We start from the raw sequence: 57671 nt of genomic DNA, 5'->3' as shown, positions 1-57671 counted from the left end.
GGGCGTGACGGTGCGGTGACGTGGGCGCGGTGGCCTGGGGGCGTGGCGTGGGGGCGTGGCGTGGGAGTGCCCTGGCCTGGCGGTCAGGTCCGCCGTGCTCCCCCGGCCCGCCGCAGTCGGCGTACCGCCGACCTGAGCTCGGTACCGCGTACGACGCCTTTTCCGGTGAGCGGATCCGGCGGCGGCGCGGGGATCGCGCTCTCCCCGGTGGGGGTCTGCGCCGTCCACAGGGCCAGCTCCCGGTCACGCGGACCGTAGGACGTGTAGGGCATGCGGTGACCGCTGGAGGTGACATCGCCCGGATACGGTGCGCCCTCGCCCTCGACCTCGCCGAAGATCCGCACCGGGTGCGCCGCGTCCCAGGCCTCCCAGCCGGGGTCGCCCGTCGCCGCGAACCGCACCCACGCGCCGTGCATCGCGTCGGCGAGCTCCCGCGGGGCGCCGTCCCCGGCGAGCCTGGCGGACTCGGGCGCGTCACCGGTGTCGAAGACGAAGCCGAGCTCGAGGGCGTGGCAGGCGCCGAGCCCCGGCCGCAGCGAGGGCCAGGCGAACTCGTACACATACGACGATCCGGGGCGGGCGTCGGCCAGCCGGTGCAGGGGCGTGCGCAGCAGGTGGTCGGTGACCATCTGGCCGACGGTCTCGGCGGTGCCGGCCTCCGGGTGCAGGGCACGGTAGCCGCGCGGCACCTCGTGGCCGCAGTGGCAGCGGGCCATGGCGCCGGCGAGGGCGACGGCGCCGAGGCGGTCGACGCGTTCCAGCAGACCGCCCGGGACCAGCCAGAGCCGGTACTCGTCGCGGGTCCAGCCGAGCAGGAGGTCGACGCCGGGGGCCGCGTCGCCGTCGATCAGGGCTTCGAGCGGGTCGCGCGGGACGAGGTCGCCGTCGACGACGACGCCGAAGCCGGGCCCGCCCAGGACGGGGCTGCTGAGTCTGCCGACGTCGGCCTGGGTGCGCAGCAGCAGGTCGCGGTCGACGGCGGCGAAGGCCTCGGCGGTGGCGGGAATCTTCAACCGGGTCGCCATACGGCGCACCATGCGCCGCACCTTGTCCCGCTCGAAGGCCTCCGGCGGCCCGCTCTGCAGGACGGCCCGCCGGAAGAGTCCCTGGGCCTGCGGGGCGGCGATCAGGGCGCCGACGCTGATCGCGCCGGCGGACTGACCGGCCAGGGTGACCCTGTCGGGGTCGCCGCCGAAGTCCCTGATCGACCGGTGGACCCATTCCAGGGCGGCGAGCTGGTCGCGCAGACCGGGGTTGGCGGGGGCGTCCGGGAACAGTCCGTAGCCCTCCACCCCCAGTCGGTAGTTGATCGACACGAAGACGGTTCCATCGCGTGCGAAGTTCCGCCCGTCGTACACGGGCACGGCCGAGGATCCCCTGGTCAGCGCGCCGCCGTGCAGCCACACCAGGACGGGGAGCCGGGCGCCGGGACCGGGCTCGGGCGTCCAGACGTTGAGGTTGAGACAGTCGTCGCCCGGCACGACGGGATCGGCCAGATACTGGGCGAAGGCGTCGGAGTACGGCGGTTTCGGCGGCGTCGACCCGAAGGCGCCCGCGTCGCGCACCCCGTCCCAGGGCTCGGGCGGCTCGGGCGGCCGGAACCGGCGGGGCCCGAAGGGGGGCGCCGCGTAGGGGATGCCCCGGAAGACCGCGATGCCGTCCTCATACCTCCCGCGTACGGCCCCGTAGGGCGTCCTCGCGACGGGATCGGGGTTCACCCGGGAATCGTCCACGGGGTTCGTCTGGTCTTGTGCCATCTGCTCACCAGCCCTTCGCCGCGCTCGTGCACCGGTAACACCAGAGCACCACAGCGGCACGCGGTATTCCGGTGCACGAGCTGTAGCAGGGCTATTTGGCGTACGTGAGGGTGCCGAAACCCAACTGGTCGTAACCGCCGCTGGTGACATCCTCCCCCTCTGTCATTTGCGCATGAACTCGCCTGAAAGGCTTCCCCTTTCGGGCGATCTGGCGATCCCTCCGACCGATTGACCATGTCTGCACGCCAGACCTACCGTAGAAGGCGCTTTCAGAAAACGTTTCCTACGCACCTCGGGAGAGTCATGCCCAGCGCCCAGCTGCCCAGGGCCGTGTTCGCCATGGATCCGGTGCACCTCCCTCTGCTGTTTCCCGCACCGCTCGTGGCCCGGCTGCGGCGGACCGCCGAGATCGACCCGACGCTCGTCGTACAGGACTTCGCCGACCCCGCCGCCTCGCCCGCCCTGGCCGACGCCGAGGTCCTGATCACCGGCTGGGGCTGTCCCCGCCTCGACGCGGACACGCTCGCCGCAACACCCCGGCTGCGCACGGTCCTGCACGCCGCGGGCTCGGTCCGCTCGCTGATCGGCGAGGCGCTGTGGAACGGCGGGGTGAGCGTCTCCAGCGCGGTCACCGGCAACGCCGTCCCGGTCGCCGAGTACACGCTCGGGATGATCCTGCTCGCCGGGAAGGACGCCTTCGCCCATCGCGAGCGCTACCGCCGCACCCACGCCCAGCCCACCCCCGCCGAGACCGCCGCCACCGGCAACCTCGGCCGCCGGATCGGCGTCATCGGCGCCTCCCGCGTGGGCCGCCGCCTCCTGGAACTGCTGCGCCCGTACGACTTCGAGGTCCTGCTCCACGACCCCTACGTCGAGCCCGCCGAGGCCGCCGAACTGGGCGTCCGTCTGCTCTCTCTGGAAGACCTGCTGCTCCACAGCGACATCGTCAGCCTGCACGCGCCCGACATCCCCGAGACCCACCACCTGCTCGACCGTGCGCGGCTCGCCCTGATCCGCGACGGCGGCGTGCTCGTCAACACCTCCCGGGGTGCGCTCGTCGACCATGCGGCCCTCGTCGACGAGTTGGTCTCCGGCCGGCTGCACGCCGTCCTGGACGTCACCGAGCCCGAGCCGCTGCCCGCCGACTCTCCGCTGTACCGGTTGCCGAACGTGTTTCTCACCCCGCACATCGCGGGCTCCCTCGGCAACGAACTGGAGCGGCTCGGCCGCATCGTCGTGGAGGAGCTGGAGCGCGTGGCCGACGGCCTGCCCCTCGCCCACGAGGTACGGCACGCGGACCTGGCCCGAGTCGCCTGACGCGGACGAGGCGGTGGAGCAGCCCTCGAGGGCGCTCGGCGGGCGGCGGGCGGCGGGCGGCGGGCGGCGGGCGGCGGGCGTGGACGTCGACTCGAGCGCGCCGGTCACGCGCTCCAGCCCGCCAAGATCCCGCGTTTCCCGGTGTCTTCACGCCGCGCTGAGGCGCACCTAGGATAGCAAGCGCTTTCTGTGAGTCGTCTGTCTCCAGTCGGCTCGGAAACAGCGCTGGTCGAGCTTTCGCTGGCCCTCGGGCGGGCTGGAGAGGTGGTTCCCGATGGTGCGCACGGGGAGTGCGAGCGCGAGTGCGAATGCGAGCGCGAGCGTAACGGCCGGACCGACGCTGGCGGTCGTGGCCCGCGAGGCGGGGGTGTCCGTGCCGACCGCCTCCAAGGTGGTCAACGGCCGCGAGGACGTCGCCCCCGAGACCCGGCGGCGGGTCACGGAGGCGCTGGACCGGCTCGGCTATGTGCGCAGACCGCGCTTCGACGCGACGAAGCCGCCCCGCCTGATCGACCTCGTCGTGCACTCGCTGGACAGTTCCTGGTCGGGCGCGGTGCTGCACGGCGTGGAGGAGGCCGCGCACGACGCGGGCCTGGACGTGGTGGTCTCGGCCGCCCTGTCCCGCACCCGCGTCGGCCGCCCGCAGCGCGGCTGGCTGGACAAGATCACCGTGCGCGGCTCGGCCGGAGTGCTGTTCAACCTGGCGGAGTTGACGGAGTCCCAGTACGCCTGGCTGGAGCAGCACCGCACCCCGTTCGTGATGATCGACCCGGTGGTCGATCCGCCGCCCGGGGTGGTGTCGGTGGGCGCGGCGAACTGGCAGGGCGGGGTGACGGCGACCGAGCATCTGCTGGCGCTCGGCCATGAACGCATCGCCGTGATCGCCGGTCCGCGCCGCAAGATGTGCAGCAGCGCCCGGGTCGCCGGCTATCGCTCGGCGCTGGCGTCGGCCGGGCTCGGGCACCGCCCGGAGTACGTCCGCAACGGCGGCTTCGACGAGTCGATCGCCCATCGCCGGATGCGCGAACTGCTCGACCTGCCCGAGCCGCCGACGGCCGTCTTCGTCTGCTCCGACCGTATGGCCCTCGGCGTCTACCAGGCCCTGTCGGAACGGGGGTTGAGGATCCCGTACGACGTCAGTGTGGTCGGGTTCGACGATCTGCCCGAGTCCCGCTGGACCACCCCCGCCCTGACCACCGTCCGTCAGCCGCTGGCCGAGATGGCGGCGACGGGTCTGCGGCTGCTGGTGCGGATGATGGACGGGGACCACCCGGAGGGGATCCGGACGGAGCTGTCGACGCGGCTGGTGGAACGGGCCAGCACGGCTGCGCCACGGAGGTGACGCGGAGCAGGACCTGTAGTGTCTTGCTGCCCGAATCCCCTGGTTCGTTCGCCTGTTGACGGCCTGGCCGGTCAGACGCTCGCGTTCTCGGGCGCCGATCGCAGACGGGCGATGTTGCGCTCCAGCAACTGCGTGGCGGTCTGTACTCCGACGCCGCTCGCGGCGTCCGGCCGGGGCAACCGGCCGTCCGTGCCGCGTAGTTCGGTGAGGGCCGAGTGCATCGCCTCGTGGGCGGCGAAGAGGCAGGGGGTGCTGTAGACGGCGACGTCGACGCCCAGGTCGGAGAGTTCGCCGAGGGAGAGTCGGGGGGACTTGCCGCCGGCGATCTGGTTGAAGAGCAGCGGTTTGTCGCCGACCACGGCGCGGATGCGGCGAATCCAGTCCACGCTGCGCACGCCGTCGACCAGGACGACGTCCGCGTCGGTGGCCGCGAGGGTCTCGGCGCGGTGCAGGATGTCGCTCTCGTCGACGGCGTCCGTGCGGGCCACCACGACCAGGTCGCGGCGGGCGGCCAGCACCATCTCCAGCTTGGCGAGGTACTCGCGCAGCGGCAGCACCTGCTTGCCGTCGGCGTGCCCGCAGCGGCGCGGCCGTTTCTGGTCCTCCAGGATCACGCCGGACGCGCCGGCCCGTTCCAGGCCCTCCACCACATGGCAGGCGACCTCCGGATCGACGTAGCCGTCGTCGATGTCGACCAGCAGATGGTGGCCCGGAAACGCACCCCGCAACCGTTGTACGAAGGCCATCATGTCCGGCCAGGCGATGAAACCGATGTCCGGCAGCCCGTAGTACGAGGCCGCGAAGCCGAAGCCGGAGACGAACATCGCGTCGTAGTGCTGCGCCGCGATCGACGCCGAGTACATGTCGTACACGCCGATCAGCGGGGTCGTGCCCGGGTCCGCGATCCGTTCCCGCAGCTTGGTTCCGTAAGTCAACGTCCGGCTCCTCCTGACCGTTTCTTCATCGGTCAAGAGGATCGCCGGGCGGAGCGCGGGCGTCGGCCTCCGCGCGGGTCCCACTCACCCCGTTGGCGCAAGCGGTTCACCGCAGAAACGTCACTGGACCGCCGGGACGTCACCTCCCCGACCCGTCGCCCAGGCGATCCCACCCCGCAGACGGGCCAGGAAAGTCCGGGTCCCGATCGGGCCGAAAATTTCGGCAGCAGGCAGCCGGTGGCGGTGGCCGTCGCCCCGCGTCAGCCCCCGGCGCCGACGTTGTTGTCCGGTGCGCCGTCTCCCGTCGACGGCAGGTCGCCGCGTTCCACCGGCTCGCCGGCCGCCGGGGCGGACGGCAGGAGGGCGTCGAGTTCGTCGGCGGACGGGCGGTGGGCGTTGCGGGCGGCCTGGCGCAGGACGTCGCGCGGCACGCCCTCGCCGGAGATCCGGATGACGAACCCGTTCTTCGGGACCGCGTACTCGGACCGCTCGCCGGCGCTGCGGTAGTAGGCGTCGCCGTCGCGGGTGCAGACGACGGCCGTCTCGGAGGAACCGGCGACCGGCTCTTGCGGGCAGGTGTCGGCGGTCATCGAGCCTCGGTCGACGGCGAGTTGGAGTTGGGCTCCGTTCTTCTGCGAGAAGTAGACGGCGGAGAAGCCGTCGTCTCCGTACACGCCGACGGACTGCTGGGCGAGGCTGTATCCGGGTGCCTCGGTCGTGTACACCAGCTCGGGCGCGATGCCCAACGCCTCGGCCCTGGAGCTCAGTTCGGCCGGGTCCGCGCCGCTCTTCTCGGTGCCGCAGCCCGCGAGCAGCGCGGGGATCAGCAGCAGAACCGGCAGCGCGCGTACGGTACGGATCATGGGCTCATCGTGCCGCACAGGTGTCCCACAGGCACCGTCTTTTCGGCGACGGGACGCGTAGTCTCGGGCGGGATGAACACCATTCCCGCACGCCTCGACCACATCGTCCTCGCGACCCCCGATCTGGCGGCGACGGTCGCCGAGTTCACCCGGCGCACGGGAGTGGCCCCCGCGCCGGGCGGTGTGCACATCGGGCTCGGCACCCGCAACCACCTGGTCGGGCTGGGCGACGGCGCCTATCTGGAGATCCTCGGCCCCGACCCGGAGCAGCCCGCTCCGAGGGGCCCGCGCCCGTTCGGCGTGGACGGGCTCGACTCCGCGCGGACGATCACCTGGGCGATCAGCCCGCCCGACATCGACAGGGCGGTCGCGGCCGCCCGTGCCCGGGGTTACGACACCGGTGACGTAAGGGAGATGAGCCGGCGTCGCCCCGACGGCGCCCTGCTGCGGTGGCGGCTCACCGACGGCGGCGTCCCGCACCCCTCGGGCCTGGTGCCCTTCCTCATCGACTGGGGCGTCACGCCGCACCCCTCCTCGTCGGACCTGCCCGTCACCCGTTTGCTGGAGCTGACCGCCACCGCGCCCGAGCCCGACGAGATCCGCCCTCTGCTGACCGTCCTCGGCACCGACCTGACCCTCACCGCGGGATCGGCGGCCTTCTCCTTCACGGTGGACACGCCGAACGGGCCGGTCGGCTTCAGCTGACGGACGCCGTCCGCGGCAGACCCGACAGCCACCGCGGCGAGCCACGTCCGTTTCCTTCAAGACCGGTCGTCCCCGCGCCGCCTACCGTGGGCCCCATGAGTCCACGATTCGATGCCATCGGGCTGGTCGTCTCCGACATGGCCGCCGCTGTCGCCTTCTACCGCCGGCTCGGGTTCGCGTTCCCCGAGGGCGCCGAGCGGGAGCCGCACGTCGAGGCCGAACTGCCCGGTGGGCTGCGGCTGTTGCTGGACACCGAGGACACCGTCCGCTCGTTCCACGCCGGGTGGCGGCCGCCGTCCGGAAACGGCAGGGCCTCGCTGGCGCTGCGCTGCGAGGGGCCGGCCGAGGTCGACTCGGTGTACGAGGAACTGGTGAGCGCCGGCCACCGGGGCGAGTTGAAGCCGTGGGACGCCTTCTGGGGGCAGCGGTACGCCGTCCTGCTCGACCCGGACGGCAACGGCGTCGACCTGTTCGCACCGCTAGGACAGGTCCCGATGCAGTAGGTCGCCCAGTGTCGTGCCCGTGAACTCCCTTACCTCACGGGCGAGATGGGCCTGGTCGGAGTAGCCGACGCGAGCCGCCGTGTCCGCGTACGGCACGCCCTTCCCGGCCAGCGCGAGGGCGCGTTGCAGGCGCAGGATCCGGGCCAGGGTCTTGGGGCCGTAGCCGAAGGCGGTGCGGGATCGGCGGTGCAACTGGCGGGCGCTCAGGGCGATTTCGTCGGCGGTGACGGCGATCGAGCGGCCGGCTGCGAGGGCGGCGACCAGTCGACGCAGCTGGGGGTCGGGCGGGGCCGCCCGCTCCAGCGCCAGGTCCTCCAGCGCCGTCGCCGGGTGAGGTGCGGCGGCGATCCTGGCGCTCAGCCGCCGTACCTCTGTCGCGGGCCACAGGTCGGCCAACTCCACGCGTCGGTCACGCAGTTCGTGTGCGGGTACGCCGAGGAGAGCGGGCGCCGTGCCGGGGAAGAGACGGATGCCCGCCCAGGACGCGGGCGGGCCGTCGGGGACGTACGCCCGGGTGTCCGGTCCCGCGACGAGCAGTCTGCCCTCGCTCCACAGCAGGTCCATGCAGCCGTCGGGCAGCACGGGACGCGCGCCGGGCCCCGGCGACGGGATGTTCGTCCAGACCACCGCGCCGGGCAGCCGGGAGGGCCGCTCCTCGTACACATACGCCAGGCTACGCGGCCGGAGGCCGGGGCACCCGTCGGAGCGGCGCCGCTCCCCCACCCCGCCCAGGGCTTCGGCTGGCGGACCGTTCGACGTGGTCGGACGTCCTGCGCGGCGCGGACGCCGCCTACCCGGTGTATCCCACGGACGCCGGCTCCCCGGACGCAGACCGCGCCGTGGGGCTGCCGGCGGACGAGGCGGTCGCGCTCGGCGTACGGCGGCTGGTGCTGCTGTCCGCCCGGGGCGAGAAGCGGGCGCGTCCACCGAGGAGGCGCCGGCGGCGTCGGACGCGGACCGGACGGTCGTACGGGCCGCGTGGTTCACGCCGAGCTTCAGCGAGGGGCCGCTGGTGGAGGGGCTGCGGCTGAGCGGGGAGCTGGTGCTCCCGGCCGGGGAGGTCGGGTTCCTGGTGGAGCTGTTCGAGTCTGGAGGGTGTGAGCGTTTCCTGGCCTGTTCCCGTCGGCGCAAGGGACCGACGTTCAGCCTTCGCGCACGCCGACCGACCGCCCGCGCTCACTTCTCCGCGGGCGGCTGGTCCTCCCCGTTGTTCCCCTTGGGGGAACTCTTCGCATGGGTGCGGAAGCGTCCTGTCACGTCCTCCGGGGGCAGGAACCGCGACCAGCGTTCGGGGAACTCGGAGGGCATGTCGGGGTCGTCGGGGTCGTCGTCCTCGTGGGAGCGGGCGGCGGTCATGCGGGCGACGTACTCCGCGGCCTCCTCCTGACGCAGCCGCTCGTTGGCGGCGCGGGCCGCGGCGGTCGCGGCGGCCGGCCAGACCCGGTCGATCGCGGCGTTGACGGCGGCGCCGACCAGCACGGCGAAGGCGGACACGCCGATCCACAGGAGGACGGCGACGGCCGCCGCGAGGGAGCCGTAGATCGTGGCGCCCTCGATGGTGTGGGTGAGGTAGATGCGCAGCAGGAAACTGCCGAGCACCCACATGGCGAGGGCGACCAGCGCGCCCGGCACGTCCTCGATCCACGGGGAGCGCACCGGCACGGAGACGTGGTAGAGCGTGGTCAGAAACGCGATCGACAGGATGATCACGACCGGCCAGTACAGGACCTGCACCACGGTTGTCGACCACGGCACGACCCGCACCACCGCGTCCGGCCCGGCGACCATCAGCGGCAACGCGATCGAACCGATCAGCAGGGCCGCGATGAACAGCAGGAACGCCACCAGCCGGGTCTTGACGATGCCGCGCGCCCCGTCGAGGCCGTACATGACGGTGATGGTGTCGATGAAGACGTTCACCGCGCGCGAGCCGGACCACAGGGCGAACAGGAAACCGATGGAGATGACGTCGGGGCGGCCGCCCTTCATCACGTCGTCCAGGATCGGTTGGGCGATCTGCGCGACGCCCTTGTCGGACAGGACCGTGCGCGAGGCCTCCAGGATGTTGCTCTCCAGGCTGCTGATGGAGTCGGTGCCGGTCCAGTCGTCGACGTAGCCGAGCAGGCCGATGAGGCTGAGCAGCAGCGGCGGCACGGACAGCAGCGTGAAGAACGCGGCCTCGGCGGCGAGGCCGAGGATGCGGTACTCGATACAGGAGTTGACGGTGTCCTTCAACAGCAGCCAGGCGGTCCGGCGCTTGGAGACGTTCCGGTAAAGGGCACGTGCCCGGTGGAGACGCCCTGAGGGGTTCCCGGGTTGCTCGGGTGACTGACTTGCTGGCTGCACGCCCTAAAGGTATCCGCCGTTCGGGGCTGTACTCACCTCAGGCAAGGCGACGTCACCGGTGCGGGTAGCGGCGCGCGGTCTCCGGGCGCCCGCGGCGGCCGTACCCGAGGGTAGGTTCGCGGTATGGCGCGCAGCACACACACCGTGACCAACCAGCCCCCTCCGCTGACCGGGTACGACGTCTTCGGCGCGGACCGGGCCCTGGTGTCCGCCGTGCGGCGGCATCTCGGCCCCGGGCTGCTCGACGAGGCGTGCGAGGAACTGTCGGGACTGGGGCGGGCCGCCGGGTCGGCGCAGGTGCAGGAGTGGGCGACGCAGGCCGACGAGAACCCGCCGAGGCTGCGCACGCACGACCGCTACGGAAACCGCGTCGACGAGGTCGACTTCCATCCGGCCTGGCACCGGCTGCTCGGCAAGGGCGTCGGCGCCGGTCTGACGGGGGCCTGGACGCGGCCCGGCGGGCATGTGCGGCGGGCCGCGGGTTTCCTGGTGTGGACGCAGGCCGAGGCGGGCAACGGCTGCCCGCTGTCGATGACCCACGCGGCCGTGCCCGCGCTGCGCGCCGATCCGCAGCTGGCGGCCGAGTGGGAGCCCCGGCTGACCTCCGCGGTCTACGACCGTGGGCTGCGGCCCGCCCGGCTGAAGGCGGGGGCGCTCTTCGGCATGGCGATGACGGAGAAACAGGGCGGCAGCGACCTACGGGCCAACACGACGCTCGCCGTCCCGCTCGCCGAGGCCGGCACGTACGCGCTGACCGGGCACAAATGGTTCTGCTCGGCGCCGATGTCGGACGGGTTCCTGGTGCTGGCGCAGGCCGACCCGTCGGGCTCGTCGGGCTCGTCGGGGGAGGAAACGGGGGAGGAAGAGGGCGGTCTCACCTGTTTCCTCGTTCCCCGGGCGCTGGAGGACGGCACGCGTAACGTCTTCCGGCTGCAGCGGCTCAAGGAGAAGCTGGGAAACCGGTCCAACGCCTCCGCCGAGGTCGAGTTCGACGGGACGTGGGCGCGGCGGATCGGCGCGCCGGGGCGCGGGGTGCGCACCGTCATCGACATGGTGGCGGCGACCCGGCTGGACTGTGTGCTGGGGTCGGCGGGGCTGATGCGGCAGGCCGTGGCGCAGGCGGTCCATCACTGCGCCTACCGCGAGGCGTTCGGCGGGAGACTCGTCGACAAGCCGTTGATGCGCAATGTCCTGGCCGATCTCGCGCTGGAGTCGGAGGCGGCGACGACGCTCGCGCTGCGGCTCGCGGCGGCCTACGACGACGGCGGCGAGCAGGAGCGGGCGCTGCTGCGGATCGCGGTGCCGGCCGCCAAGTACTGGGTGACCAAGCGGTGTACGCCGGTGGTGGTGGAGGCCGCCGAGTGTCTGGGCGGGAACGGCTACGTCGAGGAGTCGGGGATGCCCCGGCTGGTGCGCGAGTCGCCGTTGAACTCGATCTGGGAGGGCGCGGGCAACGTCCAGGCGCTGGACGTGGTGCGGGCGTTGCGGCGGGAGCCGTCGGCGCTGCACGCCTATCTGCAGGAGGTGGGGCAGGCGCGCGGGGCCGACCATCGGCTGGACGGGGCGATCAAGGGCCTGTTGACGGAACTGGCCGACCTGGACGGGATCGAGGGGCGGGCCCGGCGGCTGACGGAGCGGTTCGCGCTGGTGCTCCAGGGCTCGCTGCTCGTACGGTTCGCGCCGCCGGAGGTCGCCGACGCGTTCTGCGCCTCGCGGCTGGGCGGGGACTCGGGAGCAGCGTTCGGAACGTTGCCGCACAGTCTGGATCTGGCGGCCGTCGTGGAACGGGCGCGCCCCCGACTCTGACCCGCGAGGAAGAAGAGGGACAGGACACGGGGGTGGTGCTGCGCCGACACGGCACCACCCCCGCGGCTATGGCCCTGCGAGGCCAGAATCGCCCCTCGGGCGACGTGGCTCAAGTTTCAGACAGCGTGTGGATGTTCACCAGGGTTGCAGGGGGTTGCAACGTGCCGGGGGTTACGACCGGAGTGGGTCCCTCCGTCCCGAATGGGCGGCAGTATGGGACCCCCGTAAGACCCCCGGTAAGACCGGAAACAGTCGGCGGAGAACCTTGACATCCGGTTCGTCCGCCTGAGCACGCCCCGGGAGGCCCTCGTGCCGAAGCAGCCGATGAACGTGCCGCAGCTCGTGGCCGCCGACGCCGCGCGTGCGGCCCGGGTCCTCAACGAGGTGCGGGACGCCCGGCTGGCCGGCCAGCGCACGCGCGTCGCCCTGCGCCCGGTGATCGAGCAGTCCTGGGAGCGGATGCTGCGGGGCGGCGTCGACCCCGAGCACGGCTTCCGGGCGGGGCCGCTCAGTCCCGACGAGGTGATGCGCCGGCGGGAGGAGTCGCCGTTGCGGGAGGTCCTGCCCGTGCTGCGGGAGGGGCTGTTGTCGGTCGCGGACGTCGCCCACCACATCATGGTCGTCGCCGACGAGGAGGGCCGGGTGCTGTGGCGGGAGGGCTGCGGTCCGGTGCTGCGCAAGGCCGACATGCTCGGGTTCGAGCCGGGCGCGGACTGGGGCGAGGCCGTCGTCGGCACCAACGGCGTGGGCACGCCGGCCGTGGTGCGTCGACCCGTACAGGTGTTCGCCGCCGAGCACTTCGTGCGCTCGCATGCCGCCTGGACCTGTGCGGGCGCCCCGATCACGGATCCGCGCAACGGCCGGCTGCTGGGCGTGGTGGACGTCAGCGGGCCGCTGGAGACGATGCATCCGGCCACCCTCGCCTGGGTCGACTCGGTGGCGAAGCTCGCCGAGGCCAGACTGCGGGAGACGCACGTGAGTTCGCTGGAGCGGTTGCGTGCGGTGGCGGCGCCGGTGCTGGCCCGGCTCGGCGGACGGGCGGCCGCGGTGGACGGGGACGGCTGGACGGCCGCGGTCACCGGGATGCCGTACGCGCAGCGGATCGCGCTGCCCAAGTCGCCCTCCGCGGGCATCCGGTGGCTGCCGGGGCTCGGGCTGTGCTCGGTGGAGCCGCTGGCCGGGGGCTGGCTGCTGCGGTCCGTGGACGACGGCGCCGAGTCGCCGCAGCGGGCCGGCGCCCGGATCGTGCTGGACCTGACCCGGCCGCGCCGCTGGTCGGTGACGGTGTCGGGCGGCGTCGGCTCGTGGTCCCAGGAACTCAGTCCGCGGCACGCCGAGTTGCTCTATCTCCTCGCGGTGCACCGCGGCGGCCGCAGCGCGGCGGGCCTGGCCGAGGACATGTTCGGCGACCCGGGCCGTACGGTGACGGTGCGCGCGGAGATGTCCCGGGTACGGCGGTATCTCGGGGCGTTTCTGGAGCACCGTCCGTATCGGTTCTGCGAGGACGCGGAGATCGAGGCGCTCCTCCCGGCCGACCGCGAGGACCTGTTGCCGTACTCGACGGCGCCGGCGGTGGTACGGGCACGGACGCCGGAAACCGTGCCGTAAGCGCACTTCGGCGTCCGTGCCGTCACGGCACGCCGGAATCCGTGCCGCGACAAGGGGTCGACGGGCCTGTTCCGTACCGGGAATGGGGCACCCGGTGGCATCTTCCACATATTTGCGGGGTCTTCGTCCGTGGCGGCGACCGACTGCCGTAGCATCCCCCTACGGGTCACCCCACCTGCTCCTCGTTCAACGTACGGATCAACAGGCGCAGTTGGCCCGCCTCGGGAGGACGAATGAGACATCGCGGCCGACATCGTCGACGTAGGCGGGGCAGAGCGCTGCGGGCGTTCCTCTCCGGAACCGCTCTCGCACTCACCGCAGCCGCCACCATGATCAGCGTCTCCCAGGCGACGGTCCCCGACGCTCCCGGCGGCCTGAAACCGCTGACCGCGGCCGCCGAGACCGGGAAGCTGCGGCTGACGGAGAACCTGGTGCCGCAGGCCTCCCTGGACCGGCTCTCCGCCGAGATGGGCCGGCCGGTCGGCGTCGGCGCGGTGCTGGAGGGCGCCGACCGCACCCTGCGGGACGCGATCGACTGCTCGTCCGCCGAACGCCGAGCCCTGCCGGTCGCCCCGACGGCCACCCGCGCGTACTGCTGGAACACCGACGACACCCAGGGCTGGCAGCCGGGCGCGGTCACCACCTCCGGGGACGCGGACGACGACGGCGTCTGGGGCGCCAACCGGGTGATCCTCTCCGGCTGGTCGCGCAGCGACGGCCCGACGGCCGACCGGGGCCTGGCCCGGGTCGCCTTCGTGGACGCCAACGACCTGAACCACCCCGCCTACGCCTGGGCGCTGCTCGCCGTCCCGGTCGACGGCGGACGCGACTACCGGGGGCTGGTCTCCCATGTCTCCGGAATGGTCTGGTACCAGGACAAACTGCTGGTGACCGCCGACGACGGGGACGAGACGGCGCTGTACGTGTACGACATGAACCGCGTCCAGCGCGCCACCGTCGACGCCGACGCGGTCGGCCGGGTGCCCGGCGGCTGGTCGGCGAGCGGCTACCGGTACGTTCTGCCGGCCGTCGGCTCCTACCGGCTGAGCGACGCCTCGGGGGCCCCGCACCCGGCCGCCGTCTCCCTGGACCGCAGCACGGCCCCGGACAGCCTGGTCGCCGGGGAGTGGACGCTGGACGGCGGCGACCGGTCCTCCCGGCTGTGGCGCTACCCCTTCAGTACGGTCCCGGGCCACGAGGGCCTGCTCGCCGCGGACGCCGCCGGACGCGTGGGCGCGTCCGAGGCGTACGAGACGAAGGTCACCGGCGTGCGCGCCGTGCTGTCGTACGGGAACGCGTGGTACGTGACCCGGGCGGCGGGGACGAAGAAACAGCATGGCGCGCTGTGGCGGCAGACCGCCGACCCGGCGGGCGGGGCGGCGAAGGCCCCGGAGTGCGGCGCCGCCGACACGCACACCTGCTGGAGCGGACTGACCGACTCCCTCTCCTACTGGGAGGAGACCGGCGAAGTCTGGACCCAGTCGGGGCGGGTGCTCTTCGCGACGCCGCTGGCCTCGATCGACAGATCAGCGGAGTAGATGATTCCCTGACGGGCATGACGAACATCCCCGTGACCACCTGGTCCCTGGAGCAAACCGCCCCGAGCGACCTTCTGCCGGCCGCCGCGCCCGAGGGAGACGTCCGGATCGTCCGCTCCGAGGCGCCCTCGCCCGAGTTCAGCCGTTTCCTGTACGCGTCGGTGGGCGGGGACATCCGCTGGATCGACCGGCTCGGCTGGACGTACGCGCGCTGGCAGGAACACCTGGCGCGGCCGGGGGTCGAGACCTGGGTCGCCCACGACCGGGGCACGCCCGCCGGTTACGCGGAGCTGGAGCCGCAGGACGACGGGGTCGTGGAAATCGTCTACTTCGGTCTGCTCCCCGCCTTCCGCGGGCGGCGGATCGGCGGCCACCTGCTGTCGTACGGCGCCGCCCGCGCCTGGGATCTCGCGGACCGCTGGCCGGGGCTGCCGGGGACCAAGCGGGTGTGGCTGCACACCTGCAGCCTGGACGGCGAGCACGCGATGGACAACTACCAGCGGCGCGGTTTCAAACTGTTCGACACCAAGGTCGAGGAGCAGCCCGAGGTCTCGTCGCCGGGCCCCTGGCCAGGCGCGCTCACCGGCTGACCCGGCGCACGCACCGGCTTCGTCGACCCCGCCCACATACCGGCATTGACCTGCGTGGACAAGAGCCCGCGCGGGCCATGTGATCGACGACACCCTCGTCTCGCATGTCGAGACCAGGGTGTCCACATGACGGACGAAGCTGGACTGTGTCCAGATCGCCGTGACACGCTTCCGTCATGTCTGGAACTGGAATTGCCTTGGTGAGTCGGCGGCACGTCGACCTCGGCCGCATGTCCAGCGCCATCTGTCCGGCGAGCTGATCCCGCCCGCAGAGGCCCAGCACCGCCGCGCCCACTCTTCCGCCTGCTTCTCGCGCAGTTTTGCGCACGTATACCCCCATGCGCCCGTACGCGCAGGTCAGAGCCGCTTTCCGCCTGTCCCGAAGGACGTATCCACCATGGCCGCCACCCCGCAGAACCCTGCCGCCTCCGCGCCCCGCCGCAAGGTGAGTCGTCACCGTGGCGAGGGTCAGTGGGCCGCGGGGCACTTCACCCCGCTCAACGGCAACGAGCAGTTCAAGAAGGACGACGACGGTCTCAATGTGCGGACACGCATTGAGACGATCTACTCCAAGCGGGGCTTCGACTCGATCGACCCCAACGATCTGCGCGGACGGATGCGCTGGTGGGGTCTGTACACCCAGCGCAAGCCCGGGATCGACGGCGGCAAGACCGCGATCCTGGAGCCGGAGGAGCTGGACGACGAGTACTTCATGCTGCGCGTCCGCATCGACGGCGGCCGGCTCAGCACCCGGCAGCTGCGCGTCATCGGCGAGATCTCGCAGGAGTTCGCCCGCGGCACCGCGGACCTCACCGACCGGCAGAACGTCCAGTACCACTGGATCCGCATCGAGGACGTCCCGGAGATCTGGAACCGCCTGGAGGCGGTCGGCCTGTCCACCACCGAGGCCTGCGGCGACACGCCCCGCGTGATCATCGGCTCGCCCGTGGCCGGCATCGCCGAGGACGAGATCATCGACGGCACCCCGGCCATCGAGGAGATCCACCGCCGGATCATCGGCAACAAGGACTTCTCGAACCTGCCCCGCAAGTTCAAGTCCGCGGTCTCCGGCTCGCCCCTGCTGGACGTGGCGCACGAGATCAACGACATCGCGTTCGTCGGCGTGGACCACCCCGAGCACGGCCCCGGCTTCGACGTCTGGGTCGGCGGCGGCCTCTCCACCAACCCCAAGATCGGCGTCCGGCTCGGTGCCTGGGTCCCGCTGGAGGAGGTCCCGGACGTCTACGAGGGCGTCATCTCGATCTTCCGCGACCACGGCTACCGCCGGCTGCGCACCCGCGCCCGGCTGAAGTTCCTGGTCGCCGACTGGGGCGTGGAGAAGTTCCGCCAGATCCTCGAGGACGACTACCTGAGCCGCAAGCTGATCGACGGGCCCGCCCCGGCCCAGCCGGTCGCCCGCTGGCGCGACCACGTCGGCGTGCACCGGCAGAAGGACGGCCGTTTCTACGTCGGTTTCGCACCGCGTGTCGGCCGCGTCGACGGAGCGACCCTGACGAAGATCGCGGAGCTGGCCGAGGCGCACGGCTCGGGCCGGGTGCGGACCACCGTCGAGCAGAAGATGATCGTCCTCGACGTCGAGGAGGCGCAGGTCGAGTCGCTGGTCGAGTCGCTCGAGGCGCTGGACCTGACGGCCAAGCCGTCCCCGTTCCGGCGCGGCACCATGGCCTGCACCGGCATCGAGTACTGCAAGCTCGCCATCGTCGAGACCAAGGCGCGCGGCGCCTCGCTGATCGACGAACTGGAACGCCGCATCCCGGAGTTCGACGAGCCGATCACCATCAACATCAACGGCTGCCCGAACGCCTGCGCCCGGATCCAGGTCGCGGACATCGGTCTCAAGGGCCAGCTCGTCCTCGACGACCAGGGCGAGCAGGTCGAGGGCTTCCAGGTGCACCTGGGCGGCGCGCTCGGTCTGGAAGCCGGTTTCGGCCGCAAGGTCCGGGGTCTGAAGGTCACCTCGGAGGAGCTGCCGGACTACGTGGAACGCGTGCTGAAGCGGTTCCAGGACGAGCGCGAGGACGGCGAGCGGTTCGCCGTCTGGGCCGCGCGTGCCAGCGAGGAGGCCCTCTCATGAGCGAGCGGGCCGCCCCTTTCTACTGCCCGTACTGCGGCGACGAGGACCTGCGTCCGAACGAGCAGGGCCACGGCGCCTGGGAATGCGCGGCATGCAACCGCGCATTCCAGCTGAAGTTCCTCGGGCTGCTCGCCCGGGGCGTTCAGCGCACCGACACGGGAGGGGACCGGATATGACGACGGTTCAGGAAGGCCGTACGACCGAGGAGTTGAAGGCGCTCGCCGAACAGGCGGGCCGTGACCTGGAGGACGCCTCCGCACTGGAGATCCTCCAGTGGGCGGTGGACACCTTCGGCAAGCAGTTCTGTGTCACGTCCTCCATGGAGGACGCGGTGGTCTCGCACCTGGCGTCCCGGGTCCAGAAGGGCGTGGACGTGGTGTTCCTCGACACCGGCTACCACTTCCCCGAGACCATCGGCACCCGGGACGCGGTCGAGGCCGTGATGGACGTCAACGTCATCACGCTCACCCCGCGCCAGACGGTGGCCGAGCAGGACGCCGAGTACGGTCCCAAGCTGCACGACCGCGACCCCGACCTGTGCTGCAAGCTCCGCAAGGTGCAGCCCCTGGAGGAGGGCCTCACGGCCTACGCGGCCTGGGCGACCGGGCTGCGCCGCGACGAGTCCCCGACCCGGGCGAACACCCCGGTCGTCGGCTGGGACGACAAGCGGCAGAAGGTCAAGGTCTCGCCCATCGCACGCTGGACCCAGGACGACGTGGACGCGTACGTCACCGAACACGGCATCCTCACCAACCCGCTGCTGATGGACGGTTACGCCTCCGTCGGCTGCGCGCCCTGCACGCGTCGGGTCCTCGAGGGCGAGGACGCCCGCGCCGGTCGCTGGGCCGGCCGGGCGAAGACCGAGTGCGGACTGCACGGCTGACCATGACACAGATACAGGAGACACACGTGACGACCGGAGCCACCGTATGGCTCACGGGTCTGCCGAGTGCCGGCAAGACCACCATCGCGTACGAGCTGGCCGCCCGGCTGCGCGAGGAGGGCCACCTCGTCGAGGTGCTCGACGGCGACGAGATCCGCGAGTTCATCTCGGCGGGCCTCGGCTTCAGCCGCGAGGACCGGCACATCAACGTGCAGCGCATCGGTTTCCTCGCCGAGCTGCTCGCCCGCAACGGCGTCAAGACGCTGGTGCCGGTGATCGCCCCCTACGCCGACAGTCGCGAGGCGGTGCGCAAGCGCCACCAGGAGGGCGGAACCGCCTACCTGGAGGTGCATGTCGCCACTCCGGTCGAGGTGTGCAGCGAGCGGGACGTGAAGGGCCTGTACGCCAAGCAGGCGGCGGGCGAGCTGACCGGGCTCACCGGGGTCGACGACCCCTACGAGTCGCCCGAGTCGCCCGATCTGCGGATCGAGTCCCAGGACCAGACCGTGCAGGAGTCCGCTGCGTCGGTGTACGCACTGCTCAGCGAGAGGGGACTGGCATGACGACGACCGTCGCCACGGCCGAGGAGGGCACGACCAGCCCGTACACGCTCAGCCACCTGGACGCGCTGGAGTCCGAGGCGGTGCACATCTTCCGCGAGGTGGCGGGCGAGTTCGAGAACCCGGTGATCCTGTTCTCCGGCGGCAAGGACTCCATCGTCATGCTCCACCTGGCGCTCAAGGCCTTCGCCCCGGCGGCCGTCCCCTTCTCCCTGCTCCACGTGGACACCGGACACAACTTCCCCGAGGTCCTCGAATACCGCGACCGAGCCGTCGCCGCACACGGGCTGCGCCTCCACGTGGCCTCCGTCCAGGACTACATCGACCGCGGAGTCCTGCGCGAACGCCCCGACGGCACCCGCAACCCCCTCCAGACCCTCCCCCTCACCGAGAAGATCCAGGCCGAGAAGTTCGACGCCGTCTTCGGCGGCGGACGCCGCGACGAGGAGAAGGCCCGCGCCAAGGAACGCGTCTTCTCCCTGCGCGACGAGTTCTCCCAGTGGGACCCCCGCCGCCAGCGCCCCGAACTGTGGAACCTCTACAACGGCCGCCACGCACCCGGCGAACACGTCCGCGTCTTCCCCCTCTCCAACTGGACCGAGCTCGACGTCTGGCAGTACATCGCCCGCGAAGGCATCGAACTGCCCGAGATCTACTTCGCACACGACCGCGAGGTGTTCCAGCGCGCCGGGATGTGGCTGACGGCCGGCGAGTGGGGCGGGCCCAAGGACGGCGAGACCGTCGAGAAGCGCCTCGTCCGCTACCGGACCGTCGGCGACATGTCCTGCACGGGGGCGGTCGACTCCGACGCCGTGACGCTGGACGACGTCATCGCCGAGATCGCCGCCTCCCGGCTCACCGAGCGCGGCGCGACCCGCGCCGACGACAAGATGTCCGAGGCCGCGATGGAAGACCGCAAGCGCGAGGGGTACTTCTAACCATGAGCACGACCATCTCCGAGGAACTCTCGGCCACGACCCTGCTGCGGTTCGCCACCGCCGGCTCCGTCGACGACGGCAAGTCCACCCTCGTCGGACGCCTGCTGCACGACTCCAAGTCGATCCTCACCGACCAGCTGGAGGCCGTGGAGCGCGTCTCGGCGAGCCGTGGCCAGGATGCTCCGGACCTCGCGCTCCTCACCGACGGTCTGCGGGCCGAGCGCGAGCAGGGCATCACCATCGACGTGGCGTACCGCTACTTCGCCACCCCCAAGCGCCGGTTCATCCTCGCCGACACCCCCGGCCATGTGCAGTACACCCGCAACATGGTCACCGGCGCCTCCACCGCCGAGCTGACGGTGATCCTGATCGACGCCCGCAACGGCGTCGTCGAGCAGACCCGCCGGCACGCCGCCCTCGCGGCGCTGCTGCGCGTCCCGCACGTGGTGCTCGCGGTCAACAAGATGGACCTGGTCGAGTACAAGGAGTCCGTGTTCGCTGCGATCGCCGAGGAGTTCACGGCGTACGCGCTGGAGCTGGGCGTCCCGGAGATCACCGCCATCCCGATCTCGGCGCTGGCCGGCGACAACGTGGTGGACCCGTCCGCGAACATGGACTGGTACGGCGGGCCGACCTTCCTGGAGCACCTGGAGACGGTCCCGGTCACCCACGACCTGAGCCACTGCCACGCCCGCCTCCCCGTGCAGTACGTGATCCGGCCGCAGACCGCCGAGCACCCCGACTACCGGGGCTACGCGGGCCAGATCGCCGCCGGTTCCTTCCGCGTCGGCGAGTCCGTGACGGTCCTGCCGTCCGGTCACGCGTCGAAGATCGCCGGCATCGACCTGCTCGGCGAGCCGGTCGACATCGCCTGGACCACGCAGTCGGTGACCCTCCTCCTGGAGGACGACATCGACATCTCACGCGGTGACCTGATCGTGCCCAGCCAGGACGCCCCGCCGACCACGCAGGACGTCGAGGCGACCGTGTGCCATGTCGCCGACGCGCCGCTGACGGTCGGCCACCGGGTGCTCCTCAAGCACGGCACCCGCACGGTCAAGGCGATCGTCAAGGACATCCCGTCCCGTCTCACGCTCGACGACCTGTCCCTGCACCCGCATCCGGGACAGCTCGTCGCCAACGACATCGGCCGCGTGAAGATCCGCACCGCGGAGCCGCTGCCCGTCGATTCGTACGCCGACTCGCGGCGCACCGGCTCGTTCATCCTGATCGACCCGAACGACGGCACCACGCTCACCGCGGGCATGGTCGGCGAGTCGTTCGCGTCCCCGGAGCCCGTCAAGGACGGGGCCGAGGACGACGGGTGGGACTTCTGACATGAACTCCAGGGACTACTACTCCACGTTCGCCAAGGAAGGCGGCCGCGTCGGCAGCGGCTACCTCGGCAGCGGGCAGGGCGGGGTGGCGCGATGTGCGTGCTGACGTACGCGCACTGCCTGCGCGCCCCGTCCCCCCACCGGACGTCCCGACATCGACGAAGACCTGCCGACCTCCCGGCCACGACCTGAGGGCGTGACCGCCGGGCCAACGAGAGGAACCCCTCCCGTGCCTGCCAACCGCTCAGCACTCCTCCGCCGCGGCATCGCCGTGGTGACAGCACTGCCCCTCCTGACGCTCGCCGCCTGCGGTTACGGGTCGGACTCGAAGGACGACAGCTCCAAGGCGAAGGTCGCCGCCGGCGCCCAGAAGATCGACGGCCTCGACTCCGTCAAGATCGGCTACTTCGGCAACCTGACCCACGGGACCGCGCTCGTCGGCGTCAACAAGGGGTACTTCCAGAAGGCGCTGGGCGCCACCGAGGCCAAGTACCAGATCTTCAACGCCGGCCCGTCCGAGATCGAGGCCCTCAACTCCGGCTCCATCGACATCGGCTGGATCGGCCCCTCCCCGTCGATCAACGGTTACACCAAGTCCAAGGGCACCAACCTCCGCATCATCGGCGGTTCGGCGTCCGGCGGTGTGAAGCTCGTCGTCAACCCCAAGAAGATCAAGTCCGTCAAGGACGTCAAGGGCAAGAAGATCGCCACCCCGCAGCTGGGCAACACCCAGGACGTGGCGTTCCTCAACTGGATCGCCGACCAGGGCTGGAAGGTCGACGCGGAGAGCGGCAAGGGCGATGTGTCGGTCGTCCGCACCGACAACAAGGTCACCCCGGACGCCTACAAGTCGGGTTCCATCGACGGCGCCTGGGTGCCGGAGCCGACCGCGTCCAAGCTGGTCGCCGAGGGCGCGAAGGTCCTGCTCGACGAGGCTGACCTGTGGCCGGACAAGAAGTTCGTGATCACGAACATCATCGTGTCGCAGAAGTTCCTCAAGGAGCACCCCAAGGCCGTCGAGGCGGTCCTGAAGGCCTCGGTCGACACCAACAAGTGGATCAACGCCAACCCCGACGCGGCGAAGGCGGCTGCCAACGCGCAGCTGGGCATCGACTCCGGCAAGGAGCTGCCGGCCGCCGTCCTGGACCCGGCGTGGAAGTCCATCCAGTTCACCAACGACCCGCTGGCCGCCACCCTCAACACCGAGGCGGAGCACGCGGTCAAGGCCGGTCTGCTGGAGGACCCGCTGCTGACGGGCATCTACGACCTCACGCCCCTCAACAACGTCCTCAAGGCCGAGGGCGAGAGCGCGGTCGACGACGCCGGTCTCGGCGTCAAGTAGTCCCGATCCCGAGAATCCCCAGGAGGTGACGACCATGGCCACCGCGATCGCCAAGGCCGAACCGGCCGAGTCAGTCGAGTACGCCGCCCGCATCGAGCACGTATCGAAGTCCTTCGCCGGGCCCGCCGGGCAGCAGCTCGTCCTGGACGACATCACCCTCGATGTCGCACCGGGCGAGTTCGTCACCCTCCTGGGGGCCTCGGGCTGTGGCAAGTCCACGCTGCTCAACCTTGTCGCGGGTCTCGACGACCCGAGCGCCGGCAGCATCAAGACCGACGGGCGTCCTGCCCTGATGTTCCAGGAGCACGCCCTCTTCCCGTGGCTGACCGCGGGCAAGAACATCGAACTCGCCCTGAAACTGGGGGGAGTCGCGAAGAACGACCGGCGCGGACGCGCCGAGGAACTGCTCGGACTCGTCCGGCTGCAGGGCTCGTACGACAAGCGGGTGCACGAGCTGTCGGGCGGTATGCGCCAGCGGGTCGCGCTGGCGCGGGCGCTGGCCCAGGAGAGCCGACTGCTGCTGATGGACGAGCCGTTCGCGGCGCTCGACGCGATCACGCGTGACGTGCTGCACGACGAGCTGACCCGGATCTGGGCGGAGACGGGCGTCTCCGTCCTGTTCGTCACGCACAACGTGCGGGAGGCGGTGCGGCTCGCGCAGCGCGTCGTCCTGCTGTCGTCCCGGCCGGGCCGGGTGGCGCGCGAGTGGACGGTGGAGATCCCGCAGCCGCGCCGCATCGAGGACGCCCCCGTGGCCGAACTGTCCATCGAGATCACCGAACAACTGCGTGGGGAGATCCGCCGTCATGGCCAGCAGTGACACGAAGTCGGGCCTGACGGACACGCGCGAGGCGCGGGCCGACGGCAACCACCAGATCGCCGGCCTGGAGGCCGGTCTGGACGCCCTGGAGATCGTGGCCACCGGGCGTACGCCCTTCTCGGTGACCGCCCGCACCAAGATCCTCCCGCCGCTCGTCGCGACCGCCGTGGTACTGGTGATCTGGCAGGCTCTGATCACGTTCGACATCGTCACCGACCCGACGAAGCTGCCCTCGCCCGGCGATGTGGCGACCGAGTTCAAGGACGCCTGGCTGGAGGGCAAGCTTCTCGGCTACATCTGGACCAGCGTCGAGCGCGGTCTGCTCGGCTTCCTGCTGGCGCTGGCGATCGGTACCCCGCTGGGTCTGGTGGTGGCCCGCGTGAAGTTCATCCGCGCGGCGATCGGACCGGTCCTGTCGGGCCTCCAGTCGCTGCCCTCGGTGGCGTGGGTGCCGCCCGCCGTGCTGTGGCTGGGCCTGAACAACTCGATGATGTACGCGGTGATCCTGCTCGGCGCGGTCCCGTCCATCGCCAACGGCCTGGTCTCCGGCATCGACCAGGTGCCGCCGCTGTTCCTGCGGGCGGGCCGCACGATGGGCGCGACCGGGTGGAAGGGCGCCTGGCACATCGTCCTGCCGGCCTCGCTGCCGGGCTATCTGGCCGGTCTGAAGCAGGGCTGGGCGTTCTCCTGGCGCTCGCTGATGGCGGCGGAGATCATCGCCTCCTCGCCCGACCTGGGCATCGGTCTGGGCGCGCTGCTGGAGAACGGCCGCAACGCCAGCTCCATGCCGATGATCTTCGAGGCCATCTTCCTGATCCTCTTCGTCGGTATCGCCGTCGACCTGCTGGTCTTCAGCCCGCTGGAGCGGCGGGTGCTCCGCAGCCGGGGCCTCCTGGTGAAGAGCTGAGCCCCATGCACGACAAGCCCGTCCGCCCCGTCCTCGTGGTCATCGCCCACGGCAGCCGCGACCCGCGGCACGCGGCGACCGTGCACGCCCTCGTGCGGCGCGTACGGTCGCTGCGGCCGGGGCTGCGTGTGGAGACCGGCTTCCTGGACTTCACCATCCCGTCCGTACAAGGGGTGCTGGAGTCCCTGGCGGCGGAGGGCGTACGGGACGTCGTCGCCCTCCCCCTGCTGCTGACCCGCGCGTTCCACGCGAAGGCGGACATCCCGGCGGTCCTGCGGGACGCGCCGCGGCGGCTGCGGATCAGCCAGGCCGAGGTGCTGGGCCCCTCGCCGCTGCTGCTCACCGCCCTCGAACGGCGGTTGTACGAGGCGGGGTTGAGCCCCGCCGACAAGTCCTCGACCGGGGTCGTGCTGGCCTCGGCGGGGTCCACGGACCCGGAGGCGATCGCAGTGATCGCAGAAATCGCGCGGGAGTGGCGGCACACCGGTTGGTGCGCCGTGCGGCCTGCGTTCGCCTCCGCATCCCTTCCGCGCACCCAGGACGCGGTGCGCGAGCTGCGGGAGCTGGGCTGCGCCCGGATCGCCGTCGCCCCGTACGTCCTGGCCCCCGGCTTCCTGCCGGACCGCATCGCCCGGGGCGCGGCCGAGGCGGACGTCCTGGCCGAGGTGCTGGGCCCCGCGCCGGAGGTGGCCCGCGTCCTGCTGGAGCGGTACGACACGGCCCGTGCAGCCCGGACAGCAAAGTCGGCCCGGGTGCCGACGCTGGCGGCCGTGGGGGCGTGAAGGCGGTTCCGCGACAGGGGTGACTGCGCAGGTCACCCGGCCGACGCCGGTCCCGGATCCCGTCCGCTGGCCCCCAGCGCCCGCGCGAACGTCCCCGCGTCCTGCGGCACCGGCACCGGTGCGGCGAAGCCGTCGTACTGGCGGTAGAGGTCGCCGTGGCGTTCGACCACGTCGAGGACGAGTCGGGCCGCGGGCTCCGAGATGCGGTACTCCTGGCCCGTGGCGACCGCCACGTCCCACCCGTGCACCGCCGTCTCCTTGATGATCATCGCGGCGAGTTCGGCGGCGGGCATCGCGGCCGTCCCCAGGTCGACCTCGCCCTCCCACACCGCGGGGTCCGCCCAGGCCGCGACCGCGCGGTCCAGCTGGTCGGCGTAGGCCTGCGCCCACCGCGGGTCGGCGGTGAAGTCGCGGGCGGTCAGGTCGTCGGGGAGCTGCCTGCGCAGGGCGCGGTGCTCCAGGCCGTGGGATGTGTAGAGGACCCAGTGGTTGACCAGGGCGCGGACGTCCCAGTCGGGGCAGTGGGTGGGGTCGCTCAGCCGGGCCGCCGGGACGCCGCGCGCGACGCGCGACGCCTCGGCGGCGCATTCGGACATGTACTGGTGCGTCTGGTCGTACTTCATGCGCCTCACGCTAGGAGGCGCGGGCTCAGCCCTCTTGAAGAAACGCGACAGCGTCGTCGGCCAGGCGGGCCAGCTCCTCGACCGGCAGCGAGCCGGGGGCCCGGTGCTCGCGCGCGAACGTGTTCGCAAGCCGTTGCAGCAACTCGTTCAGCGGGGTCGGCACTCCGTGGAGGCGGCCGAGGAGGGCGATCTCGCCGTTGAGGTAGTCGGCCTCGATGCTGCCGGCGCCCCGGCTGAGGGACTGCCAGGAGGAGCCGCCGCGCGGGGCGTCGTCGAGCGGTACGAGGGTGACCTTGTCGCCGCGGACCGCCCGCTGCTCCTCGGTGCTCGCGTACGGGATCCCGGCGGCGCGCAGCACGGTCTCGCCCTCCGCCCGCACCCTCGCGTAGATCGCCTCGGCCTCGGGATCGCCGCCCAGGCCGCTCACCGCCTCCAGCGCGTTTCCGAGGTTGGACAGCAGTTTCGCGTACTGCCAGCGGGACACGTCCGCCACGACCGGCGCCTCGAAGTGCGCCTTCTCCAGGTCGGCGGCGATCCGGCGGGCGGTGTCGTCGACGCCGTGCGGATGGCGGCCGAGGTGGAGGATGCCGGTGAGCGGGGCGCCGTCGGCGGAGACCACGCCGGGTTCGACCAGGGTCGAGGGCAGCCACACGCAGACGCCGTACACGTGCCGGAAGCGGCGCAGGGCCAGGCGCTGGCTCTCCACGCCGTTCTGGGCGCAGACCAGCGGGAGCCGCTCGGCGGCCGTGCCGCCGCCCTCGACCGGGGCTGCGGCCCAGGCCTGGAGCGCCGTCTCGCTGTCCTGCGTCTTGACGGCGAGGACGAGGACGTCGTCGGCGCGCAGCGTGCCGAGCGCCGTGGGCCCGTCGACGACGGGCAGCCGGTACGTCTGCTCGCCCTGCGGCACCCTGAGCCGCAGCCCGCCTTCCGTCAACGCCGTCCGGTGCGCACCGCGCGCGACCAGCACGACCTCCGCTCCGGACCCCGCCAGCCGCCCGCCGACGGTGCCGCCGACGGCCCCTGCCCCGATGATGATGTAGCGCATGGAACGAGCCTCGCACAGTCGTGTGCAGGCACGGCCGTGAGGGCGCACTACCGTGGGTACCCTCCGCTCCATGATCGAGGAATCGTTTGTGCTCGGCGGCGAGCTGCCCGTCCGTCGGCTCGGCTACGGCACCGCGCAGCTCACCGGCCCCGGCTACTGGGGTCCGCGGGGCGCGGCCCGGGACGCGGTCGCGGTGCTGCGGCGGGCGGTGGAGCGAGGGGTCACGCTGATCGACACCGCCGACAACTACGGTCCGTCGGTCGCCGAGGAGTTGGTGGCGCAGGCCCTGTATCCGTTTCCGCCAGGGCTGGTGATCGCCACGAAGGGCGGAGTGGTCCGCACCGGCGACAGCGCCTGGCATGTCGACGGGCGGCCGGAGAGCCTGCGGGCGATGTGCGAGGCCAGTCTGCGCCGGCTGCGGCTGGACGCGATCGACCTGTATCAACTGCACCGGCTCGATCCGGCGGTGCCGATGGCCGAACAGCTGGGCGCGCTGGACGAGTTGCGGACCGAGGGCAAGATCCGGCTCATCGGCCTCGACACGGTCACGGCCGAACAGCTGGCGGCGGCAGTGGAGTCGACGTCGATCGCGTCCGTGCAGAACCGCTTCAACCTCCTCGACCGCGACTCCCTGCCGTTGCTGGAGCTGTGCGAGGCGCGCGGTATCGCGTTTCTGCCCTGGTTTCCGTTGGGCAACGGCTCGCTCACCGCCGACCCGGTGTGCACGGCGGTCGCCGCCGCGCACGGCGCCACCCCGGGGCAGGTCGCGCTGGCCTGGCTGCTGCACCGCTCCCCCGTGCTCTGCCCCACGCCCGGCACCGGGACCCTGGCGCACCTGGAGGAGAACCTGGACGCCGGCGCCGTACGGCTGTCGGAGGCGGAGCTGGCCCTGCTGGAGGCCGGGCAGGAAACCGTGCCGGAAGCCGGGCAGGAAGGCGCGGCCGAAGCCGGGCAGGAAAGCGGGCAGGACGCCAGGTGAGGCACCCTGCGGAACGCTCCCGGTGGAGATCGTCCCTGATCGTCGTCCCCGAGACCGCCGCATAGATGTAAGGGGCCGATGTCCTACCCAGCGGTGAGGCCGCGCGGTCCGAGCGGAGGACTCGGGGGCCGGACACCTCACCGGGCAGCACGACGAGATGGCTTTATCCGGCCCATACCTTCGAATCGGAAGGTGATGGCAGGGGGCCGTCGCCGCTCACGAAGGGCAAGCCCGTCATGGTGAACCGAGAAACACGGGTGCGGGGTCTGGCCGCCCGGGCCGGCGGCTGGAGCGCACGCCATCGATGGGCTGCCGTCGGCGTCTGGGTGCTGTTCGTCGTCCTGGCCATGGGCATCGGCTCGGCCGTGGGCACGGCCAAGGTCAAGGAGAGCGACCAGCTGGGGGGCGAGACCCACACGGCCGCCCGGATCATCGAGGACGCCGGCATCGAGGAGCCGGCCGGCGAGACCGTCCTGGTCCAGGCGAAGGACGGCTCGCTCAAGGCCACCGACGCGGAGTTCAAGGACGCCGTCGCCGCGGTCGTCGAGGCCGTGGGCGGAACGGGCAAGGTCACCGACGTGACCTCGCCGTACGACGCCGACACGATATCGAAGGACGGGCGCAGCGCGCTCGTGCAGTTCGACATGCGGGGCGACTCCGACACCGCGGGCGAGCGGGTCGAGCCCGTGCTCAAGGCCGTCGCGGGCGTCCAGAAGGACCACTCCTCGCTGCGGATCGAGGAGATCGGCGGCGCCAGCATGATGAAGACGTTCGACGACGCGTTCGGCGACGACTTCCAGAAGGCCGAGTACTCCGCCGTGCCGGTGGCCCTGGGCATTCTGCTGATCGCCTTCGGCGCGCTGGTCGCCGCGCTGCTGCCGGTGGCGCTCGCGATCACCGCGATCATGGCGACGATGGGTCTGATGGGCATCGTCAGCCATCTCCAGCCGATGGACGACACCGCCAGCTCCGTGATGCTGCTGGTCGGTCTGGCCGTGGGCGTCGACTACTGCCTGTTCTATCTGCGCCGTGAGCGCGAGGAGCGGGCGGCGGGCCGGGACGCGGCGACCGCGCTGCAGATCGCCGCGGCGACCAGCGGCCGGGCCGTGATCGTCTCCGGCGTCACGGTGTGCGTGGCGATGGGGGGCATGCTGTTCACCGGGCTCGCGACGTTCGAGGCGATGGGCCTGGCCTCCCTGATGGTGGTGGCGGTCGCCATGGTCGGCTCGGTGACCGTGCTGCCCGCGCTGCTGTCACTGCTCGGCGAGCGGGTGGAGAAGGGGCGCATCCCGTTCCTGCACCCCGACAAGCGCCGTAAGAACGGAAACGGCGGCAACGGCGGCAACGGACGGAACGCCGAGGAGGGCAGCCGGTTCTGGAGCGCGGTCCTGAAGGTCGTGCTCGCCAAGCCCGCGATCTCGCTGGTCGTCGCGGCCGGCGCGCTGCTCGCCATCGCCGCTCCGGCGCTCGGCATGAAGACCCAGAACCTCACCCTGGACCAGGAGTTCGGCGACTCGCTGCCCATCGTGCAGACCTACAACCGGGTCAACGACGCCTTCCCGGGCGGCTCGGAGCCGGCCGAGGTCGTCGTCAAGGCGGACGACATCAACGCCGCCGACGTGCAGACGGCGCTCGCGCGGTTCAAGGAGCAGGCGGTCAGCTCGGGCGCCTCCCGCGGCCCGGTCGAGATCAAGCTGCACGACGCGCAGAACGTCGCGTTCGTCTATGTCCCGCTGGTCGGCGGCTCCGACCAGGACAAGGCGGGAGCGAGCCTGGACAAGCTGCGCGACGAGGTCCGCCCGGCGACGCTCGGCAAGGTCGACGGCGTGCAGGCGCCGATCACCGGACAGGTCGCGGGCAACCAGGACTTCAACGACCAGCTGATCGGCTCCGTCGTCCCGGTCTTCGCGTTCGTCGTGGTCTTCGCCTTCCTGCTGATGCTGCTGTCGTTCCGCTCGCTGACGGTCGCGATCACCTCGATCGTGCTCAACCTGCTGTCGGTGGGAGCCGCTTACGGCATCCTCGTGGCCGTCTTCCAGCACGGCTGGGGCGCGTCGCTGGTGGGCGCGGAGGGCGTGGGCGCGATCATCACCTGGCTGCCGCTGTTCCTCTTCGTGATCCTGTTCGGCCTGTCGATGGACTACCACGTGTTCGTGGTCTCCCGGATCCGTGAGGCGCGGCTGCGGGGCCGGACGACGAACGAGGCCATCCAGCACGGCGTGGTCACCACGGCCGGCGTGGTCACCAGCGCCGCCGTCATCATGGTCGCCGTGTTCGCGATCTTCGGAACGCTGTCCATGCAGTCGATGAAGCAGATGGGCGTGGGCCTCGCGGCCGCGGTGCTGATCGACGCGACGATCATCCGGGGCGTGCTGCTCCCCGCGGTGATGGCGCTGCTGGGCGAGCGCAACTGGTACCTGCCGAAGTGGCTGCACCGACTGCCCGACTTCACCCACGACGAGTCTCCGGCCGCGGTCGCACCGGCGGCGCGGGACGACGAGGGCGAGCGACTGACGGTCTGACGTCCCCTTCGACTCCCTTGATCTGAGGGCCCGTTGGCATCCCGGGGGAGCCAACGGGCCCTCACTCATGCGCGCCGCGCGCGGAGTTCGGCCTCGATGAGGTCGGCGGCCCGATGAGTGCCGCCCTCCTCGGCCATCTCCGCCTGGACGTCCTTGAGCCGACGGGCGACCTCCGGGTCGTCGACCAGTGCGAGGGCGGCCTCCCGCAGTGCCTCGGCGCTCGTCTCCTGCGTGTCCAGCCGCCGGGCCACGCCGAGCGCCTGCAGTACGTCCGCGTTGCCGAACTGGTCCGCGGCCTGCGGTACGGCGATCATCGGCGTCGCCGTCGCCAGCCCCTCCTGGCTGCCGCCCGCGCCGGCGTGGGTGACGAACAGGTCGGCCTGCTTCAGGACCGCCAACTGGGGTACCCAGGAGCGCACTTCGACGGTGTCCGGTACGACGCCCAGCGCACCGGGGTCGACATGCCTGCCGATCTGGAGCACCAGGCGCCAGCCGGGCAGCTCGCCGAAGGCCCGCACGCACTCCCGGTAGAAGTCGGGCCGGTCGGTGAAGGCCGATCCCAGCGAGACGAGCACGACCCTCTCCGCGTCCGCCGGCCGCGTCCAGTCGCCCTCGGCCGCGCGGTCGCCCAGGCAGGCGCCGACGAACGTGTGCACGCGCGCGTCGACCCGGTCGGCCTGGGGCTGCAACGCCCGCGGGATCAGCACGAGGGAGCGGGCGGGGCGGCCGACGAAGGAGTCGGGGTGCTCGGTGATCCCGTTCTCCTCCAGCCAGGCGTGGAAACGGGCGTAGTAGGCCTGTCCGCGTTCGGTCTTCCTGGGCTGCGCCCACATCGGCTCGGCGACCTCCTCCTCGTAGCCCTCCCAGGCGACGAGGTTCGGTGAGAGGGAGATCGCGGGGACGCCCCAGCGGTGGGCGAGGACCCGGGCCGGGTAGGACGTGATGTCGTGCAGGACGAGGTCGGGCACGTCCCCGGCGTAGGCCTCGGTCAGCTGGGGCAGCGCCTGGATCGCGTCGGCCAGGAAGGGTTCCACGTGGTCGAGGAGGGTGGTCCCCCAGGCCGAGGGGTCGTCGTCGGGCGAGGGCAGCGTCGAGCGCCACGGCCTCACCTCGGCGCCGGTGGAGGCCGCCTTCTCGGCGAGGACGGGCGGGACGGCGTACGTGACCCGGTGTCCGCGCGCGACGAGTTCGCGGATCACTTCCAGGCTGGGGTTCACATGGCCGTGGGCGGCGATGGAGAACATGGCGACATGCGCGGGGCGACTGGTCATGACAGTCACGCTAGGCGAGACGATACGTCTCGTGCAACGTGAATATCCGGCAGCCCCGCGTCCGCGGCATGGCCCGGACTACAGGTCCTAGCCGTCGGGGCAGTCCGCGCCGGTTCCCTCCACTCGTCGGCCGGCCGGGACCGTGACGGTCACCGGCGCGGGCGGGGACCCGGGGTCGGCGACGCGCTGTGCCGCGACGGCCGTGCAGATGACCTGGGCCGCCGCGAGATCGCTCAACTTCCCCACCGGGGCGGACAGTTCGATGGTGACGCGGTCCTCCCTCGCCGTCACCTTCACGGAGTCCGGCGTACCGGCCTCCTGCGCCGCCTGGGTGGGGCCGTTCGGGTCCGGGGCGGCGGGGACCGCGGTCGACAGGGGCGTGGGCAGCAGGGTGGCGAGGCCCCCGGTCATCTCCTTACGGGTCGGCCCCTGAAGCAGCAGCCGTACGGCGGTCTCGACGTCGCCCGGCGTCGCCGTCTCGCGGGAGACGTCGATCAGGGCGCCGTCCCACACGAAGTACACCCGCGTCCTCGGCACGACCCCGCCGGCCGGACCGCCCGCCTCGACCACGCCGGTCGTGGGGATGCCGCAGGAGGTGAGCGCGCCCAGGGCGGCGACGAGAAGAAGCGGCGGCGCGGACCGGCGTACGGCTTTCAGCATGGGCCCTCCTGGGGCGGCTCGTCGCCGCGCAGCGGGATCTCGACGGTGAAGACCGCGCCGCCCTCGGGCCGGTTCGCGGCGCGGACGGCGCCGCCGTGCACCCGGACGTTCTCCGCGGCGATCGCGAGGCCCAGGCCGCTGCCCTCGGTGCGGGTGCGGGCGACGTCCGACTTGTAGAAACGCTCGAAGACATGCGGCAACACGTGGTCGGGGATGCCGGGGCCGCTGTCCGACACCTCGATGACCGCCCTCCGTTCGACGCCGGGCCCGGCGCCCTCGTACAGGCGCAGAAGGACCGGGCGGGCGCCGTGCCGGAGGGCGTTGCCGGTCAGGTTGGCGACGACGACGTCGAGGCGGCGCGGGTCGACGCGGGCGCGCAGGGCGTCGGGCGGCGGCAGGTCGGTGTCGACCAGGTCGGTCCAGCCGCGGGCGGCGAGCGTGCGGCGCAGGGACTCGGCGAGGTCGATCTCGTCCAGGTGCAGCACCGCCGCGCCCGCGTCGAACCGGGAGATCTCCATCAGGTCGTCCACCAGCCGGGCCAGTTTCACGGTCTCCTCGCTGATCAGCCGGACCGCGGTGGCGGTGTCCGGGTCCAGGCCGGCGGCGTCCTCGTCGAGGACGTCGGTGACCGCCGACATGGCGGCCAGCGGGGTGCGCAGCTCGTGCGAGACGTCCGCGGCGAACCGGCGGGCCCGGGCCTCCAGGCCGCGCAGTTCGGCCACCGACTCCTCCAGCGCGGCGGCCGTCTCGTTGAACGTGTGGGACAGATCGGCGAGTTCGTCCGATCCGTCGACCGCGAGCCGGGTGTCCAGGCGTCCCTCGGCGATGCTGCGGGTGGCGCTGCGCAGCGCCCGCACCGGCCGCAGCACCCCGCGCGCGGCGAGCAGCGCGAGCAGCACGGCCAGGGCGAGCGCGGGCACCGTGGCCCGCTCGGCGGCGACGACCAGGGCATCGACGTAGGCCCGTTCCGTGGTCTGCGGCACCGTCAGGAACACCTGGACGCCGGTGCGGGTCGCGCCCTCGGCGTCGGCCGCGGCGTCGGAGACGGCGAAGAGGACCGACATGCCGACGACGAGCGAGGTGTGGTCGCCGCTGTCCACCCGCTGGAAGACGGTTGCCGAGCTGGCGTCGACGGCCTTGCGCAGCGCGGGCGTCAGCTCTCCGAACGGGTCGTCGGGGACGGAGGTGGCGCTCAGATCGCCGTAGGCGACGAGGACGCGCCAGGCCCCGGCCGGTTCGGTGTCGGCCACGGCGACCGCGAACCGCTCCAGTTCGGGCTCGACCGGCGGGAAGAACAGGGTGGGGGCGAGCCGGTCGACCTGGGTGCGCAGCAGCCTGATCACCGTGTCCTGGCTCTGCTGGAGCACGCCGGTGCGCGCCTCGCGGAAGGTCAGGGCGCCGGTGGAGGCGGCGGTGACCGCGGCGACCAGCGCGAACGCCACCACCAACCGCACGCGCAGACCGCGCAGTTGGGGCACCCGGACCCGACCACGCAGCGAGCCCTTCGCCGCAGTCGTCCTCGAGCCCTTCGCCGGCGCCTGCCGCGTCGAGCCCTTCGCCGCGTTCCTCACCGCGCCGCGAACCGGTAGCCGAAGCCGCGCACGGTCTGGATGTAGCGGGGCTCGCGCGGCGGCTCGCCCATCTTGGAGCGCAGCCGTTTGACGCAGGCGTCCACCAGGCGCGCGTCCCCGTGGTAACTGTGTTCCCAGACCGCTTCCAGAAGTTGCTGCCGGCTGAAGACCTGGCCGGGCGAGGCGGACAGGGTCAGCAGCAGCCGCAGTTCGGAGGGTGCGAGCGCGACCGGCGCGCCCTGCCGGGCGACCGAGAGGCCGGCCCGGTCGATGGCCAGGTCCCCGTAGGTGTCGATCTTCGGTATGCCGCCCTCGGCGGGCGCGCCGGCCGCCCGGCGCAGCACCGCGCGGATCCGCGCCTGAAGCACCCTGGCCTGCACGGGTTTGACGACGTAGTCGTCGGCTCCGGCCTCCAGTCCTACGACGATGTCCTCGTCGTCGCCCCGCGCGGTGGCCATGATGATCGGCAGGGTCGGGTCGAGGGCGCGCATCCCCCGGCACACGTCCAGGCCGGGCAGGCCGGGCAGCATCAGGTCCAGCACCACGACGTCCGGCCGGAAGGACCGCAGCCGCTCCAGCCCGTCCTCGCCGGTCTCGACGGCGGCGACCTCGTGGCCCTGGCGGCGCAGGGCGAGAGCGACGCCTTCCCGCACGGCACGGTCGTCTTCGATCAGCAGAACGCGTGGCATGCGCTCAGTATCCGTAGGCCCTCCGCCCGACCGGGGCACTGTTACCAGATGATCATATGAACCCACACCGGCCGGGTCGTTATCCTTCCGTTATCGTTCGAGCCAGATCCGATCACATCGCGATCACAACCTGAACGACCATGACCGCGCACAAAGCAACTCCTTCCCGCACCCGTCGCCGTCGGAGGGGTGCTTCGCACGCCTCCGTCCGGCACGGCCGGAGGGGGCCGCTGTGGGGCGGGCTCGCCGCGCTGACCGTCCTGGGCGCCGCCGGTTTCGCGGCCGTGGGCTGGACGTCACCGGGCGCAGGCGGCGCCGCCGGGGCCGAGCCCACCGGGCGCACGGGATCCAGCTCCGCCGCCACCGGCGGGACGCGCACCGCCGAGCCCCCGTCGAGCCCCTCGGCGAGTCCCTCCGCGAGCCCGTCCTCGAGCCCGTCCTCGAGGTCCTCCCCCGACGCTCCCTCCGAGCCCGACATCCCGGCCACCGGACCGGGCACGTTCACCACCGCGTCCGGCGGCAGCGCCGCAGTGGGCAAGGGGACCGCCCTGCGCTACCGGGTCGACGTCGAGGACGGCCTGAAGCTGTCCGCCGCGACCGTCGCCCGGCAGGTGGAGATCATCCTGGCCGATCCGCGGGGCTGGACGGCGGACGGCCACTCGGCGTTCCAGCGGGTGTCGAGCGGTACGGTCGACTTCTCCGTACGGGTGGCGACGCCCGGCACCGTGGACGAGATCTGCGGGGAGTACGGGCTGGACACCGGCGGCGAGGTCAACTGCAGCGTGGGCAAGAACGTCATGGTCAACCTCCGACGCTGGCTGCTGGCCACCCCCGTCTACGCCAAGGACGTCACGGCCTACCGCGCGCTGATCGTCAACCACGAGGTCGGCCACTTCCTCGGCCACGGCCACGTCGGCTGCCCCGGCCCGGGCAAACCGGCCCCCGCGATGATGCAGCAGATCAAGGGCATGTTCGGCTGCGTCCCCAATGTCTGGCCGTACGACGGAAAGGGCCAGTACCTCACCGGTCCCTCCGTCCCTTGAACGCGTCGGGCCCGCCCTCAGCGCTGGTAGCGGGCCAGCACCAGGTTTCCGTCCGTTTCCAGCCGTTTCCGCAGCTCACCGAGGTCGATCGCCCCGCTGTAGTACTCCTGGAAGGCCGGGGTCGCCACCTTGTCCTTCCACTCCGGGTAGCCGCGGACCGACTGCGCGGGCGCGGGGCGCAGATACGCGGCGAGGGCGGTGCCGGTCGCCCAGCCGTCCTTCGTCGTGTGCAGGGCCGGGTCCGCGAGCGCCTTGGTCCCGGTCGGCAGCATCCAGTCGCCCAGGGCGAGGCGCACCATGTTCTTCGGCCGGAGCAGGAAGTCGACGAACCGGGCGGCCTCCTTCTTGTGCGGGCTGTCCTCGGCGATGGACAGGGTCTGCGGGCTGACGCCCTGGGCGAGGCCGTCGGCGCCGGCCGGGGCGGGCAGCACCTGCCAGTCGAAGCCCTTCGGGGCCTGCTGGGCGATCTGCTGACGGTAGGAGAACCCGAGCGGGACCATGGCGTACTTGCCGCCGAAGAGGCCGGGCAGCGTGTCCGAGCCGCCGCTGCCCAGGGTGGTGGGCGAGGCGCTGTGGTCGGTGTCGACCTGGTCGTGGACCGTGCGCGGCACGACCTCGTCGCCGGCCTCGAAGCGGACGGTGACCTTGCCGTCGGCGCCCCGGTGGAAGAGCCGGCCGCCCGCCGACAGGGAGAGGTTGAGCGTGGCGGACACGGGCTCCTTCAGCGGCCAGGCCACCCCGTACTTCCCGTCGCCGCTGAGCTGCTTGGCGATCTTCCTGAACTCCGTCCAGGTCCACGGGTGTTCGGGGGTCGGGATGCGGACGCCGGAGCTTCTGAGCCAGGTCGCGTCGGCGACGAGGACCCGCGGCTCCTGGAGGAAGGGCACGCCGTAGACGCCGTCGCCGAAGGTCGTCGTCTCCCAACTGCGCTGCGGGATGTCGGACTTCAGACGGGCGGGCAGCAGGTCGGTCAGATCGGCGAGGTAGCCGCCGTAGGCGAAGTCCGCGAGGTCGTCGGAGGCGTCGTGGATGACGTCCGGGGCCTCGCCGCCCTCGAAGGAGGTCAGGAGCTGGTCGTGGACGCTGTCCCAACTCCCCTGGAGGTACTCGACCTTGACGTCCGGGTGGGCGGCGTTCCACTCCGCGACCAGTTCCTTGTTGGCCCGGACCGACTCCTCCTGCCAGGCCAGGGACTGGAAGCGGAGGGTGATCCGGCCGTCGCCCTGCGCACCGCCGCCCGACGAGCAGCCCGCCAGGAGCAGCAGAAACGCCAGTGACGCCAGGAGGATCGGTCTGGTCCGCATCAGCTCTTCACCGCCCCGGCGAGCATTCCGCCCGTGATCCGCCGCTGGATGACCGCGAAGACCACCAGCGAGGGGAGGGTGGCGAGGAAGGCGGCCGCGGCCAGCGGTCCGAGGTCGGCCACGCCCTCCGCTCCGATGAAGTGGGTCAGGATCACCGGCAGCGTCTGTTTCTCAGGCGTCTTCAGGAGCACCAGCGCGAAGAAGAACTCGTTCCACGCGGTGATGAACGCGAACAGCGCCGTCGCCACGATCCCCGGCGCGAGCAGCGGCGCCGTCACCGACACCAGCGTCCGCAGCCGCCCGGCCCCGTCGATCGCCGCCGCCTCCTCCAGCTCGACGGGGACGGCCCGGACGTAGCCGACGAGCATCCACAGCGCGAACGGCAGCGCCCACACGACGTACACCATGACCAGGCCCGGCAGGGAGTCGATCAGTCGGAGGTTCTTCAGGACCAGGAACAGCGGGATGATCACCAGCACGAAGGGGAAGGCCTGGCTGACCACGACCCATCCGGTGGCGGCCCGGGCGAGGCGGGTGCGGTGGCGGGCCATGACGTACGCCATCGGCGTGGCGAGCGCCACGGCGATCACGGCGGCGCCGAGCGCGGCGAGCAGGGAGTTGAACGCGGCGTGCAGCAGGGGCTGTTCGTCGAAGGCCTGGCGGAAGTTGGCGAGGGTGGGGTGGATCGGGATCCACGTGGGGTGCAGGCTCGCCAGTTCGCGCGGCGGCTTGAACGCGGTGGACAGCAGCCACAGGAGGGGGAAGGCGAGGAAGACCAGATACGCCAGCAGGGCCGCGTACTGGCCGACGCGGGCCGCGGGACTCGTCCTCACGCGTCGTCGCCTCCTCTGATCCGGCCTGCCAGGAACAGGGCCAGGAACACCGAGATCACCGCGACCATCACACAGCCCATCGCCGCCGCGTATCCGAACTGCCCGTAGCGGAAGGCCTCTTCGTAGGCGAAGAGCATGGGCAGCCGGGTGCGGCCGCCGGGACCGCCGTTGGTCAGCACGTAGACCAGGGCGAAACTGTTGAAGTTCCAGATGAAGTTGAGGGCCGTGACCGCGAGGGCGATGGGCTTGAGGGCGGGCCAGGTGACCGTCCGGAAGCGGCGCCAGGCGCCCGCGCCGTCGACCGCGGCGGCCTCGTGCAGTTCCCGCGGGGTGTTCTGCAGCCCGGCGAGCAGGGTGACCGTGGTCTGCGGCAGGCCCGCCCACACGCCGACGACGATCACCGCGGGCAGGGCGGTCGCCAGGCCGCTGAGCCAGTCGCGGCCCTCGCCCAGGCCCAGGTCGCGCAGGGTCTCGTTGAGGATGCCCGCGTCCGGGTTGTAGACCAGCCGCCACATCAGGCCGACCACGACCTCGGGCATGGCCCAGGGGACGAGGGCGAGGGCGCGGGCCAGCCAGCGCAGCCGCAGGTCCTGGTTCAGGAGCAGGGCGAGGCCGAGACCGAGCAGGAACTGCGGGAGCGTCACTCCGACCGCCCACACCAGCCCGATGCGGAACGACTCCCAGAACAGCGTGTCGTGCAGCAGGTCGGAGAAGTTGAGACCGCCGATCCACCGGGTGGCCGCGGTCCGGCCGGACTGGGCGTCGGTGAACGCCAGCAGGATCCCGTACAGCAGCGGGCCGACGCTCAGCACCAGGATGGGGATCAGGGCGGGCAGGACGAGGAACCACGCGCCGGGTGCGGCGACGCCCCGCGGTGGCCCCGCACCGGACACGCGGCGCGTCGTCCGTCTCCTCTGGGTCGCCGACGACACGGACACCGGGCCCCCTCCCCTCGGCTGCGACGGGCCCCGCCATGGTCGTGAAGGCGCTGTACTCCGTCAAGACACCGCGCACACCGTCCGACCTGTACGAATGCGAGACTGGCCCGCGGATGGCCGGATCCCGACGCCGTCCTGGACAGGCGCGCGGACGACGACACGGAGGCGGACGATGGACGAGGCACGGGCCCGGGACGTACTGGCCGCGGCAGGGGTGCTGCCGGGTCCGGCGGCGGAGGCGCAGCTCCTCGCCCTGGGCGAGAACGCGGTGTTCGCCGCCGGTGACCTGGTGGTGAAGGTGGGCCGGGACGCCGAGCTCCTCGACCGGGCGCGGCGCGAGCTGGACGTCTCGGCCTGGTTGGCCGAGGCGGGCGTCCCCGCGGTGCGGGCGGCCGAGCCGAGGCCGCTGCTCGTCGAGGGAAGTCCGGTGACGGTGTGGCACCGGCTGCCCGATCCGCTGCGGCCCGCGCAGCCGCGGGATCTGGCCGAACTGCTACGGCTCGTGCACGCCCTGCCCACCCCCTCCTTCGGCCTTCCCCCGCGCGATCTGCTGTCCGGGGTGGAGCGCTGGCTGCGGCTCGCGGGCGACGCGATCGACCCGGCGGACGCGGCGTATCTGCGCGAGCGCCGGGACGGCTTCGCGGCGGCCGCCGCCGGGCTCGCCCCGCAGCTGCCGCCCGGCCCGATCCACGGGGACGCGCTGCCCCGCAATGTGCACATCGGCCCCGAAGGACCGGTCCTGGTGGACCTGGAGACCGTCTCCGCCGATCTGCGCGAGCACGACCTGGTGGTCATGGCCCTCTCCCACGACCGCTACGGCCTGCCCGCCGACGCCTACGCCTCCTTCACCGAGGCGTACGGCTGGGATGTGCGGGAGTGGGCGGGGTGCGGGGTGCTGCGCGGGGCCCGGGAGACGGCCAGCTGTGCCTGGGTGGCCCAGCACGCGCCGAGCAACCCGAAGGCGCTGGCCGAGTTCGAGCGGCGGGTGGCGTCCCTGCGGGACGGGGACGAGGCGGTGCGCTGGTACCCGTTCTGAGCGTGGCGCACGCCGTCGCTCGCGCCGTAGGTCACGGCCGGACTCCCGCCGCGGCTCACGCCGTGCGGCTCACGGCCTGACTCGCGGCCCGGCTCAGGCGGACCGGCTCAGGCGGCCCGGCTCAGGCCGCCCGGCTCAGGCGGACCGGCTGTCCACCGGCTCCCGCAGCGGCCACACCCCGTCCACCACCGCGTTCGCGTCGCCCTTGCGGCGCAGGAAGCTCTGGAAGTCCGCCGCCCACTCGGCGTACCACTCGATCTGACGGCGGTGCAGCTCCGCCGGGCCGAGGGCCGCGATCTTCGGGTGGCGGTCGCCTATCGCGCAGGCCAGCCGGGCCGCGGCCAGGGCGTCGGCGGAGGCGTCGTGGGCGGCGTCGAGCGGGACGCCGTACTCGGAGCAGACCGCTTCGAGGTTGCGCTTGCCGCGGCGGTAGCGGTCGGCCCAGCGGTCGATGGTGTACGGATCGATGACCGGGGCCGGCTCCAGGCCGCCCAGGCGCTCGCGCAGCGAGGGCAGTCCGTGCCGCCGCAGCTCGGCGGAGAGCAGGCTCAGGTCGAAGGCGGCGTTGTAGGCGACGACCGGGACCCCGGTGCGCCAGTACGACGTGAGGACGTCGGCGATCGCGTCCGCGACCCCGTCGGCCGGGCTGCCCTCGGCGCTCGCCCGCTCGTTGCTGATCCCGTGCACGGCCACCGCATCCGCCGGGATCTCCACGCCCGGATCCGCCAGCCACTCGCGGCGGCCCAGGACCTGTCCGCCCTTGACCTCGATCACGGCTCCCGTGACGATGCGCGCCTCGCGCGGGTCCGTCCCGGTCGTCTCCAGGTCGAAGCCGATCAGCAGTTCCCGGTGCCAGGCCATGGTGGCCCCCCTTCTCGGTGGTGCTTTCCCCCAGTGGCCTCCACCATCGCATGCGCCACTGACAATCAGAGGACCGTGTTCCGCTTACCCCGGGAAGGGACCGGACAGCTCAGGACACCGGTCGCGAATCCACCCAGGCCTGCTCGAACTCCTCGCGGTACGCCCCGAAGAGTCCGCCTTCATCCGCTTCGCCCGACTTGACCACCCGGCTGCCGTTGCGCAGCACCAGCACCGGCGCCTCCATGCCGCGCATCCGCCGCAGATAGGACTGGACGACCGCGACGCCGTCGGTGCCGTCGCCGTCGACGAGGTAGGCGGTGAAGCGGGGCGTCTCGTCGTAGACCTGGATCTGGAAGGCGTCCGGATCGCGCAGCCGGGAGCGGACCCGGCGCATGTGCAGGATGTTCATCTCCACTGCGCGGCTCAGCTCGCCCCGCTTCATCCCGAGTTCGCGTTCGCGGCGCTTGACCGCGCTGGAGGCCGGGTTGATGAAGAGCAGCCGGATGCGGGCGCCGGCCTCGGCGAGGCGGATCAGCCGCCGTCCGGAGAAGTTCTGCACCAGCAGGTTGAGGCCGATGCCGATGGCGTCGAGGCGGCGGGCGCCGTCGAAGATGTCCTCGGCGGGGAACTGCCGCATCAGCCGCACCCGGTCGGAGTGGACGGCGACCACGTCCGCGTACCGGTCGCCCACGAGGTCCTCGACCGCGTCGACGGGCAGCCGGCGCGCGGACGGCACGTCGCCGCCCGTGCCGAGCATCTCCAGCAGCCGCGAGGAGGCGCGCTCCGCCTGGTTGAGGACCGCCTCGGACAGGGCCCGGTTGCGGGAGACGACGTTACGGGTGACCTCCAGCTCGTCCAGGGCGAGTTCGACGTCCCTGCGGTCGTCGAAGTACGGCTCGAAGCACGGCCAGTGCTGCACCATCAGCTCGCGCAGCTGCGGCAGCGTGAGGAAGGAGACCACGTTGTCGTCGGCCGGGTCGAGCAAGTAGCCCTTGCGGCGGCTGACTTCGCGTACGGCGACCGCCCGCTGCACCCACTCCTGTCCGGCGGGTCCGGCCGCGGCGACCGCCCACTCGTCGCCGTGGACGGGTTCGTAGATGGGCCGCAGCACGGCCGACACGACGGCGCGCAACCGCTGTTCGACGAGGTTCAGCCAGATGTAGGCCCGGCCGGCCCGCTGGGCGCGGGTGCGCACCTCGCGCCAGGCGTCGGCGTCCCAGTCCAGCTCCGGTCCGATGGCGTTCGTCTCCATCGGCCGGGCCAGGGACACCGTGCCGGGCGGGACCTCTGTGGAGCTCCCCTCGTGACCCTCGTCACCAGGGGGCAGCTCCAGCCCTCCCGAGCCCACCCGCGCACCGCCTTCCGCTCCCCCGAGCACTCCCCGTCCCAACGATCAAGGAAGGGTACTCCGGGAGCGGTCGACGGTGCAGCCGGATGGACAGGTCGTTTCTCAACTGCCGGTGCTCGGCCGCCCGTTCTGACCCGCGAGTGCGGGCGGAGTGAGCGGATTCATAGCGGTGACGTCCCGGGGGACGATCGAGAAGCCCTGCCAGTGGACCGGCATGGGCTGTTGGTCCTCGTCGCGCGCGATGTGGTGGAAGCCCACGTTCACCCAGGCCACGGGGTGTGTGAGGGTCTGCCCGTCGACCCACTTGTCCACGGACTTGGGGTGCCCCGTACCGCAGTTGAGGGGGTTGTTGCTGGCGTACATCTCGCACTTGTTGTACTCGGTGAAGTAGACGTCGTGCTTGGTGAAGCTGCGTCCGGAGTACTTGGTGGTGACGCCGGGGACGAGCTCGTACGAGCGCGGGTGGCCGTCCTTGTTCTTGCCGATGTTGCTGACCACACGCCACCAGCGCATGTTCTTGGCGTCCCCGGCGAGTTCCTTGGTGACGGGGGTGCGGGTGGTCTTGTTGGTCGGGCCCTGCTGGCCGCTCGCGGGCGGGCTGACCACCGAGTCGTACTGCTCGATCTTGTTGGCGGAGGAGCCGTCGAGACCGAAGTCCAGCCGCCAGAAGACGTTGTGGCTGTGGCTGGTGGCCTTGGCCTGCGCGCCCTTGCCTATCGGCCAGCCGCGGCCGTCGCCGGCGTCGTAGTCGAAGGGCGAGAGGCTGCCGGTGGCGCCGACGTTCATGTTGACGGTGCCGTCGTCGGAGAAGCGCCACTCGGTCATGTACTCGTACCAGCCGACCTTGTTGACCGTGTAGATCAACAGGTCCTTGCCCTGGGCCTGGTAGACCTTGTTGCCCGTGTCGGCCTGCATGCGGTAGGCGTGGCCGCGCGAGCGGGTGGTGGTGCACAGGCCCTTGACGTTGGGGTGCTCGGGGTCGAAGGCCTCGGGGACCTTGACCGTCTTGATGGTGCCGCCGGGGCATTCTGCGGGGGCCAGGTTCACCAGGCCGGAGCCGAAGTTGTAGTCGGTGACGTCGTTGTACTCGTTCGTGCCGTCGTCGTAGGGCACGTGGATCTGGGCGATCTTGGCGCTGGTGAGGACCCTGATCGGCTTGGGCTCGCCGGGCGGCTGGTAGGTGACCTTCTCCAGGATGAGCCCGGACTTGGCCTCGTAGCGCCAGCACATGCGCCAGGTGGTGCCGGTGGAGAGCTTCTGTTCGATGCGGTAGGCCGCGCTGCAGTCGGCGGCCGCAGCGGGGGCCGCCTTCGGCTGGGCGGCGGCGGGTCCGGCCCCGGCCGTCGCGCCGACGGCCAGTGCGGCCAGGGACAGGCCGACGGCCGCTCCCTTGCGGGCACGGCGGTTTCTGATCACGGGCATGAAGACATGACTCCTAGACAGCATGAATTCTGGACAGGAGGTGCGGGTTGGAAAAGTGGACGGTGGCCGACGCGGTCACCGCGACCACGGCGCCCCGAAGGGCGGTCGGCTCAGCCGGTGAGCTTCGCGACCTTGCGGGTGCTGAGGTCGATCACCAGGGACCGGGTGTCGATCCACGGGCCGTTCTTCACCTTCGGCAGCAGCCGCACACAGCGGTGCTCACCGCACTGGTCGAGGGCCGCGGACTGGGCGCCCGGCGTCGCCCGGTACACCATGCTGGCGAGCAGCAGCTGGTCCGGGGAGGTGAGCTCCGTGCCGGTGGCGTCCTTGAAGTCCGCCTTCAGACCCGCGCCGAGCGGGTCGGCGATCAGCAGCCGGGCCGCCTCGGTCTGCTCGTCGGTGCTCAGCGGAGGCTGGACGCCGTGCTGGGTGCCGGTCTGTTCGACCTTGCCCGTGTCGAGATTGACCGTCTTGGTGACGAGCGTGTCGTCCTTGTAGTCGTAGAACGTCACGTCGGCGCGCCGGGGCGCGTTCGGGTCGTCGAGTTCGTCCGCGTCGGGCTCGGCGAGATCCACGCCGAGTCGCTGCGGGCCGCGGTCGCCGTCCACGTTCTCGCTGCTGTTGAAGAGCGACTGGCTCAGCGCGAGGCGCTCGACCCGCTTCGTCTCGTCGTCCGTCAGCGGGTCGCGGCCCGTGCCCTTCTCGCCCTCGGCCGGCGCCTGCTCGACGACGCCGGGCTGGACCGTGCCCCCCTGCTGCCCGGCCGCCTGCTGTCCGCTCTGGCCGGTCTTCCCGCCCGTGCTCCCTCCTGTCTCGTCCGCCCCTGCCGTGCCCGGAAGGGTGATTCCGATCATCACGGCCGTCCCCGCGACCGCCATGGCCGCGCCTGCCACCACCTTGCCCAGGTGGCGGCGCACTAGCATGCGCACATCTTCCCCCTACTCCCCGTTCGCCCCGGGAGTACGTGTCTGCCCCACTGGTTCGGCATCCGTCCCTAACGCGACGTCTGCACCGGTCGTCGGGTAAGAGGGACGTAAGTCGAAGGTGGTTCCCTCACTTTCGGGGAGACTCGTCGTGAAGGCGCCCCCGGCGCGACGGCACACCTGAAAGAGTCGTGTCCATGCAGGTCTGGCCTGGAGAGGCGTATCCCCTCGGCGCCACGTACGACGGCGCCGGCACGAACTTCGCGGTCTTCACCGAGGCCGCGGACCGAGTAGAGCTGTGTCTGCTGCACGACGACGGCTCGGAGACGGCGGTGGAACTGCGCGAGAGCGACGCGTTCGTCCGGCACGCGTACGTGCCGGGCATCATGCCGGGGCAGCGCTACGGCTTCCGGGTGCACGGCCCCTACGACCCCGCGCGCGGGCAGCGCTGCAACTCCGCGAAGCTGCTCCTGGACCCGTATGCGAAGGCGGTCAGCGGCGCGATCCGGTGGGGCGAGGAGGTGTACGGCTACCACTTCGGCGCGCCCGAGCGGCGCAACGACCTCGACTCCGCGCCCCACACCATGACGTCGGTCGTGGTCAACCCCTACTTCGACTGGGGCGACGACCGGCTGCCGCGCACCGAGTACCACCACACGGTGATCTACGAGGCCCATGTGAAGGGCCTGACCATGCGCCATCCGGCGCTGCCCGAGGAGCTGCGCGGCACCTACGCGGCCCTCGCGCACCCGGCGGTGATCGAGCATCTGACGGGCCTGGGGGTGACGGCCCTGGAGCTGATGCCGGTGCACCAGTTCGTCAACGACCACCGGCTGGTCGACATGGGCCTGAACAACTACTGGGGCTACAACACGATCGGCTTCTTCGCCCCGCACAACGCGTACGCCTCCTGGGGCGACCGCGGCCAGCAGGTGCTGGAGTTCAAGTCGGCGGTGCGGGCGCTGCACGCGGCCGGCATCGAGGTCATCCTCGACGTGGTCTACAACCACACCGCCGAGGGCAACCACCTGGGGCCGACGCTGTCCTTCCGGGGCATCGACAACGAGAAGTACTACCGGCTGGCGGACGACGCCCGCTACTACACGGACACCACGGGGACCGGGAACTCGCTGCTCATGCGGTCCCCGCACGTCCTACAGATGATCATGGACTCGTTGCGCTACTGGGTCACCGAGATGCACGTCGACGGGTTCCGCTTCGACCTCGCGGCGACCCTGGCCCGCCAGTTCCACGAGGTGGACCGGCTGTCGTCGTTCTTCGACCTGGTCCAGCAGGATCCGATCGTCTCCCAGGTGAAGCTGATCGCCGAGCCGTGGGACGTGGGCGAGGGCGGCTACCAGGTGGGCAACTTCCCGCCGCTGTGGACCGAGTGGAACGGCAAGTACCGCGACACCGTGCGGGACGTGTGGCGGGGCGAGCCGCGCGCGGTCGGCGAGTTCGCCTCCCGGCTGACGGGCTCCTCCGACCTTTACCAGGACGACGGCCGGCGCCCGCTGGCCTCCATCAACTTCGTGACCTGCCACGACGGGTTCACCCTGCATGACCTCGTCTCCTACGACCGCAAGCACAACCAGGCCAACGGGGAGGACGACCGGGACGGCGAGAGCCACAACCGGTCGTGGAACTGCGGGGCGGAGGGCGAGACCGAGGACCCCGGGGTGCTGCGGCTGCGGGCCCGCCAGATGCGCAACTTCATCGCCACCCTGATGCTGTCCCAGGGCGTGCCCATGATCAGCCACGGCGACGAGTTCGGGCGCACCCAGAAGGGCAACAACAACGCCTACTGCCAGGACAGCGAGCTGGCCTGGGTCGCGTGGCCGGACGTCCGGGGTTCGGGGGGCGGCGAGGAGGTCGACGGCGACGAGGCCGGCGGCGAGGGGGCGGACGGCGAAGGGGCGGACGGCGGGCTGTTGGCCTTCACGCGCGCGTTGGTGTGGCTGCGCAAGGAGCACCCCGTCTTCCGGCGGCGGCGCTTCTTCCACGGGCGGCCCGTGGAGGGCACCCACGACGACCTGTCGGACATCGCCTGGTTCACGCCCGAGGGCACGGAGATGACCCAGCGGGACTGGGACCGGGCGCAGGCGTCCGCGCTGTCGGTGTTCCTCAACGGCAACGCGATCTCCGAGCCCGGCTCGCGCGGGCAGCGGATCACCGACGACTCCTTCCTGTTGATGTTCAACGCCTCGGCCCGGTCCCTGGAGTTCGTGGTGCCGCTCGACCACGGACGGCAGTGGCAGGTGGTCGTCGACACGGCGAGCCCGCGGACGGTGGCGCCGGGCACGGGCCCCAAGGTGCGGGCCGGGGACCGGCTGACCCTGGTGGACCGCAGCATGACAGTGCTGCAACGGCCCGCCTGACGACCCGCCCGGCGTCCCCCCGGCGAGGTCGCAGCGTCCACCTGGCGGGGGCGATGACACGAAAGGCGGCGGGGCGGGTACGTAGGTCTCCATGACCTCTGCGCGCCCCGCCGCCGACCTGTCTGTCCGGCCCGTCCTGCCTGTCCTGCCCACGGCCACCTACCGGCTGCAGCTGCAGCCCGCGTTCCCGTTCGCGGCCGCGGCGGCGGCCGTGCCGTACCTGGCCTCGCTCGGCGTCTCGCATCTGCATCTGTCGCCGGTCCTGGAGGCCGTGCCGGGCTCCCCGCACGGCTACGACGTGGTGGACCACGCGCGCGTGCGGGAGGAACTGGGCGGGGAGGAGGGGCTGCGGGCGCTGGCGCGCGTCGCGCGCGAGCACGGGCTCGGGCTGGTCGTGGACATCGTGCCGAACCACATGGCGATGGCCCCGCGCCACAACCACGCCCTGTGGGAGGTGCTGCGGGAGGGCCCGAAGTCGCCGTACGCGCGCTGGTTCGACGTCGACTGGGAGGCGCAGGGCGGTCAGCTGCTGGTCCCGGTGCTCGCCCACCCCGTCGGGACCGAGCTGGACCGGCTGCGGGTCGACGGGGACGTCCTGCGCTACTACGACCACGTCCTGCCGCTGCGCGAAGGCACCGAGGAGCTGCCGCTGCCGCAGCTGCTGGACGCCCAGTGGTACCGGCCGGTGTGGTGGCGGCTGGCCCGCACCGAGCTGAACTACCGACGCTTCTTCAGCATCTCGGAGCTGATCGGGGTGCGGGTGGAGGACCCGGAGGTGTTCGAGGCCACCCACGCCAAGATCCTCCAGCTGCTGCACGAGGGCGTGGTCGACGGGCTGCGCGTCGACCACCCCGACGGCCTCGCCGACCCCGACGGCTACCTGGACCGGCTGCACCAGGCCAGCGGCGGCCGCTGGACGGTCGTGGAGAAGATCCTGGCGGACGGGGAGCGCCTGCCGGACTCCTGGCCCGTCGCCGGCACCACCGGCTACGACGCCCTGCGCCGCGTGGACGGCCTGTTCACGGACTCCGAGGGGGCCCGGGAGCTCCTGGACCATTACAGGAGCTTCGCGGCCCCGCAGACGGACCGTGGCGGCGACTGGGCGGCGACCGCGCGGCGGGCGGCGTACGGGGTGCTCGCGCACGAGCTGGCGGCCGAACTGGACCGGCTGACCCGGACCGCGTCCCGGGCGTGCGCCGCCGCGCCGGACCCCGCACTGCGCGACCGGGCCCCCTGGGCGCTGCGCACGGCGCTGGAGGAGCTGCTGGTGCGCCTGGAGGTCTACCGGCCGTACGCCTCGGGCGACGCGGCCCTCGTCGTCACCGAGAAGGCGGCCGAAGAGGCGCGGCGGGCGTTCGTCGTGCCCGAGGAGGCCGGCGCGGTGGACGCGGTGCGCGCTCTGGTGCTGGGCGGGGCGGGACGCGCGCGGGAGGAGTTCCGGGCCCGGTTCGCGCAGACCGGGTCCGCGCTGCGCGCCAAGTCGATGGAGGACACGGCGTTCTACCGGTACGTGCCGCTGCTGTCGGCGAACGAGGTGGGCGGCGATCCGGGCGGCCCGGGCGTGTCCCCGGCGGGCTTCCACGCGTACTGCGCGCGCGTGCAGCGCGACTGGCCGGCCACCGGGACGGTCGTGTCGACGCACGACACCAAGCGCAGCGCCGACGTGCGCGCCGCGCTGGCCGTGCTCACCGAGTGCCCGCAGCGCTGGGCGGACGTGCTGGCGCAGGTCACCCGCGCGCGGAAGGACGACAGGGACGACGCGGCGACGGACGGGCAGCTCGCGTGGGCGGCCTGGCAGACCGTCTTCGGGCTGGGGCCGTCGTCCGTGGAGCGGGTGCGGGAGGCCCTGCTGAAGCACGCGCGCGAGGCGGGCCTGTACACGAGCTGGACGGAGCAGGAGCCGCCGTACGAGGAGGCGGTGGCCGCGTTCGTCGCCGCGGGGCCCTGCGGGCCGCCGGGCGAGCGGGTGGCCGCGCTGCGCGCCGCCCTGGAGCCGTACATCGAGGCCAATGTGCTGGGCACGGCGCTGGTGCATCTGACGATGCCGGGCGTGCCGGACCTCTACCAGGGCACCGAGAGCGAGTACCGCGCCTTGGTGGACCCCGACAACCGGCGTCCCGTGCGGTTCCCGCCGGAGAGTCCCGGCGTCAAGGACGCGGTGACGTCGGCCGCGCTGCGGCTGCGTCGGCGGCGGCCCGCCGTCTTCGGGGACCGGGCGACGTACGAGCCGCTGACGGCCGAGGGGCCGGCCGCGGAGCACTGCCTGGCGTTCGCGCGCTCCGGCGCGGTGGTCACGGCCGTGACGCGGCTGTCACTCCGGCTGGAGCGGGCGGGCGGCTGGCGGGAGACCCGGCTGGCGTTGCCGCCGGGGCGGTGGCGCGATCTGCTGGATCCGGAACGGGAGTTCACGGGGCACGCGCGCGTGGCGGAGCTGTTGGCACACCGTCCGGTGGCACTGCTGGAGCGGGCGGGCTGAGCGGGCACGGAAACGAAGAGGAGAAGAGAAGAGGTGGGGAGAGGGAGAGGAGAGGGAGAGGAGCTGCCTCGGATCAAGCACCGGCGGGCGTACGTCGCGCGGCTCGGCGCGGGTAACGGCGGGGGCGCGGGAGAAGGGGCCGAGGGCGCGGGACTGCCCGACTGGCGGATCACGTGCTGCCTCGTCGACCGCGAGCACCGGCGGCGCGGGGGCGCGGCACGCACCCGTTGTGACGGCCGTCGGCGCGTGCTTCCGGACGCCCCCTGGAGCCGCCCTCGGGCGTTCTTGACAGTTCCCCGCGTCCGTGGGGTACTGCGGAGGCGAAGGCCTGGCGGACGCGTACGGGGGTGAGTCTCCTGCCGGAGCTGCGCTACCCCACGGTGACCGAACTGACCTGCTCAGCCCGGGCGTTGGCCGCGCTTCGACCCGGCTTGTGCGCCCTGCGACAGGTGGGAGTCTCCCGGGCGGGCCGGCCCCTGCATCTGCTGTCCGTGGGACAGGCCCGGCGTGCCGTGCTCGTCGTCGCGGGGGCCCACGCGAACGAGCCGACGGGCGGCTCGACGCTGCTGGCCCTGGCCGAACGGGTGCTGTACGAGCGGGAGTTGCGCAGCGATACCTCCTGGCACTTCCTGCTGTGCGCGGACCCCGACGGGGCGAGTCTGCATGTGACCCCGGCGCCGCGCAGCCTGCTCGACTACCACCTGGGGTTCTTCCGGCCGGCGGGCCCGGAGCAGCCGGAGTGGTCGCCCGCCGTGCTGCCGCCCCACCGGCTGCCGCCCGAGACGCGCGCGCTGACCCGGGTCATCGACGAGCTGCGGCCCTACCTCCAGGTGACCCTGCACGGCACCGATCTCGGCGGCAGCTGGGTGCAGTTGACGAAGGACATCCCGGGGCTGGCCGAGCCGTTCGTCAAGTCCGCGGCGCGGTTGCACATCCCGGTGGAGACCGGGGCCTCCGACGCGGCGGGCTGGCCCGCGTCCGGGCCCGGCGTGCATGTGATGCCGGCTCCCGGGGCGGACGCGGCCTACCCGAGCATGCCGGACGACGCACGGCACAGCACCTGGTACCACGCCCATCGCTACGGCGGCCTGACCGCGGTCGTGGAGGTGCCGATGTGGGCGAGCGACCTGGTGGACGACCCGGCCCCGCATCCGGCCCCGGCCCGTGCGATCCGGCGCCTGGCGGTGCGGCTGCTGCGGGACGCGCACGAGGTGGAGCGGGTGCTCGACGAGGCGCTGCCGCGCCTGGACGGCGTCGACGGGCCGCTGCTGCGGGCGGCCCGGTGGGCGCTGGAGCTGGTGCCGGGGCTGGCCGCGGACTGGACCCACACGCCGCCGGCCGACACGACGATGGCGTACGTCGGCAGCGTGGACGCCTTCGCCCGCCGGCTGCCGCTGCGGGCGGCCGCGATGCTGTGGCGGGTCCTGCAGGCGAGCGACGACCATGCGGCCCCGCGCCTCGAACAGCTCGTGGGGACCTGGAGCGACGCCTTCGCCGAGCGCTTCCACGCCCGCTGGGTGCCCCTGGAGCACCAGGTGGAGCACCAGTCAGGCACGGTCGTCGCGGCGGCCCTGCACGCGCGCGCGGGCGCGGCCTGGAGCGACGGGGCAGCGTAGGCGCCGGGGGCGGGGGCGCGGACGGCGTAGGGGGAGGCACGCGGGGACGGCGTAGGGCGACGGGGAGACAGGACGACGTAGGGCGTGGCGGGTTCGGGCCCGCGCGTGTGTGCCCGAACCCGTCGGCACACACACGCGCGGGCGACCGGATCCGACGCCACGCGTGCGTGTGTGCCCGAACCCGACGCCACGCGTGCGTGTGAGCCCGAACCCGACGCCACACGCGCGTGTGAGCCCGAACCCGACGCCACACGCGCGTGTGAGCCGGGACCCGTTCGGCCGGTCGGCTCAGACCTCGGGGACCTGCTCGTCGTCCAGGGCGAAGACCGCGCCCGTCAGCGCCTCCATCTCGCAGTCGTTGCCGAAGGTCCGCGCGTACTCGACCGGACGGCCGTTCCACTGGCCGTGCGCGCGGGCGGTCACCGGGGCGTACATGAGCGGGCAGACGCGGTCGCCGGGCCCCGCCACGGCGTCGACGTCGCCGTTCGCCGTCGTCAGGGCCGCGCAGGCCTCGGCGGCGCGGGAGTGGCCCTGGGGCGGGTCGCACAGCAGCAGGACGCCGCGGGTGTCGCGGGACTGGGAGGTGCCGTGGGTGAGCGTGAGCTGGAGCCAGTTGCCGGGGAGGGCGTCCGGGGAGGCCGCCTGGGCCTGGGCCGGGGCGACGCCGACGGCGAGCAGGAGGGCGGCCGTGGCCACGGCCGGCAGGGCGCGCCGCAGCGCGGTGGCCGAGAGGAGGGGCGAGGGGACGGCCGGGGGGAAGGCCGGGGGAAAGGCCGAGGAGACGGCTGAGAGGAGCTTCATTCCCCGTGCATCGGCACGGCGGGCCGCGTACCCCAGCCCGACTCACCCGAACGTGCGGGGGCGGCGCCGGCCCGGCCGGCCAGTTCGAACGCGGCGAGCACCACCCTCGCCTGGTACTCGACCTGGCGCGCGACGGGGATCCAGCGCGCCCCGCAGTCGTCGAGGTAGGCGGCGCACCACCCGTCGATCAGCCCGTCCAGCTCCGGCAGCGCGTCGCAGGGGTCGTGCCCCGAGCCGGCGACCAGCTGGCGCAGCAGGCCCGCCGTCCGTACGGAGATCCGCCGGCCGGCGATGTGCAGGGCCGTCAGATGGGCGGTGCTGAGGGGCGGCAGCGGACGGGCGGGGTCGGCGGTGTCGGGATCCCAGGCGTCGGCGAGCCCGGGGCAGACCAGGAGGTAGTCGTCGACCGGGGCGAGCAACCGCGCCGCGTCGGGGACGCCGGTGAAATGGGGCCGCACGCGCGTGAGGATGCGCTCCAGGAGACGTGTGTCGTGGCGCAGGGCCCGGCTCACGGCGCGCAGCACCGCGTCCCGGTCGGCGGGCGGGGAGTCGTCCTCGACGGCGCTCACGCCCCACATGGGCGCTTCGACGATCGCGGTGACCGTGCCGTGCCGGTGCGGGTGGTACCAGGTCGACTCGACGGCGGCCTCGGTGATGGCGGCGGCCAGGTCGCGCGGGCGCGGCGGCGGGATCCGGTAGACGGCGGGTCCCAGCGCGGGCCAGTACAGGGTGTCGTAGGCGCCGAGTTCGCGGGGGATGCCGAGGCGGGCGGCGGTGTGGGCGACGCGCGCGGAGAGGCCGGGCAGGTCGCGGGTCAGTTCGACGAAGGCGCCGCCGACGTCGACGCCGTGCAGCGAGCACTGGAAGAAAGGTTTCAGTTCGTCCTGGAGGCCGAGCAGCGCCCGGGTCTCGGGCAGCGCGGCGGCGGCCGCGCCGTCGGGCAGCCATTCGGGCTGTTCGTGGAAGCCGGGCCGGAAGAAGTTCCGGAAGTAGCGGCCGAGGCTGTAGGGGCCGGCCAGCCAGCCCTCGTTGCGGCGCAGCCCGTCGGGGTCGAGGCACAGCAGCAGGTTCCAGGTGGCGTCGGCGCCCTCGGTGAGCCGGGGGTCGGCCAGGACACGTTCGGCCAGCCGCAGGACGGTGGCGCCGCCGACGGGCTCGTTGGCGTGCGGTCCGGCGACGACGAGGGCCTGACGGGCGCCCCGGCCGAGGGAGAGCAGCCACAGGGGCGTGCCCGCGCGGGAGACCCCGACGCGCCGCAGCCGGGCGTCCCGGGGGCGGCGAGCGGCGAGCGCGGCCGCCTGGGCCGCGAGGTCGTCCACGGTCGGATAGCGGAGGAGTGGCGGCAGGGCACACCTCCACAGGCGGGCCGTCGGTTCACCGGGCGTGTCTGGTGTACGCACAGTGAGTCATGGGATCGGGGTACGTCAACACCGCGACGGGTGAGGAGACTTGGGCCGGAACAGTTCCGAAGGCGGTTTCGGATCGGTTCCCAGGTGGGTTTCGGATCGGTTCCCAGGTGGGTTTCGGATCGGTTCCCAGGTGGGTTTCGGATCGGTTCCCAGGTGGGTTTCGGATCAGTTCGCCGAGAGCCGGAACGCCGTCCGGCCGAAGGCGACTTGGTCGCCCTCGCGGACGACGGCCGCGCCGATGACGCGGCGGCCGTTGACGGTGGTGCCGTTGGTCGAGCCGAGGTCGCGCAGGATCCACATCCCGCCCTGGCGCCTGAGTTCGGCGTGCACGCGCGAGACGCTCTCGTGGGTCAGTCTGAGGCCGCTCGCGGGATCCCGCCCGATGCGCAGCGCCTGGTCGGTGCCGGGGTGCGGGAGCAGCAGCTTGGGCAGCCGCTCGGCCTGCCAGGCCCGGCGCAGCCGGACGGTGAAGCCGGAGACCGCCTCGACGCTGCCGAAGACGACGCGCGAGAGGCGGCTCTCCTTGGGCAGGTCGGCGGTGAGGACGGCGAGTTCGTCGGTGCGACGTGCGGAAAGCGCCAGCTCCATGCGCCGGATGAACGTGTCGTGCGACAGCCGGCCCATGGCGACGCCGTCACGGAGCACCTTCAGCGCCCTGTCGCGCTCCGCATCCGACAGGCGCGCGGGGTACGTGTTGAACTCGAAAGACGACGTCACGCTGGTGATTGTCGGTCAGTGAACCGCGGGTGTCCAGAAGACGTGAAATCGCCCCCACGCGCGCGTGCCCCGCGGCCCCGCCGCAGAGGACATCGCGACACCCGCCGTGAAGAGGGCTGTTCCCACAGCGGATTGATCCCGCGTGCAGCACGATGGACGGGCTACATGACGGTGGGAAGACGAAGCCGAGCTGACGAAGGGGACCGTCCGTGCAGTTCGAGGTGTGGGCGCCGCAGGCCGAACGGGTGACACTCCGGTGCGAGGGCGTCACGCGCGCGTTGGAGCGCGATCCGCAGCGGGCGGGGTGGTGGACCGGCGAGGCGGAGGCCGGGGACGGCGCCCGGTACGGCTTCGCGGTGGACGACGGCCCCGTGCGGCCCGATCCGCGCTCGCGCCGGCAGCCGGACGGACCGGACGGCCTGAGCGCGGTCGTCGACCACGGCCGCCACGCCTGGCGGGCGCCGTGGTCCGGCCGCCCGCTGCCCGGCGCGGTCCTCTACGAGCTGCACGTGGGCACGTACACCCCCGAGGGCACGCTGGACGCGGCCGCCGGGCGGCTGGAGCACCTCGTGGCCCTCGGCGTCACCCACGTCGAGCTGATGCCCCTGTGCCCGTTCCCCGGCCGGCACGGCTGGGGGTACGACGGGGTGGCGCTGTGGGCGGTGCACGAGCCGTACGGGGGCCCCGAGGCGCTGAAGCGGTTCGTCGACCGGGCCCATGAGCTGGGTCTGGGCGTGGTCCTGGACGTCGTGCACAACCATCTGGGCCCGGCCGGCAACTATCTGCCGGTGTTCGGCCCGTACTTCACGGACCGGCACCACACGCCCTGGGGCTCCGCGGTCAACCTGGACGCGCCCGGCTCGGACGAGGTGCGCGCGTATCTGCTGGGCAGCGCGCTGGCGTGGCTGCGCGACTACCGGCTGGACGGGCTGCGGCTGGACGCGGTGCACGAGCTGGCGGACACACGCGCGTGCCACTTCCTGGAGGAGCTGTCGACGGCGGTGGACGCCTTGGCCGCCGAGGCGGGTCGGCCGCTGTTCCTGATCGCCGAGGCCGACCTGAACGACCCGCGGTTCGTCACCGCCCGCAAGCAGGGCGGCCTGGGCCTGCACGCCCAGTGGAACGACGACTTCCACCACGCCCTGCACACGGCGCTCACCGGCGAGTCCCAGGCGTACTACGCCGACTTCGCGCGCGACCCCTTCGCCGCGCTCGCCAAGACCCTCACCGGCGGCTTCTTCCACGACGGCACGTACTCGAGCTTCCGGGGCCGCCGCCACGGACGCCCGCTGGACCGTTCCCGGGTGCCCGCGCACCGGCTGCTGGGCTACTCCCAGACCCACGACCAGGTCGGCAACCGCGCCCAGGGCGACCGGCTCGCGGCGTCCCTCTCCCCCGGTCTGCTGGCGTGCGCGGCGACCCTGACCCTGACCTCCCCGTTCACGCCGATGCTGTTCATGGGCGAGGAGTGGGCGGCGGGCACGCCCTGGCAGTACTTCACCGACCACACCGACCCGGAGCTCGCCGAGGCGGTACGGCGGGGCAGGCGGCGGGAGTTCGCCGCGCACGGCTGGGCCGAGGAGGACGTGCCGGACCCGCAGGACCCGGCGACGCGCGAGCGCTCCTGTCTGGACTGGTCCGAGCCGCAGCGCGAGCCCCACGCGCGCGTGCTGGCCTGGTACCGCGAGCTGATCGCGCTGCGCCGCCGACTGGCGGACCTCACCGACCCCGACCTCGCCGACACCAAGGTCGCCTACGACGCACAGGCCCGCTGGCTGGCCTTCCGGCGCGGGGACGTCCGGGTGGCCGTGAACCTCGGCAAGGAGCCGGCCGCCCTCCCCCTGGGCCCGCACCCCGCGCGCGTACTGGCCGCCTGGGAGCCGGTCCAGGCCCCCGGACCGGACGGTCTGCTGCATGTGCCCGCGGAGGCGTGCGTGATCCTGGAACAGGACTGAGAGCCTTCCAGGGCCGCCACACCGCCCACAGCCCTCACCCGCCGCCCTCGCCCCCCGCCTTACCGCGCCTCCGCCGCCCCGCACTCGCCGCCCTTGTCCCCGCCCGCCGCCCTACAGCTCCTCGTCCGCCCCCTGCTCGCCGTCCTCGCGCAGCTCTGTCACCCGTTCCAGCAGGATCGCCTCCCAGGCTCGCCGCAACTGCGTCCGCAGCAGCGTCGGCGACTCGGCCCCTTGACCGTCGAGACGTTCGGCGAGGCGTACGACGGTGTCGCAGCGGGCGAGCCACAGGCCGCGCAGGCAGGGGCGGGCGCCGTAGCCGGCCAGGGTGGCGGCGCGTACGGCGGCGCCGGAGCCGACGGCGAGGCCGAGGCCCGCGATGTCCTCGGCGGGGTCGCCGAGCACCGCCTGGGTCCAGTCGAGGACACCGCGCACCCGGCCGTCGGCGCTGACCACCAGATGCTCGCCCCGCAGCCGGTGATGCACGAGGACGGCGGCCGCGGGCTGCGCGGCGAGCTGGGCCGCGCCGGGCGGGGTGAGCTGGTGCAGACGTGCGGGATCGAACTCGTCGGCGGCGGCGAGGCGTTGGGCGGCGGCCACGGCCATCCGGCGCAGCGCCTCCAGGGAGCGCGGAGCGACGCGCGGCACGCCGAGCGCCTCGGCCTGCCGGGGCGGCACCTCGCGCAGACCGCCGAGCAGCCCCGCCAGATCGGCCTCGCCGATCGCCGACACGTCATGCTCCTCGGCCGTCCCGCCGGGCACCTTGACGTCGAGGGTGTACGTCAGTCCGGGCGACCACTCGCCGTGCGCCACGCTGGTCGGCACGGCGAGGGGGAGGTGCGGGCGCACGAGGTCGCGCAGGCGCAGTTCGCGGCGCCGGCGCACGGCCGCGTCGCGGTCGGGGGCGAGCCGCAGCACATGGCGGGCGCCGACCCACCAGGTCGAGGGCCGGCCCTCGGCGACGGGCGCCACCTCGAGGCCGGCGCCGCCCGTGCCGCCTTCCTTGACGAGGGCGCGGACCAGTCGGCGGACGGTGTCCGCGGTGGGTGTCGGTGCCTGGGTCATGGTCGCGCCGTCGCCGATCGGGTGGGTGGCAGGGGGCTCCTGGAGGGGTGGCTCAGTCCACTATCACCAGCTCGCGAGTGGTGTCGTTGAGCCGTCGGCCGCCGTCCTCGGTGACGGTGACGATGTCCTCGATGCGCACCCCGAACCGTCCCGGCAGGTACACGCCGGGCTCTACGGAGAAGCACATGCCGGGCACGAGGGGCCGCTCCTCGCCCTCGATCATGTACGGCGGCTCGTGGGTGGTGACGCCGATGCCGTGGCCGGTGCGGTGGATGAAGTACTCGCCGTATCCGGCGTCGGCGATGACCGCGCGGGCGGCCCGGTCGACCTCCTGGCAGGCGACGCCGGGCCGCACCGCCTGGAAACCGGCCTCCTGGGCGGCGCGGACCAGGTCGTGGACGCGGCGTTCCTCGTCGGTGGGCTCGCCGACGTGGACCGTGCGGGAGGTGTCGGAGCCGTAGCCGTCCTTGAGGCCGCCGAAGTCGAGGACGACCATGTCGCCGCGTTCGATGACCCGGTCGCCGACCTCGTGGTGCGGGTTGGCGCCGTTGGGTCCCGAGGCGACGATCGTGAAGTCGACCTGGGAGTGTCCGAACCGCCGCAGCAGGTCGGCGAGGTCGGCGCCGACCTCGGACTCCCGGCGGCCGGCGAAGGGAACCTTCCGGATCTCCTCGAACGTTGCGTCAGCGGCCGCTCCCGCGGCCGCCATGAGCTCCAGCTCCGCCGCGTCCTTCACGGCGCGCAGCATGGGCAGGGCTTCGGTGAGGGAGGCGTAGGACGTGGCGGGCAGCGCGTTCTGCAGGCCGAGCAGGTGCATCGCCCAGGCGTTGTCGCTGATCCCGAACCGGCCGCCCACGCCGTCCGAGCCGCCCGTGCCGAGGAGGCTTGCGGAGATCGCGTAGGGGTCCTTGCCGTCGGTCCAGTCCCGCAGGGTCAGGGCCGGGGCTCCGGCCGCCTTGGCGGCGTCGGGGGCCTCCAGGGTCGGCACGACGAGGACGGGGGCGCGGCCGGGGGCGAGGACGAGCAGGGTGAGCCGTTCGGTGACCGCGGGGGGCGCGTAGCCGGTGAGCCAGACGAGGTCGGGTCCCGGCGCCACGAGGAGTCCGGCCAGCCCCGCGTCGGCGGCCTCGCGCGCCGCCCGCTCCATGCGGGCCCGGTAGTCGTCGGCGGTGAAGGGCGCGGATGCGGTGCCGGTCATTCCGGGCCTCCCTGAAG

The 57671-nt window shown here is 72.5% G+C and carries 49 protein-coding genes and 2 pseudogenes; 28 read left to right on the top strand and 23 right to left on the bottom strand.

What is annotated here, in order from left to right; genetic code table 11:
• Positions 1-83: 83 nt before the first annotated feature.
• The gene (locus OG562_RS33235) at positions 84-1757 is read right to left on the bottom strand and encodes a carboxylesterase/lipase family protein (protein WP_266404583.1); all 1674 of its coding nucleotides are present in this window, start codon (positions 1755-1757) and stop codon (positions 84-86) included.
• Positions 1758-2060: 303 nt separating this feature from the next.
• Here OG562_RS33235 and OG562_RS33230 point away from each other — a divergent pair, with 303 nt between their 5' ends.
• Both OG562_RS33230 and OG562_RS33225 read left to right on the top strand, forming a co-directional pair.
• On the top strand, positions 2061-3074 hold the full coding sequence (locus tag OG562_RS33230; RefSeq protein ID WP_266404582.1) for a hydroxyacid dehydrogenase: 1014 nt from the start codon (positions 2061-2063) through the stop codon (positions 3072-3074).
• Positions 3075-3348: 274 nt separating this feature from the next.
• Entirely contained in the window at positions 3349-4416 is a 1068-nt protein-coding gene (locus OG562_RS33225; RefSeq protein ID WP_266404580.1) for a LacI family DNA-binding transcriptional regulator, read from the top strand.
• Positions 4417-4487: 71 nt separating this feature from the next.
• Here the strand turns inward: OG562_RS33225 and OG562_RS33220 are convergent, their stop codons facing one another.
• Both OG562_RS33220 and OG562_RS33215 read right to left on the bottom strand, forming a co-directional pair.
• The gene (locus OG562_RS33220) at positions 4488-5351 is read right to left on the bottom strand and encodes an oxaloacetate decarboxylase (RefSeq protein ID WP_266404578.1); all 864 of its coding nucleotides are present in this window, start codon (positions 5349-5351) and stop codon (positions 4488-4490) included.
• Between the two features lie 260 nt (positions 5352-5611).
• Positions 5612-6214, bottom strand: coding sequence for a hypothetical protein (locus tag OG562_RS33215; RefSeq protein WP_266404576.1), 603 nt, complete (start codon positions 6212-6214; stop codon positions 5612-5614).
• Positions 6215-6286: 72 nt separating this feature from the next.
• Between OG562_RS33215 and OG562_RS33210 the strand changes: the two genes are divergently transcribed.
• Together OG562_RS33210 and OG562_RS33205 are read left to right on the top strand one after the other, a co-directional pair.
• Positions 6287-6919: a VOC family protein gene (locus tag OG562_RS33210; RefSeq protein ID WP_266404574.1), complete on the top strand. Its 633-nt coding sequence runs from the start codon at positions 6287-6289 to the stop codon at positions 6917-6919.
• A 95-nt stretch (positions 6920-7014) separates the two neighbouring features.
• Positions 7015-7422, top strand: a complete 408-nt coding sequence (locus OG562_RS33205; protein ID WP_266404572.1) for a VOC family protein — start codon at positions 7015-7017, stop codon at positions 7420-7422.
• Here OG562_RS33205 and OG562_RS33200 read toward each other — a convergent pair.
• Entirely contained in the window at positions 7399-8085 is a 687-nt protein-coding gene (locus OG562_RS33200; protein WP_266404570.1) for an AraC family transcriptional regulator, read from the bottom strand. The two genes, OG562_RS33205 and OG562_RS33200, sit on opposite strands and share 24 nt — an antisense overlap.
• Before the next feature lie 83 nt (positions 8086-8168).
• Here OG562_RS33200 and OG562_RS33195 point away from each other — a divergent pair.
• Positions 8169-8485 (top strand): annotated as a pseudogene (locus OG562_RS33195) (NmrA family transcriptional regulator); the annotation flags it as partial.
• A 113-nt stretch (positions 8486-8598) separates the two neighbouring features.
• Here OG562_RS33195 and OG562_RS33190 read toward each other — a convergent pair.
• Positions 8599-9768 (bottom strand): YihY/virulence factor BrkB family protein, encoded by a 1170-nt coding sequence (locus tag OG562_RS33190; RefSeq protein WP_266404568.1) that lies wholly within the window; start codon positions 9766-9768, stop codon positions 8599-8601.
• A 123-nt stretch (positions 9769-9891) separates the two neighbouring features.
• Here OG562_RS33190 and OG562_RS33185 point away from each other — a divergent pair, with 123 nt between their 5' ends.
• The 15 genes from OG562_RS33185 to OG562_RS33120 all read left to right on the top strand — a co-directional run bounded on the left by OG562_RS33185 (position 9892) and on the right by OG562_RS33120 (position 24974).
• The gene (locus OG562_RS33185) at positions 9892-11574 is read left to right on the top strand and encodes an acyl-CoA dehydrogenase family protein (protein ID WP_266404566.1); all 1683 of its coding nucleotides are present in this window, start codon (positions 9892-9894) and stop codon (positions 11572-11574) included.
• 309 nt (positions 11575-11883) lie between these two features.
• A complete protein-coding gene (locus OG562_RS33180) occupies positions 11884-13182 on the top strand; it encodes a GAF domain-containing protein (protein WP_266404564.1) in 1299 nt (432 codons plus the stop codon).
• Between the two features lie 233 nt (positions 13183-13415).
• Positions 13416-14720: a hypothetical protein gene (locus OG562_RS33175; protein WP_266404562.1), complete on the top strand. Its 1305-nt coding sequence runs from the start codon at positions 13416-13418 to the stop codon at positions 14718-14720.
• 17 nt (positions 14721-14737) lie between these two features.
• Positions 14738-15310 carry a GNAT family N-acetyltransferase gene (locus tag OG562_RS33170; protein WP_266404561.1) on the top strand — a complete coding sequence of 191 codons (573 nt, stop codon included), beginning with the start codon at positions 14738-14740 and terminating at the stop codon, positions 15308-15310.
• Positions 15311-15486: 176 nt separating this feature from the next.
• Positions 15487-15570, top strand: coding sequence for a putative leader peptide (locus OG562_RS46065; protein WP_309486338.1), 84 nt, complete (start codon positions 15487-15489; stop codon positions 15568-15570).
• A 137-nt stretch (positions 15571-15707) separates the two neighbouring features.
• Positions 15708-17405, top strand: a complete 1698-nt coding sequence (locus tag OG562_RS33165) for a nitrite/sulfite reductase (protein WP_266404560.1) — start codon at positions 15708-15710, stop codon at positions 17403-17405.
• Entirely contained in the window at positions 17402-17581 is a 180-nt protein-coding gene (locus tag OG562_RS33160; protein ID WP_266404559.1) for a hypothetical protein, read from the top strand. Before OG562_RS33165 ends, OG562_RS33160 begins: the two co-directional genes overlap by 4 nt.
• Positions 17578-18288 carry a phosphoadenylyl-sulfate reductase gene (locus OG562_RS33155; RefSeq protein ID WP_266404558.1) on the top strand — a complete coding sequence of 237 codons (711 nt, stop codon included), beginning with the start codon at positions 17578-17580 and terminating at the stop codon, positions 18286-18288. The genes OG562_RS33160 and OG562_RS33155 overlap by 4 nt, the downstream gene beginning before the upstream one ends.
• Before the next feature lie 2 nt (positions 18289-18290).
• Entirely contained in the window at positions 18291-18851 is a 561-nt protein-coding gene (cysC, locus tag OG562_RS33150; protein WP_266404557.1) for an adenylyl-sulfate kinase, read from the top strand.
• Positions 18848-19786: a sulfate adenylyltransferase subunit CysD gene (gene cysD, locus OG562_RS33145; protein ID WP_266404555.1), complete on the top strand. Its 939-nt coding sequence runs from the start codon at positions 18848-18850 to the stop codon at positions 19784-19786. Before cysC ends, cysD begins: the two co-directional genes overlap by 4 nt.
• 2 nt (positions 19787-19788) lie before the next feature.
• Entirely contained in the window at positions 19789-21123 is a 1335-nt protein-coding gene (locus tag OG562_RS33140; RefSeq protein ID WP_266404553.1) for a sulfate adenylyltransferase subunit 1, read from the top strand.
• 229 nt (positions 21124-21352) lie between these two features.
• Complete coding sequence (locus OG562_RS33135) at positions 21353-22465, top strand: ABC transporter substrate-binding protein (RefSeq protein WP_266404552.1); 1113 nt, start codon at positions 21353-21355, stop codon at positions 22463-22465.
• Positions 22466-22499: 34 nt separating this feature from the next.
• Positions 22500-23285 carry an ABC transporter ATP-binding protein gene (locus tag OG562_RS33130; RefSeq protein WP_266404550.1) on the top strand — a complete coding sequence of 262 codons (786 nt, stop codon included), beginning with the start codon at positions 22500-22502 and terminating at the stop codon, positions 23283-23285.
• Positions 23272-24192, top strand: coding sequence for an ABC transporter permease (locus OG562_RS33125; protein WP_266404548.1), 921 nt, complete (start codon positions 23272-23274; stop codon positions 24190-24192). The genes OG562_RS33130 and OG562_RS33125 overlap by 14 nt, the downstream gene beginning before the upstream one ends.
• Positions 24193-24197: 5 nt before the next feature.
• Complete coding sequence (locus OG562_RS33120; protein WP_266404546.1) at positions 24198-24974, top strand: sirohydrochlorin chelatase; 777 nt, start codon at positions 24198-24200, stop codon at positions 24972-24974.
• A gap of 32 nt (positions 24975-25006) precedes the next feature.
• Here the strand turns inward: OG562_RS33120 and OG562_RS33115 are convergent, their stop codons facing one another.
• Entirely contained in the window at positions 25007-25597 is a 591-nt protein-coding gene (locus tag OG562_RS33115; protein WP_266404545.1) for a TIGR03086 family metal-binding protein, read from the bottom strand.
• Between the two features lie 25 nt (positions 25598-25622).
• Positions 25623-26642 carry a ketopantoate reductase family protein gene (locus OG562_RS33110; RefSeq protein ID WP_266404544.1) on the bottom strand — a complete coding sequence of 340 codons (1020 nt, stop codon included), beginning with the start codon at positions 26640-26642 and terminating at the stop codon, positions 25623-25625.
• Positions 26643-26712: 70 nt separating this feature from the next.
• Between OG562_RS33110 and OG562_RS33105 the strand changes: the two genes are divergently transcribed.
• Together OG562_RS33105 and OG562_RS33100 are read left to right on the top strand one after the other, a co-directional pair.
• Complete coding sequence (locus OG562_RS33105) at positions 26713-27621, top strand: aldo/keto reductase (protein ID WP_266404543.1); 909 nt, start codon at positions 26713-26715, stop codon at positions 27619-27621.
• 236 nt (positions 27622-27857) lie between these two features.
• Positions 27858-30143: an MMPL family transporter gene (locus OG562_RS33100; protein WP_266404542.1), complete on the top strand. Its 2286-nt coding sequence runs from the start codon at positions 27858-27860 to the stop codon at positions 30141-30143.
• A 65-nt stretch (positions 30144-30208) separates the two neighbouring features.
• Here OG562_RS33100 and mgt read toward each other — a convergent pair.
• The 4 genes and pseudogenes from mgt to OG562_RS33080 form a co-directional block, all read right to left on the bottom strand.
• Positions 30209-31484 (bottom strand): annotated as a pseudogene (gene mgt / locus OG562_RS33095) (macrolide-inactivating glycosyltransferase).
• A gap of 17 nt (positions 31485-31501) precedes the next feature.
• Positions 31502-32074 (bottom strand): hypothetical protein, encoded by a 573-nt coding sequence (locus OG562_RS33090; RefSeq protein WP_266404541.1) that lies wholly within the window; start codon positions 32072-32074, stop codon positions 31502-31504.
• Positions 32068-33552 carry a cell wall metabolism sensor histidine kinase WalK gene (locus OG562_RS33085; RefSeq protein WP_266404540.1) on the bottom strand — a complete coding sequence of 495 codons (1485 nt, stop codon included), beginning with the start codon at positions 33550-33552 and terminating at the stop codon, positions 32068-32070. The genes OG562_RS33090 and OG562_RS33085 overlap by 7 nt, the downstream gene beginning before the upstream one ends.
• A gap of 89 nt (positions 33553-33641) precedes the next feature.
• Entirely contained in the window at positions 33642-34334 is a 693-nt protein-coding gene (locus OG562_RS33080) for a response regulator transcription factor (protein WP_266404539.1), read from the bottom strand.
• 140 nt (positions 34335-34474) lie between these two features.
• Here OG562_RS33080 and OG562_RS33075 point away from each other — a divergent pair, with 140 nt between their 5' ends.
• The gene (locus OG562_RS33075) at positions 34475-35377 is read left to right on the top strand and encodes a DUF3152 domain-containing protein (protein ID WP_266404538.1); all 903 of its coding nucleotides are present in this window, start codon (positions 34475-34477) and stop codon (positions 35375-35377) included.
• A 17-nt stretch (positions 35378-35394) separates the two neighbouring features.
• Here OG562_RS33075 and OG562_RS33070 read toward each other — a convergent pair whose 3' ends face one another.
• Genes OG562_RS33070 through OG562_RS33060 form a run of 3 tightly spaced genes read right to left on the bottom strand, consistent with a single transcriptional unit; the run spans position 35395 to position 38407 of the window.
• Complete coding sequence (locus tag OG562_RS33070; protein ID WP_266404537.1) at positions 35395-36681, bottom strand: ABC transporter substrate-binding protein; 1287 nt, start codon at positions 36679-36681, stop codon at positions 35395-35397.
• Positions 36681-37514 (bottom strand): carbohydrate ABC transporter permease, encoded by an 834-nt coding sequence (locus tag OG562_RS33065; RefSeq protein ID WP_266404535.1) that lies wholly within the window; start codon positions 37512-37514, stop codon positions 36681-36683. The genes OG562_RS33070 and OG562_RS33065 overlap by 1 nt, the downstream gene beginning before the upstream one ends.
• On the bottom strand, positions 37511-38407 hold the full coding sequence (locus OG562_RS33060; RefSeq protein ID WP_266404533.1) for a carbohydrate ABC transporter permease: 897 nt from the start codon (positions 38405-38407) through the stop codon (positions 37511-37513). The genes OG562_RS33065 and OG562_RS33060 overlap by 4 nt, the downstream gene beginning before the upstream one ends.
• A gap of 217 nt (positions 38408-38624) precedes the next feature.
• On the opposite strand from OG562_RS33060, the gene OG562_RS33055 reads away from it, so the two are divergent.
• Positions 38625-39488: a phosphotransferase enzyme family protein gene (locus OG562_RS33055; protein ID WP_266404532.1), complete on the top strand. Its 864-nt coding sequence runs from the start codon at positions 38625-38627 to the stop codon at positions 39486-39488.
• 135 nt (positions 39489-39623) lie between these two features.
• Here OG562_RS33055 and OG562_RS33050 read toward each other — a convergent pair whose 3' ends face one another.
• From OG562_RS33050 to OG562_RS33035, 4 genes are all read right to left on the bottom strand, one after another.
• Positions 39624-40349: a 3'-5' exonuclease gene (locus OG562_RS33050; RefSeq protein WP_266404531.1), complete on the bottom strand. Its 726-nt coding sequence runs from the start codon at positions 40347-40349 to the stop codon at positions 39624-39626.
• 109 nt (positions 40350-40458) lie between these two features.
• On the bottom strand, positions 40459-41697 hold the full coding sequence (locus OG562_RS33045) for an SAV2148 family HEPN domain-containing protein (RefSeq protein ID WP_266409647.1): 1239 nt from the start codon (positions 41695-41697) through the stop codon (positions 40459-40461).
• 102 nt (positions 41698-41799) lie between these two features.
• Positions 41800-43119 (bottom strand): copper amine oxidase, encoded by a 1320-nt coding sequence (locus OG562_RS33040; protein WP_266404530.1) that lies wholly within the window; start codon positions 43117-43119, stop codon positions 41800-41802.
• A 110-nt stretch (positions 43120-43229) separates the two neighbouring features.
• The gene (locus OG562_RS33035) at positions 43230-44048 is read right to left on the bottom strand and encodes a Tat pathway signal sequence domain protein (protein ID WP_266404527.1); all 819 of its coding nucleotides are present in this window, start codon (positions 44046-44048) and stop codon (positions 43230-43232) included.
• A gap of 191 nt (positions 44049-44239) precedes the next feature.
• On the opposite strand from OG562_RS33035, the gene glgX reads away from it, so the two are divergent.
• The 3 genes from glgX (at position 44240) to OG562_RS33020 (ending at position 50512) form a co-directional block, all read left to right on the top strand.
• Entirely contained in the window at positions 44240-46420 is a 2181-nt protein-coding gene (glgX, locus tag OG562_RS33030; RefSeq protein WP_266404525.1) for a glycogen debranching protein GlgX, read from the top strand.
• A 91-nt stretch (positions 46421-46511) separates the two neighbouring features.
• Positions 46512-48896, top strand: coding sequence for a malto-oligosyltrehalose synthase (gene treY, locus OG562_RS33025; RefSeq protein WP_266404524.1), 2385 nt, complete (start codon positions 46512-46514; stop codon positions 48894-48896).
• 347 nt (positions 48897-49243) lie between these two features.
• Complete coding sequence (locus OG562_RS33020) at positions 49244-50512, top strand: M14 family zinc carboxypeptidase (RefSeq protein ID WP_266404523.1); 1269 nt, start codon at positions 49244-49246, stop codon at positions 50510-50512.
• A gap of 288 nt (positions 50513-50800) precedes the next feature.
• Here the strand turns inward: OG562_RS33020 and OG562_RS33015 are convergent, their stop codons facing one another.
• The 3 genes from OG562_RS33015 to OG562_RS33005 form a co-directional block, all read right to left on the bottom strand.
• Positions 50801-51313, bottom strand: coding sequence for an SSI family serine proteinase inhibitor (locus tag OG562_RS33015; RefSeq protein WP_266404522.1), 513 nt, complete (start codon positions 51311-51313; stop codon positions 50801-50803).
• A complete protein-coding gene (locus OG562_RS33010; RefSeq protein WP_266409646.1) occupies positions 51310-52674 on the bottom strand; it encodes a M14 family zinc carboxypeptidase in 1365 nt (454 codons plus the stop codon). The genes OG562_RS33015 and OG562_RS33010 overlap by 4 nt, the downstream gene beginning before the upstream one ends.
• A gap of 213 nt (positions 52675-52887) precedes the next feature.
• Positions 52888-53439 carry an FHA domain-containing protein gene (locus OG562_RS33005; protein ID WP_266404520.1) on the bottom strand — a complete coding sequence of 184 codons (552 nt, stop codon included), beginning with the start codon at positions 53437-53439 and terminating at the stop codon, positions 52888-52890.
• A 209-nt stretch (positions 53440-53648) separates the two neighbouring features.
• Between OG562_RS33005 and treZ the strand changes: the two genes are divergently transcribed.
• Positions 53649-55394, top strand: coding sequence for a malto-oligosyltrehalose trehalohydrolase (gene treZ, locus OG562_RS33000; RefSeq protein WP_266404518.1), 1746 nt, complete (start codon positions 53649-53651; stop codon positions 55392-55394).
• Positions 55395-55505: 111 nt separating this feature from the next.
• Here the strand turns inward: treZ and OG562_RS32995 are convergent, their stop codons facing one another.
• Positions 55506-56456, bottom strand: a complete 951-nt coding sequence (locus OG562_RS32995) for a phosphotransferase family protein (RefSeq protein ID WP_266404516.1) — start codon at positions 56454-56456, stop codon at positions 55506-55508.
• Between the two features lie 52 nt (positions 56457-56508).
• Positions 56509-57654 (bottom strand): aminopeptidase P family protein, encoded by a 1146-nt coding sequence (locus OG562_RS32990; RefSeq protein WP_266404514.1) that lies wholly within the window; start codon positions 57652-57654, stop codon positions 56509-56511.
• Positions 57655-57671: the final 17 nt, after the last annotated feature.

It is taken from the genome of Streptomyces sp. NBC_01275 (assembly GCF_026340655.1).
In the GTDB taxonomy this organism is placed as follows: Bacteria; Actinomycetota; Actinomycetes; order Streptomycetales; family Streptomycetaceae; genus Streptomyces.
Note: the sequence above shows the minus strand (reverse complement) of the source record. Positions and strands in the feature narration are given on the sequence as shown.

Bases quoted from the DNA above. Each gene is read 5' to 3' on its own strand.
- cysC (WP_266404557.1), top strand. From the start codon at position 18,291: ATGACACAGATACAGGAGACACACGTGACGACCGGAGCCACCGTATGG.
- OG562_RS33230 (WP_266404582.1), top strand. From the start codon at position 2,061: ATGCCCAGCGCCCAGCTGCCCAGGGCCGTGTTCGCCATGGATCCGGTG.
- OG562_RS33235 (WP_266404583.1), bottom strand. From the start codon at position 1,757: ATGGCACAAGACCAGACGAACCCCGTGGACGATTCCCGGGTGAACCCC.
- OG562_RS33090 (WP_266404541.1), bottom strand. From the start codon at position 32,074: ATGCTGAAAGCCGTACGCCGGTCCGCGCCGCCGCTTCTTCTCGTCGCC.
- OG562_RS33100 (WP_266404542.1), top strand. From the start codon at position 27,858: ATGGTGAACCGAGAAACACGGGTGCGGGGTCTGGCCGCCCGGGCCGGC.
- OG562_RS33185 (WP_266404566.1), top strand. From the start codon at position 9,892: ATGGCGCGCAGCACACACACCGTGACCAACCAGCCCCCTCCGCTGACC.
- OG562_RS33215 (WP_266404576.1), bottom strand. From the start codon at position 6,214: ATGATCCGTACCGTACGCGCGCTGCCGGTTCTGCTGCTGATCCCCGCG.
- OG562_RS32990 (WP_266404514.1), bottom strand. From the start codon at position 57,654: ATGACCGGCACCGCATCCGCGCCCTTCACCGCCGACGACTACCGGGCC.
- OG562_RS33225 (WP_266404580.1), top strand. From the start codon at position 3,349: ATGGTGCGCACGGGGAGTGCGAGCGCGAGTGCGAATGCGAGCGCGAGC.
- OG562_RS33055 (WP_266404532.1), top strand. From the start codon at position 38,625: ATGGACGAGGCACGGGCCCGGGACGTACTGGCCGCGGCAGGGGTGCTG.
- OG562_RS33075 (WP_266404538.1), top strand. From the start codon at position 34,475: ATGACCGCGCACAAAGCAACTCCTTCCCGCACCCGTCGCCGTCGGAGG.
- OG562_RS46065 (WP_309486338.1), top strand. From the start codon at position 15,487: ATGTCTGGAACTGGAATTGCCTTGGTGAGTCGGCGGCACGTCGACCTC.
- OG562_RS33070 (WP_266404537.1), bottom strand. From the start codon at position 36,681: ATGCGGACCAGACCGATCCTCCTGGCGTCACTGGCGTTTCTGCTGCTC.
- OG562_RS33130 (WP_266404550.1), top strand. From the start codon at position 22,500: ATGGCCACCGCGATCGCCAAGGCCGAACCGGCCGAGTCAGTCGAGTAC.
- OG562_RS32995 (WP_266404516.1), bottom strand. From the start codon at position 56,456: ATGACCCAGGCACCGACACCCACCGCGGACACCGTCCGCCGACTGGTC.
- glgX (WP_266404525.1), top strand. From the start codon at position 44,240: ATGCAGGTCTGGCCTGGAGAGGCGTATCCCCTCGGCGCCACGTACGAC.
- OG562_RS33115 (WP_266404545.1), bottom strand. From the start codon at position 25,597: ATGAAGTACGACCAGACGCACCAGTACATGTCCGAATGCGCCGCCGAG.
- OG562_RS33165 (WP_266404560.1), top strand. From the start codon at position 15,708: ATGGCCGCCACCCCGCAGAACCCTGCCGCCTCCGCGCCCCGCCGCAAG.
- treY (WP_266404524.1), top strand. From the start codon at position 46,512: ATGACCTCTGCGCGCCCCGCCGCCGACCTGTCTGTCCGGCCCGTCCTG.
- OG562_RS33105 (WP_266404543.1), top strand. From the start codon at position 26,713: ATGATCGAGGAATCGTTTGTGCTCGGCGGCGAGCTGCCCGTCCGTCGG.
- OG562_RS33125 (WP_266404548.1), top strand. From the start codon at position 23,272: ATGGCCAGCAGTGACACGAAGTCGGGCCTGACGGACACGCGCGAGGCG.
- OG562_RS33015 (WP_266404522.1), bottom strand. From the start codon at position 51,313: ATGAAGCTCCTCTCAGCCGTCTCCTCGGCCTTTCCCCCGGCCTTCCCC.
- OG562_RS33040 (WP_266404530.1), bottom strand. From the start codon at position 43,119: ATGCCCGTGATCAGAAACCGCCGTGCCCGCAAGGGAGCGGCCGTCGGC.
- OG562_RS33155 (WP_266404558.1), top strand. From the start codon at position 17,578: ATGACGACGGTTCAGGAAGGCCGTACGACCGAGGAGTTGAAGGCGCTC.
- cysD (WP_266404555.1), top strand. From the start codon at position 18,848: ATGACGACGACCGTCGCCACGGCCGAGGAGGGCACGACCAGCCCGTAC.
- OG562_RS33175 (WP_266404562.1), top strand. From the start codon at position 13,416: ATGAGACATCGCGGCCGACATCGTCGACGTAGGCGGGGCAGAGCGCTG.
- OG562_RS33210 (WP_266404574.1), top strand. From the start codon at position 6,287: ATGAACACCATTCCCGCACGCCTCGACCACATCGTCCTCGCGACCCCC.
- OG562_RS33050 (WP_266404531.1), bottom strand. From the start codon at position 40,349: ATGGCCTGGCACCGGGAACTGCTGATCGGCTTCGACCTGGAGACGACC.
- OG562_RS33140 (WP_266404553.1), top strand. From the start codon at position 19,789: ATGAGCACGACCATCTCCGAGGAACTCTCGGCCACGACCCTGCTGCGG.
- OG562_RS33160 (WP_266404559.1), top strand. From the start codon at position 17,402: ATGAGCGAGCGGGCCGCCCCTTTCTACTGCCCGTACTGCGGCGACGAG.
- OG562_RS33110 (WP_266404544.1), bottom strand. From the start codon at position 26,642: ATGCGCTACATCATCATCGGGGCAGGGGCCGTCGGCGGCACCGTCGGC.
- OG562_RS33205 (WP_266404572.1), top strand. From the start codon at position 7,015: ATGAGTCCACGATTCGATGCCATCGGGCTGGTCGTCTCCGACATGGCC.
- OG562_RS33080 (WP_266404539.1), bottom strand. From the start codon at position 34,334: ATGCCACGCGTTCTGCTGATCGAAGACGACCGTGCCGTGCGGGAAGGC.
- OG562_RS33170 (WP_266404561.1), top strand. From the start codon at position 14,738: ATGACGAACATCCCCGTGACCACCTGGTCCCTGGAGCAAACCGCCCCG.
- OG562_RS33120 (WP_266404546.1), top strand. From the start codon at position 24,198: ATGCACGACAAGCCCGTCCGCCCCGTCCTCGTGGTCATCGCCCACGGC.